The sequence below is a fragment of the Micromonospora zhanjiangensis genome (genome assembly GCF_042650605.1).
Taxonomy (GTDB): domain Bacteria; phylum Actinomycetota; class Actinomycetes; order Mycobacteriales; family Micromonosporaceae; genus Micromonospora_J; species Micromonospora_J zhanjiangensis.
Map to the genome: position 1 here is coordinate 1 of NZ_JBHSBN010000029.1, position 55,736 is coordinate 55,736.

The window sequence follows — 55,736 nt, forward strand, 5'->3', positions numbered from 1 at the left end:
CGGACGTCGGGTAGACACGGAAGGTATAACGAAGCTGCACGTACAACAGTGTACAGAAATGTACGATGTCTGCCATGACCGACACGAACGAGATCAGCGTTGCCGAGCTGCGGAAGAACCTGGCCGAAGTCTTGAACGATGCCGCCGTTCAGGGCAAGACCTTCTACGTGACCCGCAATGGCCGCCGGATCGCCGCCATCGTGCCGGTTCCCGTGGCCGAGCAAAGTGAGCAGGCGCGAGGTTAAGGCACTGCTCGGGCCTAGCGGCCCTCCCAGCGCGGGCCTCCACCCCCGACCTGAAGGCCGGAGCACTGGCCCGCATTCCGGTAGCAGGCCAGCAGGGTGCGGTAGCGGGCGGCCAGCGGGTCCCGGGTCATGCCGGTCCCCCGTCGGCGAGCAGGTTGCCGCGGCGCAGCCGGGCGGCCGCGGCCGTCGCGTTCCGCCGCAGCCGGTCCACCTCGGCGGCGAGCCGTTCGGCGCCGGCACCGGTGAGCCGGTAGTAGCGGCGCAACCGAGACTGGACGACCTCCTCGCGGTCCACCTCCACCAGCCCTTCCTCGCGGAGCCGGTCGAGGACGGAGTACAGGGTGCCGGCACGCAGCCGGACCCGCCCGTCGGAGATGCGTCGCACGTCCTCCAGCACGCCGTAACCGTGCTGCGGCTTGTCCGCCAGAGCGGTCAGGATCAGGAACGTCGGTTCCCGAAGCGCCTCAGTCATGCGCCGACCATATACCGTTTAGCGGTATATGCAAGAGGAAAGACGCACGGGACCGCCAGCGCATCCTCGGTGAAGGTGGTGGTGTCGGACGGGTCAGCGGCCGAGGGTCGGACCGGCGAGCGCGCCCGCGCCCTTGCCGGCCAGGCAGCGGTAGGTCCGCTCGCCGCCGGCCGCCGCCTCGGGCGTCGGCGGCAGCACCTCGAACTTCCACTCCGCACCGGCGGCGAGCCCGGTGGTCTGCGTGAACGTCCCGGCGGCGCAGACCAGGCGCACCGCGGGTTCGGCCTTGACGGTTTGGTAGTCGTCGACGGTGGTGGCGGCCGGCAGGTCGCCCAGCGCGTAGCTCTCCCAGGTGTGCCGGCCCGCGCACGGCACCCGGTCCGCCGAGGCGTGCGTGCCGCGCACCCGTACCGGGCCGAAGCACTCCAACTCGGTGGGGCAGCGACCGTCGCCCGGCAACCTGCCGCGGCAGCCGGGCAGCGCGATCCCGCCGGACGGGACCGGCGTGCCGGTCGTGGCCGTGCCGCGGGTTTCCGGCGTCGGCCCGTCACCGGGGTGCCGACCGGCGTACCACGATCCGGCGCCGACCGCGACCAGCAGCGCCACGGCCCCGAGCCCGCCGAGGAACCAGGGCAGCCGTGGACCACGACGGCGCCTGGGCACGGTGGGGTTGTGGTCGGCGGGGACGTCGTGGTCCGCGGCGGGCCGCCGGGGCGCCGGTGGGCTGACGGTCGCGGCCGGACCGAGCGGTACGGCGGCGAGCCGGTCGCGCAACTCCTCGGCCGTCGGCCGGGCGGCGGGGTCGTTGGCCATCCCGTCCCGCAGCACGTCGACCAGCGCGGTTGGCACCCCCGGCAGCTCCGGGATCGGCCGGCCGAACAGCTCCATCAGGGCGAGCAGGCTGGGATTGCGGTCGGCCTGCCAGCGCGGCGGCTTGCCCTGCATGATCGCGTAGAGGGTGGCGCACAGCGCGTACACGTCGACGGCCGGGGTGGGCGGGTCGTGCCGGAACATCTCCGGCGGCGCGTAGGCCGGGGTGAGCACGTCCGTGGTCACCGTCGAATCCCGCGCCTCGACCAGCACGGCCAGCCCGAAGTCGGCAAGTACCGCGGAGTTGAAGTGCGAGTGCAGGATGTTCGCCGGCTTGACGTCCCGGTGCAACACCCCGGCGGCGTGGGCGTGCGCCAACGCGTCGGCGATCTTGACACCCACGTCCCGCGCCTCGACGGGCCCGAGCGGCGAGGTACGCATGCGTTCGGCGTACGAGCCGTCGCACAGTTCCATGATCAGGTACGGGTGCCGGTCCGGCAGCACCCCGGCGTCGAACAGGTCGACCACGTGCGGGTGCGACGACATCCGGCCGGCCGCGCGGGCCTCCCGCAGGAACCGTTCCTGGTCCCGCTCGCTGTCCAGCGCCCGATTCTCGATCTTGACTGCGACGTCCCGGCCGACGGACTGCTGCACCGCGCGGTAGACGGTGGCGTAACCACCTCGGGCAAATACCTCAAAATCCGTCAGACCGGGCACTGCGGGCAGGGGCAGCGGGCCTGGCGGGTTGTCCGTCACGCTCTGAAAATACCTGTGCGTTCCGACCGGTCGGTGCCCCCTATCGCCTCCGGCCCGTGGCCGGGACCCCCGAGGGGGTTGCCGACGGCACCGACGCGGCGTCGGCGGACCGCCGCCGGTCGATCCAGAGCGCCACCCCGGTGGCCACCGCCCCGAGCCCTTCCCACGCCGCCACGCCGAAGAACCGGCCGGGGGCGGTGCCGGCGATCACCAGCACCGTGAAGACGGTGAAGGTCAACAACCGGAAGACCACGGTGAACCGGTAGAACGGCCGCCACTCGGTGGCCACCGCCACCAGGTAGTAGACGCCCATGTTGAACGACGCCATCGAGGAGGCGGTGACGAACGTCCGGGTGTAGTCACCCGCCGCCCGGTCGGCCGGCTCCAGCACCGGAAACCCGAGCATGGCCAGCGACGCCTCGGGCCGGATCAGCCCGACGGCACCCAGCACCAGGGCCAGTACGCCGAAGACGGCCATCGTCCAGCCGGCGACGGAACGGGGTAGCAGCCTCATCCGCGACGATCCTCACCACCGGGGTCCTCGGCGTCCACCGTGGACCGGGAGGACCTACGCTAGCGGGCCGGCGGGCAACGCGGAATCGTCGAGGCCGGCCAGGCCCGTCGTCCGGTCCGCGGGTCCTTCCGGGCTGGACCGGGCGGACGGGATTCCCGGCCCGGTCCACCCCACGGCAGCACCCACCCCGGCCAGCTCGTCGGCGCCGTCGGGACCGTCATCCGCCGTGGCCGGTGTGGCGCAGGCCTCCGCGGCGGCTCGCGGCCCGCCGGTCAGCCGGGCGAGCAGCAGGTCCGCGCCGACCCGCTCGCTGGCCTGCTGGGTCGAGTACGCCAACCGCACCGCCTCCCGGGCCGCGGCCAGCGCCTCCTCCTGCTGCCCGCACGCGGCCAGCACCTCGGCCAGCACCTCGGCCGCGACGACGTGGCTGCGGACGTCCTCGGCCGGCGCGTCGGCCGCCTCCCGGGCCCAGCGCAGCGCCTCGTCGAGTCGCCCCTGGGCGAGCAGCGCCGTGGCGTACCGGGCCACCGCCTGCCGGCGGGAGAACAACAGCGACGGCGCGCCGCCGGCCTCGGCCACCGGGCCGAGCAGTTCCACGGCGGTGTCCGGGTCGCCGGCGGCCAGCCGGGCCATCGCCAGCAGCACCCGCGGCGCGACCTGGGCCGGGGCCAGCGGGTTGTGCTGCTCCACCGCGGCCAGCACCGCCCGCGCGTCGGCCTCGGCGGTGGCGTGGTCCCCGCCGTCCAGGGCCACGAAGCCGCGCATCGTGCCGGCCATGCCGGTCAGCAGCGGGTGGCTGATCCGGTCCGCGTACGACAACGCGTCGGTGAGTAGGTCCCTGGCGTGCTCCGGCTCGCCCAGTCCGCGCGCCACCACCCCGCGTACGACCAGCGAGAACCCCCGCCCCCAGTCGTCCGCCGCGGCGGCGAAGTCCCGGTACGCCCGGCGCGCCTCCCGGTCGGCCTCGGCCAGTTCGCCCTGCTCGGCCGCGGCGAACGCCTCGACGGCGCGCAACGTGCCCACCGCCCACGACTCGCCGACCCGTTCGCCGAACGGCAGGAAGACCCGGGCCAGTCGACGGGCCTCGCGCAACCGCCCGGCCAGCAACCGGGTGAACGCGGTGGTGCCGCGCATCCAGGCCCGACCGACCGGGTCGCCGAGTTCGGCGAAAAGCCGGGCCGCCCGGCCGAGCACCGCGTCGGCCCCGGCGAAGTCGCCCCGGGTGGTGGTCACCCAGGCCAAGTTCTGCAACGACCAGGCCTGCCCGCGGCGGTCACCGGAGGCGCGACTGATCTGGTACGCCCCGGCGAACAGGCTGCTCGCCTCGGCCAGCCGCCCGCCGACGAAGTCGGCCATCCCGAGCCGGCGCATCGCCGAGGCGCGCAGCCCCGGCACGTCGGCGTCGGTGGCCACCTGCAACGCCTCCCGCCACACGGTCTCCGCCCGCCGGTGCTCACCCAGCGCCTGGTACGCCTGCCCGGCCACCAGCAGCGCGCCGGCCCGGGCGGCCACGTCGTCGCCCGCGTTGGCGCCGATCTTCTCGGCGAAGGCGAGCGCGTCGGCCGTCCGGCCCACCTGCAACAGCGCCCGGGCGTGCACCAGGCGGTCCGCGCCGGAGACCGCGCCGCCGGCCAGGGTGGCGGCCCGTTCGGCGTACTCGACGGCCAGGGCCGGTTCACCGGCGGCGATCGACCGGCGGGCGGAGCGGTTCAGCGCGGCGACGCCGAGCGGCAGCACGGTCCGGGCCGGCGCGTCGGGACGTACCCCGACCGCGTCGGCCAGCCGGGCGGCCCGCTCGACGTGCTCGGCCACGAAGACGTCGCGGACCGACTCCGGCATGCCGGCCGGTCCGCGGGCGGGCTTGTCGGCCCGGACCGGCAGCCCCGCGTCGGTCGGCGGCGCGGCCCACTGGGCCAGCGCCGCGTGCCGTTCGGCCAGGTCGGCCTTGCCCACCCCGGCGTACGCGGCCTCACGCATCAACGGGGTGGCGAAGAAGTAGCCGTCCCGGGCCCGGTGCAGCATCCGGCGTTGCAGCAGTTCCTCGACGGCGCGTTCGAGTTCGACCGCGGCCACCGCCGCCGGGCGGCCATCGGCACCGGCCCGCCGTTGCCGCAGCGCCTCCAGGGTGCCGGCGGGTACGGTGTCGCCGACCACCGCCGCGTCCCGGAGCACCGAGCGGGCCTCGGCCGGCAACGCGTCGATCCGGGCGGCGAGCACCGCCGCCAGGTCCCGGGAGAGCAGCCGGCTGCCCAGCGAGCCGGGCACCAGCCGCCAGGGCACCGGGCCGGAGGCGCCCGGACCGCCGCCGGACGGCTGGCCCGGCATGGTGGTCAGGGCGCCGCGCTCGATCAGCAGGGTCACCAGCTCGGCGAGGTAGAACGGGTTTCCCTGGGCGGTGGCCAGCAGCCGGTCGGCGTCGCTCTGCGGCAGTTTGCCGCCGCCGAGATAGCTGCTGAGCAGCCGGGCCGAGTCGGCACCGCGCAGGGGCGGGAGCGGGTAGACCTCGGCGTCGGCGACCCGGGTGAAGGCACCCGCGGTGTGGACGAGTTCGGGCCGGCCGAGCAGCACCCCGAGCACCGGCCCGGACAGCCGGGACAGGGTCCGGCCGAGCGCCTCGACGGTCTCCGGGGTGGCGTCCTGCAGGTCGTCGACGATGATCACCAGCGGGATCTCGGCGGCGAGCGCGCTGAGCAGCTCGGCGACCGCCGTCGGGACGGCGTCCGCGTCCGGCGCCGGACCGCTGGCCGGCCACTCGGTGGTGTCGCCGGAGACGCCGTGGGTGGCCGGCAGTTCGGTGTAGCCGAGCAGGGCGAGCAGCAGCTCGGTGGCGATCGGCGGTGGCTTCGGTCGGACCCGGGCCAGCCGCTGACCGAGCCGGCGCAGCCGTTCCTCCACCACCGGGCGGGTCATCGCGGTGGCCGAGTCGCTGGGCAGGCCGACCGCGGCCCGGACCAGATCGGCCAGCGGCGCGAGCTTGCGTCGTTCGCCGTACGCGACGCAGCGGACCGAGAACACCCGGGCACCGGTGTGGGTCGCGTACCGGCTGGTGCCGACGTCGTGCCCGGCGGCCAGCCGTTCCACCTCGGCGGCGAACCGGGACTTGCCGATCCCCGCCTCGGCGGTCATCAGCAGCACCCGCGGGTCGCCGCTGTCGATGACCTCGGCGAGCCGGCTGGCCACCCGGCCGATCTCGGTCTCCCGGCCGATGAAGGGTGCCTCGTCGCCCAGTCCGGACCGGGTGCCGGGCGCGTCCAGCAGGCCCAGCAACTCGTACGCCTCGACCGGCTCGCGCTTGCCCTTGAGCCGCAGCGGCCGCAACTGCCGCCAGGAGGCCACCCGGCGGGTGGCCGCGGCGGTGGTCGCGCCGGCGTAGACGGCGCCGATGGCGGCGGCGTCGGCGAGCCGCGCGGCGGTGTTCACGGTGTCCCCGATGACCGTGTACTCGATGGCGGCCTGGATGCCGGCGACCACGGCGCCGGTGTTCAGGCCGACCCGCAGGCCGAGCGGCGCCCCGCCGCCCCGCTCGTCGTCGAGCACCCGGCGGACCGCCCGCTGCATGGACAGCGCGGCCCGGACCGCGCGTTCGGCGTCGTCCTCGTGCGCCACCGGGGCGCCGAAGACGGCCATGATCCCGTCGCCGGTGAGCTTGTCCACGTGCCCGCCGAAGGTCTTGACCGCGCCGGCCAGGGCGGCGAGCACCCGGTCGGTGACCGCGCCGACCCGCTCCGGGTCGAGATCCTCCGACCACGAGGTGAAATCGGACAGATCGCCGAAGAGAACGGTGACCACCCGCCGTTCGGCGGCAGGCAGGGTCGCCGCGGCGGGCAGCGCGGCGCCACAGTTGTGGCAGAACCGCGCACCCGGCACGGCGACGGTTCCACACACCGGACAGGTCACGGTGAGTCCAACCACACGGACCCCGGGCCGGATTCCCGGTCGTCGCGTTCCAGATACGCGAGTTGGGCCCGGACCGACCACTCGGCCGCCGGCCAGAGGGCCCGGTCCACGTCTGCGTAGACGGCGGCGACCACCTCGGGCGCGTCCCGGGCACCCGCGGCCACCGCCGCGCGGACCTGGTCGAGCCGGGCCCGCCGGTGGGCCAGGTAGAACCGGGCCGCCGCGGCGCAGTCGGCCAGCGCCGGGCCGTGCCCGGGCAGCGCCGGCACCCCGTCGTACGCCGAGAGCAGGTCGAGGCTGTCCAGGTAGTCACCGAGATCGCCGTCCGGGTGGGCGACCACGGTGGTGCCCCGGCCGAGGATGGTGTCCCCCGTGAAGATCACCTGCTCGCCGTCCCGTTCCACCAGGAAACAGGCCGAATCGGAGGTGTGTCCCGGAGTGGCCAGGACGGTGATCTCGAACCCGCCCACCAGCAGCATGTTGCCGCCGGCCAGCGGGTCCGTCGCGGACTGGTACGCCGGCACCAGCCCGCGGACCTGACCACCGGTGGCGGCGGCCAGGTCCGGTACGCCGTCGATGTGGTCCGGGTGTCCGTGGGTCACCAGGATCAACGCACTCGGCGATCGCCGGGCCGCCTCGGCCAGGTGTCCCGGCTCGGCCGGTCCGGGGTCCACGACCACCCCGGCCGGCCGGCCCGGCTCGCCCAGCAGCCAGGTGTTGGTGCCGTCCAGGGTCATCGGGCCCGGGTTGTTCGCCCGCAGCAGCCGTACCCAGTCCGGCAGTTGGTCGGCCAGCGCCGCCGCCGGCGCGGTCAGGTGACCGGTCATGGCCTCGATCGTACGACCAGCCGGTGACGGATCCGCGAACGTACGTGGTCAGCCGACCTCGACGATGACCTCCACCTCGACCGGGGCACCCAGCGGCAACTCGGAGACGCCGACGGCGCTGCGGGCGTGCCGGCCGGCCTCGCCGAACACCTCGCCGAAGAACTCGGAGGCCCCGTTGATCACGCCCGGCTGGCCGGTGAAGCCGTCGGCCGAGGCGACGAACCCGGTCACCTTGACTATCTTGACGACCTGCTCCAGGCCGACCAGCGAGTCGATCACGGCCAGCGCGTTCAGCGCGCACTGCCGGGCCAGGTCCTTGGCCTGGTCGACGGAGACGCCCGCGCCGACCTTGCCGGTGGCCAGCAGCTTGCCCTCGACGATCGGAAGCTGCCCGGACACGTACACGTGCCGACCGGACTGCACCGCCGGTACGTAGGCCGCCAGCGGCGGCACCAAATCGGGCAGGGTGAGCCCGAGTTCCGCCAACTTCGCGTGCGGTCCGGTCACGACTTGACCCGTTTCAGGTACGCGACGAGCTGCTCCGGGTTGGGGCCCGGTACGACGGCGACGAGTTCCCACCCGTCCTCGCCCCAGTTGTCGAGGATCTGCTTGGTCGCGTGCACCAGCAACGGCACCGTCGCGTACTCCCACTTCTGCATCGGCCCAGCCTAAAGGACTGGTGCCGGGTGGCCGCCCAGCACTCGCGCGACCCGACTCACGGTCGTGGCCGGGGCAGCGCCACGGCACCGTTCTCCGCGTCCGGATCCGGCTGCCCGCACGGGCCGTCGTGGGCGTACCGCCGGCTGCACCGGGACCGGTCGGGCAGCAGCAGGTCGCAGAACACCCGGATCCGGTTGTTCTGGTCGTCGACTGTCGACACCGTCGTCTCGCCGGGGTCCACCTCGACCAGGAAGGCCAGCGAGCCGGCCACGGTGTAGGCCAGCCGGGTCGCCGCCTCGACGTCACCGACCCGGACCGGCAAATGGATGACGTACCCGGGGTCCTCCTCCGACGGCGGTGCGACGGTCCGCACCCCGGCCCGGGACGACGGCCGGAACGGCCCGGCCGGGTCGGTGACCTGCCAGTAGACCCGCTCGTTGAGCGGGAGGGTGCCGACCGGTGGCACCGGGTGACCGACCTCGGCCTCCAACGCGGCACCCGGTTGTCGGCGGGGCAGCCGCGGGCCCTGGGGGCGGAAATGGGAACGCGCGGAGTTGTCGGTGTTGTCGCGCATGACGGGCCTCCGAGGCTCTGACGATCCGTGACGCCGCGCCGCCGCCGGCGCTCCGCGCCCGGCCCCCGAGGAGCGGGCTCAGGCGAACTGTAGGGACAAGCCTCCAAAATGACAACAGAACGCGCCGAAGCGGTGACTTTCCGTCATCCGATCGGCGAGTACGAGGCTGCGCCTTCATGAGCATCAGCGCTTTTCCCGCATGACACGCCGGACCAACGACAGCTTCACAACTGATGCTCTTGACGCCCGTCTGCGGCAGAACGATCGGTTGTCACAACCTGAGTACTCTCCTATCGCGATACCCGATCGGCATAGTGCCCGCTGGGCAAGGAGTGACCGTCGATGCGTAACCCTCTCGCAGCCCAACGACGCCTGGGCGCCGCCCTTCTCGATCTCCGTACCGGCCGCGGCTGGTCACACGCCGAACTCGGCCGGCGCGCCGGCGTGTCCACGTCGGTCATCTCCCGCATCGAGAATCCGTACAACGAGATCGGGCGCCGGCCGTCCGAGGCCGCCGTGTTGATGCTGCTCGACGCCTTGGACGTACGCGACCCCGACCGACGGGCGGAGATCGAGCAACTGGCCCAGCGCGCTGCCATCCGCGGCTGGTGGGACTGGCCCCGCTACGCCCGGATGGGCGCAGGCCAGGAGCAGTACGCCATCGTCGAGGCCGGCGCCACCAGCATCGACGAATACGGGGCGATGAACCTTCCCGGCCTGGTCCAGACCGCTTCGTACGCCCGCCACCGCGTGCTGCTCGGCCCCGGCACGGCCGACGTGGACCCGGACGCGATCGTCGCCGGCCGACTGGGCCGCCAACGAGTTCTCGACGACCCGGCCACCCGCTACCGGCTCGTCGTCGAGGAACAGGCCATCCGGCGCCCACCGGTTCCGCCGACGGTCATGCGTGAACAGTTGGAGCACCTGCTTGCCCTGACGGAGCGACCGAACGTCAGCGTGCACGTCATCCCGGTCGACGCGGCACTCACCGCAGGCCCGGTGCCGACCGCGCCGTTCAGTCATCTGAGCTACCCCGACCCGAAGGATCCGGAGATCGCCATCGTCGACAACGTCAACCGGGCATTGCTCGTCACCGACGACGAGAATGTGAAGGGATATGCGCATCTGCACCAGCGGCTGCGCGATGCCGCCTCGTCCGCGTCGGACAGCGCGACGACGATCAAGAAGGCTGCCACGTCGCTGGCCGCCGTGAGTTGATCCGGAGGGAACAGATGCCCGACTCGTTCATCAACACCACCCACCCGACGTTCACCGCTTGGCGGAAGTCGACCCGGTCGCAGGGCACCGGCAACTGCCTCTACGTCTCGGAGTCCGACGGCTCCGTGGCGGTCGCCGACGGCAAGGCCGGCCCGGCCGGACCTGTTCAGGTCTTCGACCGCGCCGCGTTCGCCGCATTCCTTCATGCCGTCAAGTCGGCAGCCTTCCGCTCCTGAACTGCAAGTTCCACACAGAAGGGTCAGCGCGTACGCGCTGGCCCTTCTTGCTGTCCTCACTTTCAGTGATGGCCTTGTGACCTTGAGGGGTGAGTGTCATTCTGGGGCGATACCAAGTCGGAATCCACCCAGATTCGAGGTAACACAGCACGGTCTTCCGCCGGCACCGGCGAAAGGCCGCGGTGTTGCCGCAAGCAGGGCGCGGTGGCCCCCACCGCCGCGCCCCCGGACCGGCCCGGCGGCGCGGTCTCTCGACCCGAGGGAGCAGGCAACGCGCCGCCGGGCCCCCACTCAGGAGGACCCACAGATGCGCATCAGACCAGTCCGAACCCTGTGGCGACGTTGGCGGCACGAACGCCGGGAACGCATCGCCGACCTGGTATGGCAGGCCGGGCTGACCCGCGAAGAAGAGCGGATCCGCCAGCAGGTCGTCGCCGCCCTGGAAGAACACGAGCGGACCCGCCGCTGCCGGGACGCGTCATGACCACGTTTACGGCCGAACCGATCTCCACGCACGACCTCGCCGCCACCGCGAACACCACCGTCGACCAACACTGGCAACGACCCGGCACCACCTGGAAACCGGCCTGCGCCGACTGCACCCACGACGGATGCCCACGACTGGAATCAGCCCACCGGTTCCTGGACCAACTCACCGCACTGGCCCTGTCATCGTGAGCGACCCGTCAACCGTGCACGCCCAACTCGTCCAAGCCGCCAAGAAAATGATCACGGACCACTGGCCCGGACCGGACGGTTGCCCCATCTGCAAGGTCCACAACTGCGACGCCAAGGCGACGGCCTACCGCTACCTTGAGGAACACGCCGGCCCCGCACCCGCACCGATCATCCTGGCGGACCCACGATGACCCCCGACCAACTACACCGCGGCCGGATCCTCTACTGGACCGTGCTGATACTCCTGGCCGCACTGGTCGTGGTCGGCGCTGTTAGATCAACATGACCAGGTGGGCCCCTTGCGGTCGGCCTGCCTCACCTGGTTACGTTCCCGGCGGGCGGAACACGTTACGTATGCTGTTTCGTCACCCCCGATGACGTCCGTCCCGCTCGTTCCTCCGGGTGACGAGTCGGTACGGAAACGCCCCACCCCAGGGAGAACGAGTGACCGAACCGCCCACCAGCGGCGCAGCTCAGTCTTCGAGTGATCGACCCGGGTTCACCCCGCCAGGGCTGTCCGACCGGCCGCGGCCGCCGGCTCGCCGGCGCGGACCCGTGATCGTGTCGATCGTGCTGGGCGTGGTGGTGCTGCTCTGCGGTGGGGGCGGTCTCGCGGCCTTCCTGTTCCTGTCCGACGGCGAGAGCGGCGAGGGCGCGCCCGAGCCGGTGGCCGCCGTCGACAGCTTCCTGACTGCCGTCTACGTCGACAAGGACCCGGCCAAGGCCGCCGGGCTGGTCTGCTCCGAGGCCCGGGACGACCAGAAGCTGACCCGCAAGGTGGACGAGGTGAAGGGCTACGCCACAAAGTACCGGTCGCCGCGCTTCCGGTGGACCACCCCGAAGGTCGACGACCAGAACTCCGAACGCGCGCGGGTCTCCGTCACGTTGACCATGACGACCGCGGACGAGAAGACCACGGACCAGTCGCTCACCTTCGTCGTGGTGCGCAAGACCGGCTGGTGGGTGTGCGACGTCGGACCGGCCGGCTAGCTGGTTACGCTCGTAGCGTGCGAGCAGGTGAGGGATCAGACGGCCGGGCCGGTGCCGCGTGGCCGGCCCGGCTGCACGTCGTCACCGGCAAGGGCGGCACCGGCAAGACGACGGTCGCCGCGGCGCTGGCGCTGGCCCTGGCGGGCGACGGGCGGCGGGTCCTGCTGGTCGAGGTGGAGGGGCGACAGGGCATCGCCCAGCTGTTCGGCACCGATCCGCTGCCGTACGCCGAACGCCCGATCGCCACGACGGCGGCCGGCGGCGAGGTGCGCGCCTTGGCGGTGGACGCCGAGGAGGCCCTGCTCGAATACCTTGACATGTTCTACAAGCTCGGCGCGGCCGGCAAGGCGCTGCGCAAGTTCGGGGCGATCGACTTCGCCACCACCATCGCACCCGGCCTGCGCGACGTCCTGCTGACCGGAAAGGTCAAGGAGGCCACCACCCGGACCGCCGACCGCCGCCGGGTGTACGACGCGGTGGTGCTGGACGCCCCGCCCACCGGCCGGATCGGTCGCTTCCTGAACGTCACGGCCGAGGCCGCCCGGCTGGCCAAGGTCGGCCCGATCAAGAACCAGAGCGAGGGTGTGGCCGCGCTGCTGCGCTCGCCGATCACCGCGGTGCACGTGGTGACGCTGCTGGAGGAGATGCCGGTCCAGGAGACGCTGGACGCGATCGGTGAGCTCACCGCGCTGCGCATCCCGGTCGGTCGGGTGATCGTCAACGGGGCACGCCCGCCGCAGCCGGCCGGCCGGATCACCCAGCCGGAGCTGCGCCGCGGGTTGGCCGCCGCCGGCCTGCCCACCGACCGGGCGACCGTGTCCGGCCTGCACACGGAGGCCCGGGACCAGTTGGTCCGGCGGGCGCTCGAGGAGTCCCTGCGGGCCGACCTGGCCGAGCTCGGGCTGCCCCAGGTCGAGTTGCCGCTGCTGCCGGAAGGGATGGACCGGGCCGGCCTAAACGCCCTGGCCGGCCTGCTGGCCGCCGCCGACTGAGCCGTCCGTACCCCGGGTGGAACGCCGACTGACTCACACCTCGCGGCGGCGACCGGCGAACGCGGGCCCGAGACCGATACGCTCGTTTCGTGCCTTCAGAACGCGTGGCGCCGCACCTGGACGTCGACCGGATCCTCGCCGACCCCGGCGTACGGATCATGGTCTGCTGTGGCGCCGGTGGCGTGGGCAAGACCACCACCGCCGCCGCGCTCGCGCTGCGGGCCGCCGAACAGCACGGCCGTCGTACGGTCGTGCTCACCATCGACCCGGCCCGGCGGCTGGCCCAGTCGCTCGGGCTGACCGAGCTGGACAACACCCCCCGGCAGGTCAAGGGGATCGACGTCGAGGACAGCGGCGGCGAGCTGCACGCGATGATGCTCGACATGAAGCGGACCTTCGACGACGTGGTGCTCGCGCACACCGATCCGGCCCGGGCCGCGGAGATCTTCGCCAACCCCTTCTACCAGGCGATGAGTTCGACCTTCGCCGGTACCCAGGAGTACATGGCGATGGAGAAGCTGGGCCAGTTGCACGCCCGGGGCGAATGGGACCTGATCGTGGTGGACACCCCGCCGTCCCGCTCGGCGCTGGACTTCCTGGACGCGCCGGCCCGACTGTCCCGGTTCCTCGACGGGCGGATGCTGCGCCTGCTGCTGGCCCCGGCCCGGACCGGCGGGCGCAGCATGTTCAGCCTGGTCACGGCGTCGTTCGGGATGTTCTCCCGGGTCGTGCAGAAGATTCTCGGCGCGCAGTTGCTGACTGATCTGTCCGGCTTCGTCGCGGCGCTGGACTCGATGTTCGGTGGTTTCCGGCAGCGGGCGGAGCAGACGTACCGGATCCTGCAGGCGCGGGAGACGGCCTTCCTGCTGGTCGCGGCGCCGGAACCGGACGCGGTCCGGGAGGCCGCCTACTTCGCCGGCCGGCTGCGCGAGGAGCGGATGCCGCTCGCCGGTCTGGTGCTCAACCGGGTGCACCTGCCGGTGGTCGACCGGCCGAGCGCGCAGGAGAGCCTGGCCGCCGCGGACCGGCTGGCCGAGCTGGGTGGTCACGAGACGACGGTGGAGACGCTGCGGGTGCACGCCGCGTTGGTCCGGCAGGGTGCCCGCGAGCAGCGGGTCGCGGCCGGCTTCACCGACGCGTTCCCGGATGTGCCGACGGTGGCGGTGACGGCACAGCCCGCCGATGTCCACGACATCGACGGGCTACGCACGATCGGTGCCGCGATCAGCCGGCCGTGACGAGGACCTTCTCCTTGTCCTTCATCGCGGCCTCGAACATCTTGCGCCAGCTGGCGACCTGTGGGTGCCGACGCAGCAGGGCGCGACGCTCCCGCTCGGTCATGCCGCCCCACACGCCGAATTCGATCCGGTTGTCGAGCGCGTCGGCGAGGCATTCGTACCGCACCGGGCAACTGCGGCAAATCCTCTTCGCCACGTTCTGCTCGGCGCCCTGCACGAACAGCGCGTCCGGATCACCGTTCTGACACGCCGCCAACGTGGGCCAGTCTGCGATCATGCCCATCTGTTCACGTCCCCCCTTACCTGTGCCGCTACCGACTCGTGCCGATCAGCCGGCTGACAACCCCCGGTCCTCCGCGCGCCCTCCCCCGGGCGGCACGGACGACGTGCGATCACCTCGCCGCACCATCATGCTCTGTAGTCGTATGATTACGCAACGTTGTCGGCCAAATCCATCAATCCGGACACTCCAGGCGCATTGCCCAGCGAGCCCCGCCGTGCCTACCCGGCGGCGATGTGCGAAAACGTCGCGGACCCCCACCGGGATGGTGGAGACTGGAGGCGGAAGTACCGCACCCGCTCGTCAGGGTTGATGCGTCTAGCACAACGAGGCCGACGCCGGCAGGAAATGGGGAAGTACGCCGGACGCGTCGTCGTTGTGCATTCCCGTACCCTGACGTGGTGACCTGGATCCGGAAACGTGATCACCACGTAGTGACCAACGCCGCCTCGCTGCTGATCTGCGGACTGCTGGCCGGCGTGGTCGTGGCCGCCGCGGCCTTTCCGGCGGTGGCGATGTCCGGGCTCGCGGCCAAGGCCGGCGCCGAGACCTTCGACAAGCTGCCGAGCGAGCTGACCGTCAAACGGGCGCCGCAGATCAGCTATCTCTACGCGTCGGACGGCAAGACCCCGCTCGCGGCGATGTACGACGAGAACCGCCGGGACATCCCGCTCAAGGACGTCCCGATGATCATGCAGAAGGCGATCATCGCCGCCGAGGATCACAATTTCTTCCAGCACAACGGCGTCGACGCGAAGGGCATCGCCCGCGCCTTCGTGAACAACCAGGCGGGCGCCAGTCAGCAGGGCGCCTCCACCATCACCATGCAGTACGTCCGGCAGGCCATCGCCTACTCGGCGACCAAACCGGCCGACGTGGTCGCGGCGACCGAGGACACCAGCGCCCGCAAGCTCAAGGAGATGCGCTACGCGATGCGCATCGACAAGGAACTCGGCAAGAACGAGATCCTGGAGCGCTACCTGAACATCGCCCCGTTCGGCAACGGCGCGTACGGCATCTTCGCCGCCAGCCAGGTCTACTTCGGCAAGGCTCCGAAGGACCTGAAGCTCGAGGAAGCCGCGATGCTGGCCGGCATGGTCAAGGCGCCCAGCGCGTTCGACCCGACCACCGCGGGTGGCCGGCCGCAGGCGCTGGACCGGCGCAACTACGTCCTCGACAACATGGTGCAGATCGGTGCCATCACCAAGGAACAGGCCGAGGTCGCCAAGAAGACCGAGCTGACGGTGGTCGGCAAGCGGGCGCCGAACGGCTGCGTGGCCACCAACAAGGCGCACTGGGGTTTCTTCTGCGACTACTTCTACCGCTGGTGGATCCAGCAGGAGACCTTCGGCGCCACCCCGTACGACCGGGAGCGGCGGCTCAAGACCGGCGGCTACAGCATCATCACCAGCCTGGACGTGGCCACTCAGCAGGCCGCCAAGGACAACGTCGAGCAGCAGCTGAAGACCGGCCGGAAGGAGGCCCTGATGCTGGCCGCCGTCGAGCCGGGCACCGGTCGGGTGCGCGCGCTGGCCACCAACCGCAACTACAAGCTGGACGACCCGAACAAGCCGCAGAACGGCAAGGCCAGCAACCCGGCCAAGAAGGGCGCCCGCGGCACCTACCCGAACACCACCAACCCGCTGATGACCGGCGGCGGTGACATCCACGGTTACCAGGCGGGCTCCACGTTCAAGATCTTCACGATGGTCGCGGCCCTGGAGAAGGGCCTGCCGCTGAGCCACACCATCAAGGCGCCGAACCAGTTCAAGTCGAAATACCCGGTCGAGTTCAACAGCCCGGCCGCGTGTCCGGGCACCAGCAACTACTGCCCGAAGAACGCCAACCCGGCGATGGCCGGCCCGCGCAACATGTGGGACGGCTTCGGCTTCTCGGTCAACACCTACTTCGTCGCGCTGGAGCAGGAGGTCGGCGCGCAGAACGCGGTGGACGCGGCAAAGCGGCTGGGCATCCAGTTCCGCTCCAGCAACGACGCCGACCTGGCCAAGAAGGCCGATCTCTGGGGCGCCTTCACCCTGGGCGTGTCGGCCACCACGCCGCTGGACGTGGCAAACGCGTACGCCACCCTGGCCGCCGACGGCAACTACTGCGAGCCGATCCCGGTGCAGGAGATCCGCGACCAGGAGGGCAACAAGCTCGACGTGGCCAACCCCCGCTGCCACCAGGCGGTCAAGACCGAGGTGGCCCGGGCGGCCATCGACGCGGCCCGCTGCCCGGTCGGCGACAACTCGTCCACCTCACGGTGCGGCGGCGTCCGTACCGCCGGCGCGGTCCGCGGCATCGTCGGTAAGCCGGTCGCCGGCAAGACCGGCACCACCGAGGGCGACAAGACCGCCACGCTGGTCGCCACGACCAAGCAGCTCGCGGTGGCCGGCATCATGGCCGACCCGGACTACGCGCAGACCCCCGAGTCGATGGACTACAACAAGGCCAACATGGCGGTCTCCAGGACGCTGCGGGACGCGTTGAAGGGCAAACCGAGCATCAACTTCACCCCACCGGGCAGCAAGTCCAGCGCCGGTGACGAGCGGTCCATCCCGGACGTGAAGTGCCAGTCGCTGGACACCGCGAAGTCGCGGATCCAGGGCGCCGGCTTCGAGGTCGAGGTGAGCGACAGCAAGGTCGACTCGAGCTGCCCGCCCGGCACCGCCGCCGGCACCAGCCCCGACGGGCGGACCACCAAGGGCGGCCTGGTGGTCATCGAGGTGAGCAACGGCAAGAAGAGCACCGGCGGCGGGCCCCGGCCGCCCGGCCCCGGCCGACGACCCAACTGACCGGCGGATCCGCCGGGGACGAGCACGGGACAGCGGGCGGGCACCACCTGGTGCCCGCCCGGGCTTCCTTCCCCGTACGGGCAACCGCCGGTGCTGTCGGCACCGGTGCAGGTTCCCGTCGTCGCCCGATCAGGCGGCGAGCTGGCGGCGTACCTCGGCGGCCACCCGGCCCCCCTCGGCCCGGCCGGCCACCGCGGCCTGGGCCGCCTTCATGGCCGGGCCCATCTGGCCCATCCCGCTGAACCCGCCCGCGGACAGCGCGCCGGCCACCAGTTCGCGCAGCTCGGCGTCGTCGAGCTGCTTCGGCAGGTATCGGTCCAGCACCTCGCCCTCGGCGTTCTCCTTGGCGGCCTGTTCGGTCCGGCCCGCGTCGGCGAAGGCGGTCGCCGCCTCACGGCGCTTCTTCGCCTCCTTGGTCAACACGGCCAGCACCTCGTCGTCGGAGAGTTCGCGCTTCTCCTTGCCGGCCACCTCGGCGTTGCCGACGGCGGCCAGCGCCAGCCGCAGGGTCGAGGTGGTCAGCTCGTCGCGTGCCTTCAGCGCCGTGCGCATGTCGGCGGTCAGGAGGTCCTTCAGCGTGCCCATGGACGGAGAAACTACCCTGGTGGGCATGACGAAGCGCACTGTATTGCGATGGGCGGTCGGAACCGTGGCCGCCGGCGGGACCGTCCTGGCGTACGCGTCGCTCGTCGAACGCAACCTGTTCACCCTGCGCCGGTACGACGTACCGGTGCTGGCCGCGGACGCCGAACCGCTGCGCGTCCTGCACCTGTCGGACCTGCACATGATGCCCGACCAGCGACGCAAGCAGGCCTGGGTGGCCTCGCTGGCCGCCACCGACCCGGACCTGGTGGTGGTCACCGGCGACAACCTCGCCGACCCGGAGGCGGTGCCCGGCGCGCTGCGGGCGCTGCAGCCGCTGCTCGACTTCCCCGGCGCGTTCGTCTTCGGCTCCAACGACTACCGCGGCCCGGTGTGGAAGAACCCGCTCAGCTACCTGCTGCCGGAACGGGAGTACGTCCAGGGCGCCGACCTGCCGTACGAGGACCTGCGCGAGGTGCTGGTCGGCTCGGGTTGGCAGGACCTGAACAACGTCCGGACCACGATCAAGGCCGGCGGCCGGCTGCTCGAACTGGTCGGCGTCGACGACCCGCACATCGGCCGGGACGACTACCCCTCGGTGGCCGGCCCGATCTCCACCGAGGCCGACCTCACCGTCGGGGTCACCCACTCCCCCGAGTCCCGGGTGCTCGAACCGATGGCGGCGGACGGCTTCCAGTTGCTGCTGGCCGGCCACACCCACGGCGGTCAGGTCTGCGTGCCCTTCTACGGGGCACTGACCACCAACTGCGACCTACCGCGCTCGATGGCCAAGGGCCTGCACCGGTGGCCGGGCTCGGACTCCTGGCTGCACGTCTCCGCCGGCCTCGGCACCCACCCGACCGCCCCGGTCCGGTTCGCCTGCCGGCCGGAGGCGAGCCTGCTCACGCTGATCCCCCGCTGAGCCTGGACCGTCCCCGACCGCCCTCGGCGGGCCGGGGGGATACCGAATTTGACCGGCGGGGGCGGTGGGCTACTATTGCTCAGCACGCCGCGGGGTGTGGCGCAGCTTGGTAGCGCGCTTCGTTCGGGACGAAGAGGCCGTGGGTTCAAATCCCGCCACCCCGACCAGCGGTAGCAAGGATCAAGGCCCCTCCACGGAGGGGCCTTGATTTGTTTCTGGTGATCACTCCTCCTGATAGGCGAGGCCCTACCCATGTTGTAGGGCAGCGCGTGCACCAGGGAAGCTGACGACCTTTCTACCGTGCTCGCTGCGTGCTGCTGTCGAAGGAAGCGAGTTGGAGCCAGCAGGGGTCGGCGCGATCGATCGCAGGACGGTCGGGTGGATGGCCAACTCTTCAGCCGCGGGCAGGTACGGACGCGGGCCGAAGCGTCGGCTCAGGAGAGTCCAAAGCAGCTTCGGTGCCTCGTGGCCGACGACTACCGGCTCTTGGCGTCGCCAACCCTTTGCTGACAGTTGCACGAACAGGGACTTCCGCCGCGTCTCCCCGATGCTTCCGATTGAGTGACCGCGCATGATGAGCGCCTGGATCGAGACGCCCCACGTTGCCTTAAGTCGTGCGTAGTCCGTAAGTGACAGACGGTCCGACAGTTCCGACTCCGCCCGGGACAAGGGCACAAGTAGCGCGGTCGCGAACCGGTTGGCCTCGGCTTCAGCTTGAAGCTGGGCAACCCTGGGCCGGAAAGTGTGTAGCACCAAGTGTCCGAGCTCATGCGCCAAGGTGAAGCGGTCACGATCGCCTTGGTGGCCTGGGAAGTACCCGATCAATGCCGGATCACCCAGTCCTTCCCAGTACGACACACCGAAGTGCCCAATCGCGGTGCGCTCTTCGTCCTGGTCATTCGGAAGGACCATCGGGGCGACGGCGACGCCAGCACGCTCCAGCGCTCGAGTCAGGTGCGGTATTGGCTTGTCCGGCGCCAAACGAAGGGACTCGCGTGCCTCCTGCGCAAATTCCTCAACCTGGGTGTCGGCCAGGTCGTCGTCACCAACGGCGTAGGGCAGGGACGGCGCAGGATAGTTCTCAGCGTCGGACAGGTTCCCGGCCACCCGGAAGCTCTCTCCGTAGATGGCGTGGACCCGTCGGGTGATCGACTTTTTCGCTCTAGCCGTCTTACGGAATCGAAGACTGTCCAGGGGGACAGAGGAGGGTGCCACCGCGAAAAAGCCGAGGGGCGTACCCGTCGACTCAGCGATTTGTCTCAGCTTGTCCTCGCTGGCATCCCTGCTGGAAGTCTCAACTTCAGAGATCCAGGGCTGACTCACACCTGACAAACCCGCCAACTGGTCCTGCGTCAGGCCGAGAATGTCGCGCAGGATCTTCAGCCGCTCACCCGGCGCTGCCGCCAGCATTCTCCGTTCCGCCTTCCTGTCCGTCTTCGCCCGGAATGTCCAGCTCCATACCTTCGTCTGACGGCTCAAACTCTAGAGCAGCAAGATCCTCCGCGGACTCCGGCAAGATGAAATCGATGTCCGTTAAGGCATGATCTCCCCACTTCCAGTTACCTATGGGACGGACAACCCGAAAGATGGGGACGCTGGACTTCGGGTCGATGCGCCATACGAACAGGAGCCTGTCGTCGTGAGGACCGAAGAGCCGACGTTGTAGCTCCACCCTGAAGAGAGGCTTGTTCCGGTAGTACGCCTGCCGTTCCGCGTTACTGCCCGGAGCCGGCACATCAGCATCCTTGACCGCGTGGAGCAACCTCACCCGGTAGTCGCCGTCGGTGAGCCAGAGCTCACCGTTGCGCGCATGCCTGCCGGCAAGTCGCCATGGACTGACGTCCAAGCCCCGGAGACGTAGGTGAGCGAACGCCCGGATCGTGTGGGTGGCGTGCCAGCGATACAGAGCTTGCCCGTCGAGTTCGGGTAGCTGCTTGCGCCTCTTCTGGTCCGCCCATGTGAAGACGTCGTGAATCGGTTCGCAGAGAGGGAGGAGTGCCGTGCGTATCCGCTCGACGTCGTTAATCATGTGCGCGATATTATCAGCACAAATCTTAACGGCAAAGGGCTCGCCGGGCGTGTCGAGGCAGGCAGCGTGCGCTAGCGAGTTCTACGGCAACGCTCGACGGCGAAGAACGACCCGGCGGATTCTGGGTGGCAGCTGCGGATCCACCGGCTGCTCGACATGCCGGTGTTCTGCCGTATCTCACGGCGCCGGGGAGCGCGTACCTCCGTGAGCATCCGCTTCTTGCGCTCGGCGACCTTGGTCTCGTCCACGTTCAACGGGGGAACGGTGGCCCGCCAGCCGTGCCGCATCAGCGGCACCCAGCGCCCGCTCATTCTCCTCACGTTTGGATGAACGATTCTCAGTTCCATCGGTTACGCACCGACGGCAGTGTCAAGACTCGGCGAGGTCCAGTTGACCGACGGTCTCGCCGCCGCTGCGCTCCCCCGTCGGCCGGAATCCGAGCCGCAGGTAGAACCGCTCCGGCCCGCCCTCGCCCGGCTCCCAGGTCGTGAACACCCGGGTCAGCCCGCGTCGTCGGGCCTCGGCGCACACCGCCTCGACGGCGAACCGGCCGTACCCCTTGCCCTGGTGGTCGGCGGCGATGTTAAGCCGCCAGAGCCCGGACCGGACGTCGTCCGGGTGGTTGGGGTGCCACTGGATGCGGAAGAAGCCCATCAAGAAGCCGACGAGTTCGTCGCCGTCGACGATCAGGCGCGGCCAGGCGACCGCGGGCTGCGCGTACGCCTCGGCGAGCGACCACGCGACCGGCGAGACGAAGCGTTCCTGGTCAGGACGGACGGCGATCCGGCAGGCGGATTCGACATTGTCAGGGGTGATCTTCTCCAGTCGGACCGCAGTCATCGGGGTACCGTACCGGCATCGAGGCGGCCGGCTGAGACAGTTTTGGCCGTCCCAGCCGCCGATGGCGGCGACGACAGCCCATGATGTGCGAACGGGGAACCAATGAACGACGATTCGGTGATACCCGCAGCAGCACAACCGCCGAAGGAACGCCGACGAGCAGGGCGTTCCGTGCTGGTCGTACTGGTCTCGTTGGCACTGTTGACGGCCGCCGCTACCACGACGTATTTCGCGCGCAGGACTGACCGCGGCCCCGCGCCGTCGGCGGCTGACCGCGAACCCACTCCGGCGGCGCCGCCTCGGCCCGTGGTCCTCACCTACGAGGTTCAGGGCAAGGGTCGGGCAATCATCACCTACACCGATCCGGCACAGAAGTCGAACGTGGTCCTGCCGGATCAGCCGTTACCATGGCGGATCGAGCTGCCCCGCCAGGTTGTGGACTTCGCACAGGTCAATGCCCGCCGGACGAGTTCCGAGTCGGCACCGTGGACGAGCCGGATCGTCGTGGACGGTGCCGAGGTCTGCAGCCAGACCTTGGACCTGTACATCAATACGGGATGCCAGTATCTGCCCCCGTCGAGTTGACGGGGGCAGCGGCTGACCGGGGCAACCGGCCGTCCCGCAACGGTTCGGATCACGCAACTTCCGAGCAAGATCGAAGGCGGGCCTCCGATCCTCCCTGCTACGCGTTGCCACCGTCCCACCTCCGCAGGTTGCCTTCCCACTCATCTTCCATGATGCGAAGCGCCTCGTCGAACCATCTGTCGACTACCTCCCACCCACGATCGGGTGGTGAAGGTGGGGTCATGGTTTCTCGAACACCTTCTAATGTTGATTCCGACAAAGAGCGTCAGGACGTGTCGGGGTCCAGTCGCCTGACGGTCCCTCCGTCGCCGCGCCCCGGCCTGAGATCTACGGAGTTGCCGTCGGAGGGCTGGGGCCGGCCGTGGAGCCACCGGCAGGAGAGGCCGCAGGCAGGGACACCGAGGCGGGCCGTCGGTTGGGAGAATCCCCGGTACGACCCCGTGCGGTGGGAGGTCCCGATGGCCCGGATCCTGGTCACGTCGTTGCCGTTCGCCGGGCATGTCGGCCCGACCGGCGCGCTCGCCGCCGAGTTGGTCCACCGTGGTCACCACGTGGTTGCCTACACGGGACGCAAGTACCGGGACCGGTTCGTGGCGGCCGGCGCGCAATGGCTGCCGTGGACCCGGGCGCAGGACTTCGACGACGCGGACCTGGGCGCGACGTTTCCCGGGCTCGGTGACGGTAAGGGCCTGCGGGGCGCCCGGGCCAACGGCGACCTCATCCTCTTCGGCACCGCGTCCGGTCAGGCCCGGGACATCCTGGCGGCGGCCGAGCGGGAACCTTTCGACCTGGTGGTGGCCGACCAGCTCGGCTTCGGTGCCGGTCTGGCCGCCGAGGCGCTGGCGATCCCGTGGGCCTCGGTGGCTGTGACTCCGCTGACCATGGTGTCCAGCCGCGACCTGCCGCCGCCAGGGACCCCGTTCCCACCTGGTACGGGACGGCTGAGCCGGGTCCGGGACGCCCTGCTGCGCGCGGCCGCCGGGCTAGCCTACCGGCGACTGGTCGATCCGCGGCTGAATCGGATCCGCGCCGAGGTCGGGCTCGGCCGTGCCGCCCTCGGCGCCCCCGACAGCCTCTACTCCCCGCGGTTGCTGCTGGCCCAGGGCGTACCCGCCCTGGAGTACCCGCGCACCGATCTGCCCGGCCAGGTCCACTTCGTCGGCCGACTCACGCCGGCCCGCCGACCTGACCCGGCCCACCAACCGCCGGCGAGCCGGCCCGACCCGCCCATGCCGTCGCCGGCGAGCCGGCCCGACCCGGCCCACCGGCGGCCGGCCTGGTGGTCCGACCTGGTGGCCGCCCGTACGTCCGGGCGGCCCGTCGTACACATCACCCAGGGCACCCTGGACGTCGACCTGGCCGACCTGGTCCGGCCGGCCGTCGCCGCCCTGGCCGGAGCGGAGGCGCTGGTGGTCTGCACCACCGGCGGGGTACCCCCGGACACGCTCGGGCCGTTGCCGGAGAACGTCCGGGCGGCCGCGTTCCTGCCGCACGACCTGTTGCTGCCGCTGGTGGACGTGATGGTCACCAACGGCGGTTGGGGCGGGGTGCTGGCGGCCGTCGAGCACGGGGTGCCGTTGGTGGTGGCGGGCGGCTCGCTCGACAAGCCCGAGGTGGCCCGCCGGGTCGCCCGCGCCGGGGTCGGGCTCGACCTGCGTACCGGTGAACCGGGCCGGCGGCGGATCCGCCGGGCCGTGGCGACGGTGCTCGACGGACCGGAGTTCCGCCGCCGAGCGCGGGCGCTGGCGGCCGAACTGGCCGCCGCGGGCGGGATACCGGCGGCGGCCGACCTGGTCGAGGGACTGCTCACCCCCCGTACGGGCGGGTGATGATCTCCAGGCTGTGGCCGTTGGGGTCGAGCCAGTACACGCCGCGACCCCCGTCGTTGGTGTTGATCCGGCCCGGTTCCCGACGCATCGGATCGGCCCAGTACGGCAGATTCCGTTCCTTGATCCGGCCCCAGATCCGGTCGAACTCGTCCTCACCGACCAGGAACGCGTAGTGCTGCGGATGCACCGGCTGGTCGACCTGGAGGACGTCGAGCGACACTCCGTTGTCCACCTCGACCACCCGGAACGGACCGTACGTCCCGGCCGGTGTCAGGCCGAGGATCTCGACCAGGAACTCGGCGGTCTCCTCGCGGTCCCGGGCCTCCACGATGGTGTGGTTCAGCTGTACGGGCATGACCTACCTCCGGGATCGATACGAATGACTCGGGTCGCCCAACGGTAGGAGTTCAACCGAGCTTCATGTCAATCCGGGGCGATCGTGCCCCGATGCCCCGTTCCCCGCCACCGCCCGGACCGCCGCCGGCTGGACCGCCGCCGGGCGGGATCCGCCTTCACCCGGTCGGGGTGATGCCGGCTCATCTCCATCGGGGCGAAACTGCCGGGGACAGGACGGACCGGCGGGAGGACACCGGGGTGGCCGAGCGGATCGGACAGTTCTTCGCCGAACTGGACCGACGCGGCGCCGGTCTGCTCCCGGACAAGTACACCGGCACCGTGCTGTTGGAACTGACCCAGGACGACGTCGTCGAGCGGTGGACATTGGTCATCGACCGAGGTCGGGTCGAGGTACGCCGGGACGACGTCGAGCCGGACTGCCTGATCCGTTCGCCCAGGGACGCGTTCGCCCGGCTGCTGGCCGGTCGGCAGGGGGTGTTCGCCGCCGTCTGGCGCAACGAGCTGAGCGTCGAGGGCGACATCGCCCTGCTGCTCGGTCCGGTGCGTGACCTGATGACCCGGGTGCGGAGGGGAGGCAGCGACGGTGGACCCTGAGCTGGTCAGCATCCTCGACGGCAACCACTTCGTGCTCAGCGACGACGTGGGCGACATATATCCCTGCGAGCGGGCCCCGGCCGGTGTCTTCTCGTTCGACACCCGGTTCGTGTCGTGCTGGAGGCTGACCCTGAACGGGAAGCGGCTGCACAGCCTCTCGGTGGACGACCTGAACCACTTCGAGACGCGATACTTCCTCGTTCCGGGTGCCGCGACGCACTACGTGGACGCCAAGCTCTCCGTGATCCGGCACCGCTGGGTGGGTGCCAGCTTCGACGAGACCATCACCGTGCTGAACCACGACACCGAGCCGGCGGACGTCCGGATCCGGATCGACGTAAGCGCCGACTTCGCCGACACGGCCCAGCTGCGGCTCGGCTACCGGTCGGAACGACCGGGCCGGATACACACCCGCGTCGAACAGGAGTGCCTGCGGCTCAGTTACGAGCGGGAGACGTTCGTCCGGGAGACGATCGTCTCGGCCAGGGAACCGCACGACACGGACGCGGGCGGCATGACCTTCACGGTCCGGATTCCACCGCACGGCAGGTGGAGCACCGGCATTCATGTGCATTGCGTGCTGCTCAGTTCCCTCGGCCGAGACATCCGGTCGACCCTGGCGGCGCACAAAGGTCGCCAGCGGGTGGAGATGCGCGCCGAGTTGGCGGACTGGATGAATTCGGCACCGCGGCTGGCGACCGACTCCCGGGACCTGAGCACGTCGTACCAACGCAGTCTGGTGGACCTCGGCGCGTTGCGGTACCCCGCGCTGTCGCTCCGGCCGCGAGTGCCCGTCGGTGGCATGCCGTGGCACATGACGCTGTGCGGGCGGGACGCCATCGTCACCTGCCTGCAGACGATCTGCTTCACGCCGCAGCTCACGCCGTCCACCTTGCTCCTGCTCGCCAGCGGGCACGGCGTCGAGAGCAACGACTTCCGGGAGGAGGAGCCGGGCAAGATCCTCGACGAGGTGCGGTACGGCGAAAGCGCCGCGTTCGAGGACCTGCCGCACGCGGCGTACTACGGCGCGGCGGACACCACGCCGCTGTTCGTGGTGCTGCTCGACGAGTACCAGCGGTGGACCGGCGACGTGGAACTGGTCCGCGAGTTGGAGTACGAGAGCCGCGCGGCGCTGCGGTGGATCGACGAGTACGGCGACCTGACCGGCCGCGGCTATCTCTCCTACCGCCGGCGCAACACCGAGCACGGGCTGGAGAACCAGGGCTGGAAGAACTCCTGGGACGCCGTCTCGTACGCCGACGGCCGGTTGCCGGGCCTGCCCCGGAGCACCTGCGAACTGCAGGGTTACGCGTACGACGCGAAGCTGCGCGGGGCGCGGCTGGCCCGACTGTGCTGGGGTGATCCGGCGTACGCCGACCGGTTGGAACGGGAGGCCACCGAACTCAAGGTCCGGTTCAACCGGGACTTCTGGCTGCCCCGCGAGGAGTACTTCGCGGCCGCCCTGGACGGCGACGGAACCCCGGTCGACTCCCTCACCTCCAACATCGGCCATCTGCTGTGGAGCGGCATCGTCGACGAGGACAAGGCCGACAAGGTGGCCGGGCACCTGACCGGTGACCGGCTGTTCTCTGGTTGGGGGATCCGTACCCTGGCCGACGACAGCCGCCGCTACAACCCGCTCGGCACGCACACCGGCATGATCTGGCCGTTCGACAACTCGTTGACCGTCTGGGGGCTGCGCCGGTACGGCTTCGACGAGCAGGCGGTCCGGGTCGCCGAGGGGCTGTTCGACGCCGCCGCGTTCTTCAACGGTCGACTGCCCGCCGCGTTTGCCGGCTACGACCGGGCGCTGACGAAGAATCCGGTGCGCCGGCCCGGCGTCGACGCGCCGTACTCCCCCTCCAGCGGTACGACGTTGTTGCTGCTGCGCGTCCTGCTCGGCATCGAGCCGTGCGGCGACCGGTTGACCGTGGACCCGGCGATGTCGGAGCGGTTGGGTCGGGTGGAACTGCTCGACATCCCCGGCCCGTGGGGGCGGCTGGACGCGTTCGCCCGCGGCCGCGTACGCCTCGACGACGCCGGACCGGCAGCCCGCCCGGCCACGGCCGCCGGCCGGTAATCCGGTCGCGATCGGTCGTACCCGACCTGCAGAATCCCGGAAATGTTGCGGTTCACCCCACCCAACCGCCCGGAGGCGCGGCGGATCCTGGCCGGGACCCTGCTGTCGGCGATCGGCCGAGGTCTCACCCTGCCGTTCCTGTTCATCTACCTGACCGACGTACGGGGTCTCACCGACGCACGGGCCGGTCTGGTGATCGGCTGGTTCGGCGCGGTCACGCTGGCCCTGTCGCCCCTCGGCGGCACCCTCATCGACCGGGTCGGGGCCCGTCGGGTCGTGCTGCCGTGCCTGGTCTTCGAGGCGGTCGGGGTGGGCTCGTTGGCCCTGGTCGACTCGACCGTCACCGCCGCCCTCGCGGTCACGGTGATGGCGGTGGGCAGCGCGGCGATCTGGTCCGGGCAGAACACCATCCTCGCCTCGCTCACCGACGCCGACGAACGGCAGCGGGTGTTCGGGTTGAACTTCGCCCTGCTCAACCTCGGGATCGGGGCCGGTGGCCTGGTCGCCGGCTCGATCGTCGACACCACCCGACCGAGCACGTTCCAGCTGGTCTACCTGCTCGACGCGGTCAGCTACCTGGCGCCCGCGGTGATCCTGCTCACGCTTCCGGCGGTCGGCCGCCGGCTCGCGGCACCGGCCGAAAGCGCCGGCCGGAGCGGCCGACGGGGCGGCTACCTGGCGGTGCTGGCGGACCGGCCGTTCCGCCGCCTGGTGGTCTTCGGCCTGGTGCTCACCACCTGCGGCTACGCCCAGCTCGAGGTCGGCTTCACCGCGTTCACGGTACGGGTGCTCGGGGAGCCGCCGCGGGTGGTGGCCTGGGGGCTGGCGGCCAACACGATCGTGATCGTGCTCGCCCAACTGGTGGTCATCCGGCGGCTGGAGGGCCGCAGCCGGGCGGCGGCGCTGGCCGTGACCGGCGCCGTGTTCGCGTCGGCGTGGCTGATCCTCGGCTCGGCCGGGCTGGTCGACCGGACCGGTTCGCTGCTCGCCGCGCTCTGCGTGGTGGCCTGTGCCGCCGTCTTCGGGCTGGGCGAGACGCTGTTGTCACCGGTGCTGCCCGCCCTCACCAACGCGCTGGCCACCGACGAGTTGCGCGGCCGGTACAACGCGATGAGTTCCATGATCTTCGGAATCAGCGGGGTGATCGGTCCGATCACCGCCGGGCCGCTGATCGGCGCCGGCGGCGGCGCGCTCTGGGTGGCCCTGGTCTCCGGCGGCTGCCTGGTGGCCGCGCTGATCGCCCTGTCGCTGCGCCCGATGCTCTCCGCCGAGCAGGACGGCCGGCCCGCCGACCCGCTCCACGCCGCGTCGACCGGATTCGGGGTGCCCGGGGCCAGCTCGACGCCGTCGACCTCGGCCCGGCCGCCGCAGGGTCGAAAGTCAGCGGACCGGCCGCCTATCATCAGCCGATGACCGGCTTCGTGTCGCGCGGCCTGACGCCGGAGGAGCGCGAGTTGGTGGGTCTGGCGCGCGATCGCATCCGTACGGGTGGCTGGGTTGTCGTCGTCCTGCAGTTCGTCCTGGCCGTCCTGTGTGCGGTGCAGGTCTCCTGGTACGTCGGCCGGAGCATGCCCGACCCCGGTCGCGTGAACCTCGTCGTCGCCCTGCTCGGCGGCCTGGCCTGGTACCTGATGGCGCTGGCCCTGCCGTTGGCGATGCTGCTCGGTCTCACCGGCGGCGCGTTGCTGGCCTGGCGGCTGCCCCGGCTGAGCCGGGCCCTGGCCCGGCTGCTGGTGGCCGGGACGCTGCTGTGCACCGCCGTCGTGGTGCTCGGCATGACCCCGTTCGGGCGGGCCATGCACACCTGGTGGTTGGACTGATCGGCCACGGCGTCCGACCGGTTCGGTCGCCCGACGGCCGGCCGGCCCGGTCCCGTACCGGTCAGGCCGATCCGGTGGTGTGCTGCTCGACCGGCGAGATGCGCCGGCCGGCCTCGGCCGCCTGACGGACCGCGGCCCAGCAGGCGGTGGTGGTGATCGTCAGTCCCCGTTGTCGCGTCCCCGGCGGTGGCAGCCAGTTGGCCGGGTCCCGCAAGGCGATGGTGAGATCGTCCGCCGACATGGCCGACGTGTCGTGCCAGCGTCCGGAGTACGTTTCCCTGGTCTCGATCCAGTTCCGCCCCACCAGGCCCACGAGCACCGGGACGAACCTGGCGATGAGCGCGATCCGGGCCGGCTCGTCGAGTCGGGAGGGCTGGGCCGGGTCCCCGGTCAGCGCCCAGCGCAACCGCCTGCCGTACTCGTCGAGCACCTCGTCGAGATAGCCGTCCCGCTCACCGACGGCGAGCATGGCGTACTCCTCCAGGGTCAGCTCGTCCAGGATCCGCACACCGGGCCGGTTTCCCACGCCCGTCGGAGACTCACCCACCCGAAAGCGGACCTAACCGTACTAAAACCTAATAACCGCTGAAATTTTTCTTGTCGGCAATGCCGGGCATCGTGAGTAATCTTGTCGCACCAGCCGCCCGGTGAACCCGGGCGGCCTCCCCTTTCCCGCCCTCGGAAACGACAGATGCCCCCGGACCACCAGCGCACCCCACCGGACCACGAGCGCGCGCCATCGGATCATGAGCGCACGCCGCCGGACCACGAGCGGATCAGCCGCGACGTCACCGCCAATCTGCCGGCCGCGTCGTCGGCGATCGAGGCGTGCCAGCTGACCGTCACCGCGCTGGGCCGGCACACGCCGGCCCGGATCTCCGTCCTGCTCTGGGTCCACGACCGGTTGCGGTGCGTCGCCGCCACCGGCTCCTGGCAGGCGTTCGCCACCGTCCGACCGGGGACCGGGGTGGTCGGCCGGGCGTACGAGTCGGGCAAGACCGTACTGGTGTCGGACGTCACCGCGGACCCGGACTACCTGCCGATGCGGCCGGACGTCACGGCGGAGATCTGCGTACCGGTGCCGGACCGGGACGGCCGGCCGATCGGGGTGCTGGACCTGGAGTGGACCGGGCCGGTCGACCTGGAGCGATGGCGGCAGACCGCCGAGACGATCGCCGGACGACTCGGCCTACGGATCTGGGCGCTCGGCGGTCCGGCCGCCGAGTCCCGCAGCGAGAAGCTGTTGCGGCACGTCACCGCGATGACCGCCGCCCCGGACGAGTTCGCGTTGCGCGCCGCGGCCCGCGAGGCAGCCCGGGACCTGTCCGGTCTCGACGCGGCGGTCCTCGCGCTCGCCGAGCCCACCGGCGGCCGGATCAGCGCCCCCGCCGGTGAGCCCGGCGACCTGGAGACCCGGATCCGGGTCGCGCTCGACGCCGCCGGACCGGCGACCCTGGCCCGGCTGATCGCGCACACCCACCGGTTCGGCGCCACCTACACGCTGGGCGAGGCCGCCACCCCGTCGATGCCCGAGCACGACCTGTTCGTCCGCGCCGGGGTCGGGACGCTGGTGGCGGTCTCGATCGGCCCGACCGACGCCGGCGGGGTGCTGCTGGTCGCCGACGAGCGGCTGCTGCAGCCGGATCCCACCACGGTGAACCTGATGGAACTGCTCGCCGCCCAGGCCTGGACCTGCCTGGACCGGCTGCGCGGGATCTCCCTGCTGCGGTTGCGGGCCAGCTCCGATCCGTTGACCGGGCTACGGCACCAGGGCCCGTTCGGCGAGCGGATGGCCGCGGCGAACCCGGACCGGACCGCCCTGCTGGCCATCGACGTGGACGGCTTCAAGAGCGTCAACGACACGTACGGGCACGCCATCGGCGACCGGGTGCTGGTCGAGTTGGCCCGGGCGTTGGAGGCGGCCCTGCGGCAGGGCGACGAGCTGTACCGGATCGGCGGGGACGAATTCGTGGCGGTCGTCGAGGTCGGCCGGCCCGAGGAGGCCCTCGGCATCGCCGAGCGGCTCACCGAGGCGGCCCGCCGGACCGGCCGGACGATCAGCGTCGGCGTGGCGCTGCGGCATCCCGGCGAGCCGGCGGAACTGACCCTGCGCCGCGCGGACACGGCCCTCTACGACGTCAAGCGTTCCGGCCGCGACGGGGTCCGGCTGGCCACCGGCTGACGACCCGCGCCGGCCGGTGGTCGCGGGCCGGGGTCCGGCGGGCGTCCGGCACGGTGGACCCACCGAACCGGCCGGAGGCTCAGCGGCCGGCCGGAGGCTCAGCGAATGGCGGCCAGCTCAGCGGGTGGCGGCCAGCTCGGCGGAGAGCAGCTCGGCGATCTGCGCGGTGTTCAGCGCGGCGCCCTTGCGCAGGTTGTCGCCGGTGACGAAGAGGTCGAGCGCCCGCGGGTCGTCGACCGAGCGCCGGATCCGGCCGACCCAGGACGGATCGGTGCCGACCGCGTCGATCGGCATCGGAAACTCGCCCGCGGCCGGGTCGTCCACCACGATCACGCCGGGCGCGTTGCGCAGCGCCTCGCGGGCACCCTCGGCGTCCACCTCGGCACCGAACACGGCGTGCACGGCCACCGAGTGCCCGGTCACCACGGGCACCCGGACGCAGGTGGCGGAGACCTTGAGATCCGGCAGCCCGAGGATCTTGCGCGACTCGTTGCGCAGCTTCAACTCCTCGGACGACCATCCGGCGTCGCACAGCGAGCCGGTCCACGGCACCACGTTGAGCGCCAGCGGGGCCGGGAACGGGCCGAGGTCGTCACCGACCGCCTGCCGTACGTTGCCCGGCCGGGAGCCGAGCACCCGGTCTCCGGCGATCTTGGAGAGCTGGTCGTGCAGGATGTCCACGCCGACCTGACCCACGCCGGAAACCGCCTGGTACGAGGAGAGCACCAGCTCCCGGAGGCCGTACTCGCGGTGCAGCGGCGCGACCGCGACGATCATCGCGAGCGTCGTGCAGTTGGCGTTGGCGATGATGCCCTTGGGCCGGTTGCGGACCTGTTCCGGATTGATCTCGGGCACCACCAGCGGCACGTCCCGGTCCATCCGGAAGGCACCGGAATTGTCGACGGCCACCGCGCCCCGGCTCACCGCGACCGGTGCCCACTCGGCGGAGACCTCGTCGGGTACGTCGAACATCGCCACGTCGACGCCGTCGAACGCCTCGGGGGTGAGCGCCTGGACGGTCAACTCCTCGCCCCGGCAGCGGACGGTGCGACCGGCCGAGCGGGCGGACGCGATCAGCCGGATCTCGCCCCAGACGTTCTTGCGGGACGAGAGCAGGTCACACATCACGGTGCCGACGGCTCCGGTCGCCCCGACGACGGCCAGGGTGGGCAGCTCAGCCACGTCCGGTCACCGCCCGGTGCCGGCGTAGACGACGGCTTCCTCGCTGCCGCCCAGGTCGAACGCCTCGTGGATGGCGCGGACCGCGGCGTCGAGGTCGGTGTCCCGGCACACGACGGAGACCCGGATCTCCGAGGTGGAGATCATCTCGATGTTCACCCCGGCCTCGCCGAGGGCCGCGAAGAAGCCGGCGGCCACACCCGGGTGCGACCGCATGCCCGCGCCGATCAGCGACACCTTGCCGACGTGATCGTTGTACAGCAGGCCCTTGAACTTGATCGTCTCCTGGATCTTGCTGAGCGCGGCCATCGCCGCGGTGCCGTCGTCCTTGGGCAGGGTGAACGAGATGTCGGTCCGACCGGTGCCCTCGGTCGACACGTTCTGCACGATCATGTCGATGTTGATCTCGGCGGCGGCCACGGTCTCGAAGATCCGGGCGGCGGCACCCGGTTCGTCCGGCACGGCGACGATCGTGATCTTGGCTTCGCTGCGGTCGTGTGCGACTCCGGTGATGAGTGCCTGCTCCACGGGAAGTTCCTCCATCGATCCGGCGACCACGGTGCCGGTGTTGTTCGAGTACGACGAGCGGACATGGATCGGCATGCCGAACCGGCGGGCGTACTCCACGCACCGCAGCATCAGCACCTTGGCCCCGCAGGCCGCCAGCTCCAGCATCTCCTCGTAGGTGATCCGCTTGATGTGCCGCGCGTTCGGCACGATCCGGGGGTCGGCGGTGAAGACCCCGTCGACATCGGTGTAGATCTCGCAGACGTCGGCCCGCAACGCGGCCGCCAGCGCCACGGCGGTGGTGTCCGAGCCACCCCGTCCCAGGGTGGTGATGTCCTTGGTGTCCTGGGAGACGCCCTGGAACCCGGCGACGATCGCGATCGCGCCCTCGTTCAGCGCGCCGCGCAGCCGGCCGGGGGTGACGTCGATGATCCGGGCCCGCCCGTGCACCGACGTGGTCAGCACGCCGGCCTGGGAGCCGGTGAACGACCGGGCCTCGTAGCCCAGGTTGTGGATGGCCATCGCGAGCAGCGCCATCGAGATGCGCTCGCCGGCGGTGAGCAGCATGTCGAGTTCGCGGCCCGGCGGCAACGGGCTGACCTGGTTGGCCAGGTCGAGCAACTCGTCGGTGGTGTCGCCCATCGCCGACACCACCACGACCACGTCGTCGCCCGACTTACGGGCGGCCACGATCCGCTCGGCCACCCGCTTGATCCGCTCCGCGTTGGCGACGGAGGAACCGCCGTACTTCTGCACCACCAGTGCCACGACGGCCCAACCCCCTCCGACAACCCCGAGCGTGCCGACGCCGCCGGTTCGAAAGGGCCGGCGGCGCCGTGCATAGACGTCATCAGGGTACCGGCCGGGCGCGTGACGTGGGACGGACGATCCCACGATCCGGCCGGGACCGCCGCGACACGCCCGGGCACGCGCATCCGCGTACCCTGCCGGTTCGACCGAATAGTGCGGACAATGGCCGGATGCGGCCGACCGTCACCTTCCTCCCGCCGGCAACCGTCTCGCGCCGATCCGCGGGACGGATGACGCCGGCCCGCCGACTCGGCCGCGCTGCGCTGCTGGTCGCGGTCCCGGCGCTGCTGGCCGGTTGCACCGCCGACCCGCCGCCGGCCGACCCGGCACCGCCCGCGCCGACCACGGATCCGGACGGCGCCGCCCGGGACCGGCTCGCCGCCCTCGCGGCCGCCGCACAGGACCGCCACCTGGTCGCGCGGTACACGTTCGCCGGCGCCGACCGGCGCGACCGCACGATCTCGGTGACCGAGGCCACCGACGGCGGCTGGCGGGTGGACATCCCCGGCGGCGCCCTCGGCGGTACGGCGGACATCGCCCTCGCCGGCACCCGGGATGGCGTCTTCCAGTGCGCGTTGCCGTCGGCCGGGCGGTCCGACCCGCCGTCCTGCGTACGGGTGGCCGGACCGGACGAGTCGGTACCGGTCGGCATCGACCCGCGGGTGCAGCACCCGTTCACCGACGCCCGTCGGGTGCTCACCGACCGGCAGGCACCGCTGTCGGTCTCGGTCGGCCGGCCGCTGCCCGGCGTGCGCGGTTCCTGCTTCGCTGTGGAGTCGACCTCGGCCTCGGTCGACCCGCCGCTGGACGTGGGCATCTACTGCTACGACCAGGACGGCACGCTGACCGGCGCGCGGCTGACCTTCGGCACGCTGACGCTGGTCGGGACGCCGGCCGCGGCCCCGGCCTCGGTCGCCCTGCCCGGCCCGGTGGTCTCCGGCGATCCGCTCGGCCCGACCGCACCGACGCCCACCGAGGGCGAAGGCGGTACGGACGGGGGCTAGCGGCAAAAGGTGTGCGAACGGACACAACGCTTTATTCCCCGCCAATGCTGGCGTCCGTGCGGCACACTCGACCCCATGCCCGAGTTGCATCCGCTACTGGCGGACCGGTGGAGTCCGCGCGCCTTCGACCCGACCGCGACCGTCACCGACGACGAGTTGGCCTCGCTACTGGAGGCGGCCCGCTGGGCTCCGTCGGCCGGCGACAGCCAACCGTGGCGATTCGTCGCGGGCCGACGGGATCACGAGACGTACAAGCGGATCCTGGCCAACCTGGCCGACGGCGACCAGCGGTGGGCCGACCGGGCCTCGGCGCTGCTGGTCGGCGCCCACCTGACCGCGACCCGGTCCGGCGCCCGGATGCCGTACGCGGCGTACGACCTCGGCCAGTCGGTGGCGCACCTCTCGGTGCAGGCCGGCACGCTCGGCTGGTACGTACGACAGGTCACCGAGTTCGACCGGGCCGGTCTGCGCGACGACCTGGACCTGCCGGCACGGGTCGAACCACGGGTGGTGATCGCGGTCGGGCGCCCCGGCGATCCCCGGTCGCTGCCACCGGACCTGCTCCGCCGGGAGATCCAACTGCGGCGCCGGCAACCGCTGGCCGACCTGCTGCTGCGCTGAGATTCGTCGCGTCCGTGCCGGGCTCGCGTCCCATTCACTGGACCACACTTTCGAGAACCCGATCAGTGACGTAGGGTCACCAGAGTCATGTGGCAGGCGCTTCTCCTTCCGTGCCGCGACGGGGCCCCTCGGGCCGGCACCCCGTCGCGGAGTTGACGCGCGCCGACCTCAGCCACGCCGGTCGATCGTCGATCGACCCACGAGTCACCACAGTCGCGAAACACCGCAGCGGCGCCGACGCCGTAACCTCAGTCTCGGCAGTGTCGCCGTCTCTCCGCTGACGTCACATGACCACGGGAGCACAACCGCCATGGCCCAACCAGCCGGCTCAACCGACACCGATACCGATCCGATCGCTCGGCAGCGACCCAGCCGCATGCCGTACGGGCGGTACCAGCCCTACCACCACCAGTTCCCGGTCGACCTGCCCGACCGCGGCTGGCCCACCCGCCGCGTCGAGGCTCCCCCGCGCTGGTGCGCGGTGGACCTGCGGGACGGCAACCAGGCGCTGATCGACCCGATGTCCCCCGAGCGCAAGCGCCGGATGTTCCAACTGCTGGTGCAGATGGGCTACAAGGAGATCGAGGTCGGCTTCCCGTCGGCCAGCCAGACCGACTTCGACTTCGTCCGGCAGCTCATCGAGCAGGACCTGATCCCGGACGACGTGACCATCCAGGTACTCACCCAGTGCCGGGAGCACCTGATCGACCGCACCTTCGAGTCGATCCGCGGCGCCGACCGGGCGATCGTGCACTTCTACAACTCGACCTCGATCCTGCAGCGCCGGGTGGTGTTCGGGCTGGACCGGGCCGGCATCACCGACATCGCCACCCAGGCGGCCCGGCTCTGCCAGAAGTACGCGGACATCCACACCCCGGACACCGACGTGTTCTACCAGTACTCGCCGGAGTCGTACACCGGCACCGAGCTGGACTACGCGCTGGAGATCTGCGCGGCGGTGATCGAGGTGATCGACCCGACCCCGGACCGGCCGCTGATCGTCAACCTGCCGGCCACGGTGGAGATGGCCACCCCCAACGTCTACGCCGACTCGATCGAGTGGATGCACCGGAACCTGCCCCGCCGGGCGTCGACGGTGCTCAGCCTGCACCCGCACAACGACCGCGGCACCGGCGTGGCCGCCGCCGAGCTGGGCCTGCTGGCCGGCGCCGACCGGATCGAGGGTTGCCTGTTCGGCAACGGTGAACGCACCGGCAACGTCGACCTGGTCACCCTGGGGCTGAACCTGTTCTCCCAGGGCATCGACCCGCAGATCGACTTCTCGAACATCGACGAGATCAAGCGGGCCGTCGAGTACTGCAACCAGCTGCCGGTGCACGAGCGGCACCCGTACGCGGGCGACCTGGTCTTCACCGCCTTCTCCGGTTCGCACCAGGACGCGATCAACAAGGGCTTCGCCGCGCTGACCGCGGCGGCCGACGCGGCCGGGGTGCCGGTCGACCAGCACCCGTGGGAGGTGCCCTACCTGCCGATCGACCCGAAGGACCTGGGTCGCACCTACGAGGCGGTCATCCGGGTCAACTCGCAGTCCGGCAAGGGCGGCGTCGCGTACATCATGAAGGTCGAGCACCAGCTCGACCTGCCGCGCCGGTTGCAGATCGAGTTCTCCGGCGTGGTCCAGCGGGTCACCGACGCCGACGGCGGCGAGGTCGAGCCGGACCGGATGTGGCAGATCTTCGCCACCAACTACCTGGTCGACCACCAGGCCGACCCGGTGGTCACGGTGGACCGGTACAGCACCGCCACGGTGGACGGCAAGGTCGAGATCGAGGCCGACGTCGTCCCGGCCGGCGGTGACCGCCGGTCCCTGACCGCGGTCGGCAACGGCCCGATCGACGCGTACGTCAACGCGCTGCAGGAGCTGGGCATCCAGGTCCGGGTGCTGGACTACCACGAGCACGCGATGTCCTCCGGCGGCGACGCCCGGGCCGCCGCGTACGTCGAGTGCGAGGTCGACGGTCGTACGGTCTGGGGTGTGGGCCTCGACCCGAACATCGTCACCGCCTCGATCCGGGCGGTCACCAGCGCCGTCAACCGCGCCCGCGACTGAGCACCGGGTCGGGTCCTCCGCCCCGGCGGGGGATCCGACCCGCGGTTCAGAGCCGCAGGCCCGGTGCGCTGTGCGCGGCCTGGCCGGAGCGCTGCAGCTTGTGCCACCGCAACCGACCACCGGTCACCGCGGTGACCATCGAGTGCAGCAGCACCAGGTACATCACCTGCCGGTAGACCACCTGCTGCAACGGCAGCGCCCACAGCGGACGCAGTTTCTCCCGGTCCAGCCGGAACGCCACCACCGCCGTGACCACCTGCAGGCCGAACACGGCCAGCCAAACCACCGCCGCCTCGACCCGGTCGAGGAACAGGAAGCCGTACACCGCGAGCAGGTCCACCAGCGGCGCCAACATCGGCAGCAGCACGGTGAACAGCGCCAGCACCGGCATGCCCCGCCGGCCGAACCGGCCCAGCCGACCTGGATCGCGCCACGCCGCACGGTGCTTCCACAGCGCCTGCATGGTGCCGTAACTCCACCGGTACCGCTGGCGCCACAACTGGGACACCCGGGTCGGCGCCTCGGTCCAGGACCGGGCCGTCTCCTCGTACACCACCCGCCAGCCGACCCGGTGGATGGCGATGGTCAGGTCGGTGTCCTCGGCCAGGGTGTCGTCGCTGACCCCGCCGGCACCCTCCACCGCCTCCCGCCGGTAGGCGCCCAGCGCCCCCGGGATGGTGGGAATGCAGTCGAACGCCTCGTACAACCGGCGGTCCAGGTTGAAGCCGATCACGTACTCGATGTGCTGCCAGCGGGCGATCAGGTTGGTCCGGTTGCCCACCTTGACGTTGCCGGCGACCGCGCCCACCCGCGGGTCGCGCATCGGCTGCACCAGCCGGCGCAGGGCGTCCGGCTCGACCACGGTGTCCCCGTCCACCATCACCAGCAGGTTGTGCCGGGACAACGCGACCCCGGTGTTCAGCGCGGCCGTCTTGCCGCCCCAGGGCACCCGGACCACCCGCACGCCGGGCAGCCGTAGCGACTCGACGATGGCGGCGGTGCCGTCGGTCGAGGCGTCGTCGACCACCACCACCTCGACCTCGGGATGGTCGCTGGCGACCAGCGAGCGGACGGTGGCCTCGATGCCCTCCTTCTCGTTGTGCGCCGGCACGATCACCGAGATCGGCGCGGTCACCGGCGGACGGTCGGCACGGGCCTCCGCCCGGCGCCGGCGGGCGTGCCGCAGGGCGTACCCGATCAACAGCGCGGTCCGGACGAACGCGAGCGAGCCGGCGACCAGCAGCAGCATGCCGAGCAGCCACACGGTGCCGTCGGCGGCCCGGACCGCCCAGACCAGCGCGGCCGCCCGCCACCGGTCCGCCGCGGTCGTCCGGACGACCGGCGCCGTCTCGCCGCGGTTCGCCAGGATCTCCCGGTACGCCTCCGAGACGGTGAGGAACCGGTAGCCGCGCTCCTTCATCTCCGGGATGAACCGGTCCAGCGCCTGTACGGTCTGCGCCCGGTCCCCGCCGGCGTCGTGCATCAGAACGGTGGCCCCGAGGCCGTCCCGCGGCGTGGCGTTGCGCACGATCGCGTCGACCCCGGGCCGTTCCCAGTCCCGGCTGTCGGTGTCGCTGAAGACGGAGAGATAACCGAGTTCGGCCGCCTCCCGGGTCACCCGCCAGGTGCCGTCGCCGATGGCGTCGTTACCGGCGGAGTAGGGCAACCGCAGCAGCCGGGTGTTCCCACCGGTGGCGTAGGTGATCGCCATCTGGGTCTGGGCGTACTCGATCCGGCGCCGCCAGGCCGGCAGGTTCTCGGTCTGCGGGTGGGTGAACGTGTGCACGCCGACCTCGTTGCCGTCGGCCGCGAGCCGCCGGGTCAGTTCGACGTTGCGGGCCACCTGGGTGCCCAGCACGAAGAAGGTGGCCCGGACGTCGTGCCGCCGCAGCACCGCCAGGATCTCCGGCGTCCACCGCGGATCCGGGCCGTCGTCGAAGGTGAGCGCGATGGTCCGGCTGGGCATCGGGTAGGAGTGGACCTCCGCGCCGACGTCCACGATCGGCCCGCCCTCGACCGCCGCCGCCGGCACCGTCCGCTGGCTCTGCTCCCCCCGTTCCTGGTCCGGTTTGAACTCGGCGCTCACGTACGCCTCGACGAACAGCAGGTTGACCAGCAGGATCAGCAGCATCGTGCCGATGACGAACCGCTTGCGCGGCAGCCACCGCCGGGCCGGACGGGTGGGTGTCGACGCGGAGCTGGCGCTGCTCGGGAAGACCGTCACCGACCGTTCCCGAGGTCCAACGCACCGCCGGAGCCGAGCTGGCTCAGCCAGAGCACCCCGATCAGCGCCACGCAGAGCAGCGCCACCACGATCGCCGCCGCCACCAGCAGCCGATGGCGACGACCGCTGTCGTCCACGAAGACCGGCGCGGTGACCCGCACCGGGTTCAGCACCGAGGTGCGTTCCATCGCCTCGGGCACCCGGGCCACCGCCAACCGGGCGCCCTCGGCGAAGGCGTGCTTGGGCAGCAGCGTGGTACGGCCCAGGTCGTCGTCCTCGACCGGGCGCCGCTGCCCGGGAATCTGCCAACTCTGCGTCTGGTCCGGATCGGCCCACGCCACCACGATCTGCGTCCGCTCCAGATCCGCGCGCGACAGGTCCACCGTGTCGCCGGCCGTCTCGCCCCCCACGTTCACTTCCCTCTCACCGTTGTGCCCCACGGCCGTCACCGCAGCTCGTACTCGTCACCGAAGACCGTCAACGGCACCGGCGGCGTCAGCCCATGTCGATCATCGTTGACCAGGCGACGCAGCGCCTTCACCCGGTCGACCGACTCCGCCCACACGGCGCGGGTGTCGGGGTCGTGCGCGTGGCGCAAGGTCTCCGCCCGAACGTCGAGGAAGGCCGCCAACCAGCGCTGTTCCGGCGTACCGTCGGCCGGACGACCACGGGCCGACCGGGTGGCCCGGTCGGCGAGCGCCGGCAGTCCGTCCGGATCCGCGCCCATTCCGTGTTGGACCGCGGTGTCGAACAGGACCGCCACCCCCAGGGCGGTCCGAATGCCGAGCGTGCGGGCCAGTCGCAGCGCCGGACCGTACGCGATCCGGTCGGTCGCCTGGTCCTGGATCCGGCGGAACTGTGGGTCACCCGCCGCGGCCGCCCAGGCGGCCGGGAAACCGGCCATGCCGTCGTCGCCACCGTCCGCGTCGGCGGCCAGCTCGCGCAGCCGGGGCAGGTACCGCACCAGCGGGTCACCGGGCCGGCGCTTCGCCCAGGCCGCCACCACGTCGCGGACCTCGGGACCGTCGGTGGTGAAACCGATCTTGCCGCAGGTGTACCCGCGACCGTCGTCCAGTCGCTCGACGTAGTCGTAGCGCGGGTCCGCGGTGCCGTTCTCGAACACGCTCACCAGTTCGTCGGCGATCCGCCGCTGGACGGCCGGGAGGACGACATCGGACGGACCGGCGACCGGCTCGGGCCACGGATCGGCCGGGGTACGGGCACAGGCCGAGACGAGCACCAGCAGCAGCCCGACCAGACCGGTGCCGCGACGCCGGATCCGGCTCACGGCGCGGGGTGATTCGACACGGGGATCAGCGTAGCGGTGCTTGTCAGACCCGGTCGAGGGGCGAGACGCGTCTTACTGACGGGACTGCCCCGTCAGTCGATGCGGGCCGGGTCGTCCGAGTCGGTGCGGGTCGGCCCGGGTCAGTCGGTGCGGGCCGGCTCGTCCCGCGGGTAGGCCGGCGGGGGCAGCGACGGGCAGGGCCGGGACGGCGGTGGCTCACGTCGGGGTCGGCGCACCAGCGCGGCGGCCAGCACCGCGCTGAGGAACATCAGTCCGGCGCACCACACCATCGCGGACCGGTACGCGTGGGTCAGCTCGGCCGGCATCTCGTAGCCGGCGCCGGAGAGGCCGACCAGCAACGGCAGGGCCGCGACGGCCAGCAGACCACCGGCCCGGGACGCCGCGTTGTTGACGCCGCTGGCCACGCCCGCGTACCGGTCGGCCACCGCGCCCAGCACCGACGCGGTCAGCGGCGCCACCACCAGCGTCATGCCGAGTCCGAACAACGTCACCCCCGGCAGTACGCCGAGCCAGTACGAACCGCCCGGGGTGACCCCGCGCAGCAGCAGGAAACCGACGCCGGACAGCACCGGACCGACGGTCAACGGCCAGCGCGGCCCGATCCGGGTGGCCAGCGCCCCGGCCTGGGCGGAGCCGACCAGCAGCAGGATCGTCAGCGGCAGGGTCGCCAACCCGGTCACCAGGGCCGAGTAGCCCACCACGTTCTGCAGGTAGACGGCGAGGAAGAAGGTCAGCCCGTTCAGCGCCGCGTACACCGTCACCGTGTAGACGTTCAGCACACTGAACAGTCGGCTGCGGAACAGCCGCGGCGGCAGCATCGCGGCGTCCTGCCGGCGTCGCTCGACGAGAACGAAGGCCACCGCCGCGGCCACCCCGACCGCCGCGGCCACCAGCACCGGCGCGGACAGCCCGTGCCGCGGCGCGTCGATCAACGCGTACGTGACGCCGGCCAACGCGAGGGCACCGAGCAGCGCGCCGGCGATGTCGAAACGGGTGCCCGGCCGCGGCGCACCGTGCCCGGCGTCCCGCCGGCCGGCGTACGGGTCCCGGCTCTCCGGCACCCACCGCAGCCCGGCGACGACCACGACCGCCGCGATCGGCAGGTTGATGAAGAAGATCCACCGCCAGGACAGCGAGTCGATCAGGTAGCCACCGATGAACGGCCCGAGCGCCGTCGACACCCCGGCCAGGCCGGACCACAGGCCGATCGCCTTGCCCCGGTCGTCATGCCGGAAGCTGCCCTGCAGGATGGCCAGCGATCCCGGGGTGAGCAGCGCGCCGCCCGCGCCCTGCAGCACCCGGGCCGCGACCAGCCACTCGATGGTCTGCGCAGCCCCGGACAGCAGGGAGGCCGCGGTGAACCACAGCACCCCGATCAGGAACATCCGCCGCCGGCCCCAGCGGTCCCCCAACGCCCCGCCCAGCAGGACGAACGCGGCGAGCATGAGCAGGTAGCCGTTCACCGTCCACTGCAGACCGCCGACCGGCGCGTGCAACTCCCGGCCGAGGTGCGGCAGCGCGACGTTGACCACGGTGGCGTCCAGGAAGACCATGCCGGAGGCGAGGATCGTGGCGAGCAGGGTGCCCCGGGCCACCGGGGTGCCCAGCCGTAGTTCGGGTGCGGTCTCGGCCATGTCGTCCAATCTGCCCTGCGCCCGCGATGATAGTCGCGAAACGCCGAAATCGGCCGCGTATCCCCGACCGTGTTGGTCTGAGGCGGCAAGCTGGGTATGTGCACATCATGCGTACCCCCAGAAGATCCTGGCTCGCGGCGCTGGCGGCGTCCGCGGCGCTCGCCCTCGGCGGCGTGGCCGGCTGCGCCCCGGCCGCCGACCCGACGCCGGGGCCCTCCGGCTCCGGCACCGGCTCCGGCACCGGCACCGACGGCGGTGGTTCCGGCTCGGCGGCCAAGGACCTCGAACAGCTCAAGGTCGCGTCCGCGGCGTCGATGAAGGGCTACAGCCGGGACCGTTTCCCGCACTGGCGGTCGGCCGGCAAGAACTGCGACGTCCGGGACACGGTGCTCAAGCGTGACGGCAAGGACGTCAAGCTGTCCGGCTGCAACGTGGTCGGTGGTCGGTGGACCAGCCTGTACGACAACAAGGACCTCACCGACCCGAAGGAGGCAGACATCGACCACATGGTGCCGCTGGCCAACGCCTGGCGTTCGGGCGCCGCCGACTGGGACGACAAGAAGCGCGGCGACTTCGCCAACGACACCACCCGGCCGCAGCTGTTCGCGGTCTCGGCGACGTCGAACCGGGCCAAGGGTGACCAGGACCCGTCGCAGTGGAAGCCGCCCGCCCGCGACTACTGGTGCACGTACGCGGTGGACTGGATCACCGTCAAGACCTACTGGAAGCTGACCGTGACGACGGCCGAGAAGGCCGCGCTCACCGACATGCTGAGGACCTGCTGATGCCCGACGAGCCCACCCCCGACAAGGCCGCCCCGGACAAGGCCGCGCCCGAGAAGGCCGGCCCGGACAAGGGCGCCCCGGACAAGGGCGCCGATGCCCCGTCCCGCAGCGCCGACATCGTCCCCGGGCCGGGTGGTGTGATGACCGACGAGGTCGGCGTGGTGACCGGCGAGTTGACCCTGCGCACCGAGTACGCCGACGGTCGGGTCACCCTGCGGGTGCAGTACAAGGACGCCGACGAGTGGTACGCGGTCACCGGCGGCTCGGCACCGCTGACCGACCCGGCCGCGCTCGACGCGGTGCACACCATCGCGGTCGGCCTGCTCAACCGCCCCGACGGCTGAGCAGGCCGCGCCGCGGTCAGGGAGTGGGGATCAGCTCACCGGGTGCGCCCGGCGCGGCGCCGTCGTCCGGGCGTACCAGTTCCGCCTCGACCTCGTGCGGGCGCAGCCGGCCGTCCGCGATCTCCTCGGCGAAGTGGCAGGCCACCCGGTGCCCGCCGACGACCTCCCGCAGCTGCGGGCGCTCGTTTGCGCACCGGGTCGGTTGGGCCCACGGGCAGCGGGTGTGGAACCGGCACCCGCTCGGCGGGTTGGCCGGCGAGGGCAGGTCGCCGGCCAGCAGGATCCGCTCCCGTCGGTCCTCCACCGTCGGGTCGGGCACCGGTACGGCGGACATCAGCGCCTTGGTGTACGGGTGCATCGGCTCGCGGTAGATGTCCTCGCTGGACGCCTCCTCGACCAGACCACCGAGGTACATCACCCCGACGGTGTCGGCGATGTGCCGCACCACGGCCAGGTCGTGGGCGATGATCAGGTAGGTCAGGCCGCGCTCGTTCTGCAGGTCCTCCATCAGGTTGAGCACCTGCGCCTGGATCGACACATCGAGCGCCGAGACCGGCTCGTCGGCCACGATCAGCTCCGGATTGAGCACCAGCGCCCGGGCGATGCCGATCCGCTGGCGCTGGCCACCGGAGAACTCGTGCGGGTACTTGCTCAACGCCGACGCGGGCAGCCCGACGGCCGCGAGAGTGTCCCGCAGCGTCTTGCGGACCTCGGCCTTGTCGTCAGCCAGGCCGTGCGCCTTGAGCCCCTCGACCAGCAGCGACTCGACCGACTGCCGCGGGTCCAGACTGGACAGCGGATCCTGGAAGATCATCTGCATCCGGCGGCGGGCCTGGCGCATCTGTTCGCCCTTGAGCGCGCGCAGGTCGGTGCCGTCGAAGACGATCTCCCCGTCGGTCGGTTCGACCAGCCGCAGCAGGCCCCGGCCGAGGGTGGACTTGCCGCAACCGGACTCGCCCACCAGCCCGTACGTCTCGCCGCTGCGGATCGACAGGGAGACCCCGTCGACGGCGTAGACGTACCCGACGGTGCGGTCGAACAGCAGGCCGCTCTTGATCGGGAAGTGCACCTTCAGGTCGCGCAGTTCGATCAGCGGTGCCCGGTCGGCGTCGCCGGCCCTGGTCGGCCCGCTCGGCGTCCCGCCGCCCTGGGCCGGCACCGTCGGCGTCGGACCGGTCTCGGCCGTCGAGGCGGTCTCGGCCATCGGCGTGTCGGTCGGTTCGGTCACGTTCTTCTCGTTCGGGTCGCTCATTTGGCCACCGCCACTTCGTGCTGGACCGGGTTGTTGCAGCGCAGCCGGCCACCGGTGGCGGTCGGTTCCAGGGGTGGGGTGCCCTCCACGCAGGCGTCCACCACCCGGTCGCACCGGGGGGCGAAGGCGCAGCCCTCGACCCAGGGGATGTTGTCGGACACCGAGCCGCGGATGGCGTGCAGCCGCTGCCCGCGTACCGAGTCCAGCCGGGGCACCGAGGCCAGCAGCCCGTCGGTGTACGGGTGCCGGGGCCGGGCGAACAGCTCGTGCCGTTCGGCCGTCTCCACCACCTTGCCGCCGTAGAGCACGTTGACCGTGTCGCAGAGGCCGGCCACCACACCGAGGTCGTGCGTGATCATGATCAGCGCGGTGCCGGTGTCGTCGACCAGTTCCTTGAGCAGGGTGAGGATCTGCGCCTGGATGGTCACGTCCAACGCCGTGGTCGGCTCGTCGGCGATCAGCAGTCGCGGCTTGCAGGCCAGGGCGATGGCGATCAACGCCCGTTGCCGCATCCCGCCGGAGATCTGGTGCGGGTACTCGGACAACCGCCGGGACGGGTCCGGGATGCCGACCGCGTCCAGCAGGTCCCGCGACTCGCGCAGCGCCTCCTTGCGGTCCTTGCCCTGGTGCCGTTCCAGCACCTCGGCCACCTGGACGCCGATCGGGATCACCGGGTTCAGCGAGGACAGCGGGTCCTGGAAGATCATGCCGACCTCCCGACCGCGCCGGTCGCGCATGTCGTCCGGCCGCAGCTTGAGCAGGTCGGTGCCCTCGAACAGCACCTCGCCGGTCACCTTGTTGCCCCGCTTGGGCAGCAGACCCATGATCGCCAGGCTGGTGACGCTCTTGCCGCAGCCGGACTCGCCCACCAGGCCGACGGTCTGGCCGGGCTCCACCGTGAAGCTGACCTGATCCACCGCGGTGAAGGGCCGTTCGCCCCGCCGTTGGAAGACGACGCTCAGGTCCCGTACGTCGAGCAGGGTCATCGTGGTCCTCCCTCGTTCCGGTCCGTCATCGCCGTCACCGCCGGTTCTTCGGGTCGATGGCCTCGCGCATCGCCTCGCCGAGCAGGGTGAAGCCGAGGGCCACCACGATGATCGCCAACGCCGGGTAGTACGCCAGTTCGGGGCGTACGTCGAAGTAGCGCTGCCCGTCGACGCCCAGCATCAGGCCCCACTCGGCCCGGTTGATGTCCGGGTCGCCGAGGCCGAGGAAGGAGAGCGCGGCCGCGTCCAGGATGGCCACCGCGAAGGTCAGGGTGGCCTGCACGATGACCGCGGTCATCGAGTTGGGCAGCATGTGCCGCAGCACGATGGACCGCTGCCTGACCCCGAGCGCCCGGGCGGCCAGCACGTGGTCGCTCTCCCGCTGGGCGAGCATCGAGCCACGCAGCAGTCGGGCGAAGATCGGCACCTGGACGATGGCCACCGCGAAGATCACCGTCCATTGGCTGGAGGAACTGGCCATCGCCACCAGGGTGATCGCCAGCAGCAGGCTGGGCAGGGCCAGCATCACGTCGGTGACCCGCATCAGCACCACGTCGACCCAACCGCCGAAGGCTCCGGCGATCGCGCCGAAGACCACCCCGAGGGCCAATCCGATCATGGTGGCCAGCACGCCGACGAAGAGCGTCTGCCGGGAGCCGTAGATCATCCGGGACAGAAAGTCCCGACCCAGCGGGTCGGAGCCGAGCGGAAAGCCGTCCCGGGCGCCGGGGATGGTGTCCGTGGTCAGGTCCTTGGTCAGTTCCGGATACCGGATGACCGGGTCGTGCGGCGCGATCAGCGGCGCGAGGAGCGCCATCAGGACGAACAGCCCGACGATCACGGCTCCGGTGACGGCGGCGGGGTTGCGCCGCAGCCGCCGCACCGCGTCGCGGAGCAGGCTCACCCCGCCGGAATCGGCGCTGGCCTGGGCCAACCGCTCCAGCCGCGCCTTCTTCTTGTCGGCCAGTACGCCGACACCGCTTCCCGCCGTACGGCTCCGCTGCGCCGCGGCCGCCGGGCTGTCCGGGCCGGGTTCGACGGTTCGCTCGCTCATCCGACACGCACCCTCGGGTCGATGATCGCGTACGACAGGTCGACGAGCAGGTTGACCACCACGAAGACCAGTGCCGCAAGCATGATCAGGGCTTGCAGGATCGGATAGTCCCGGCCACCGCTGATCGAGTCGTTGATCAGAGTGCCGAGCCCGCCCCAGTTGTAGACCCGTTCGGTCAGCACCGCGCCGGCGAGCAGGGCGCCGGTCTGCAGGCCGATGGTGGTGACCACCGGCAGCAGCGCGTTACGCAGGACGTGCCGGCCCCGGACCGTCCGCTGCCGCAGGCCCTTGGCCTCGGCGGTCCGGACGTAGTCCTCGTTGAGCACGTCGAGCACGCTGGCGCGGGTGATCCGGACGATCACCGCGAGCGGGATGGTGGCCAGCGTGATCGCCGGCAGGATCAGGTGCCAGAGCGCGTCGGCGCTGGCGTCGAACTCCCGGGTCAGCAGCCCGTCCAGGACGAAGAAGCCGGTGACGTTGGTGTTGTCCAGCCCGGTGCTGATCCGCCCGGACGGCGGGAACCAGTGGATGTTCTGGGTGAACACGTCCTTGAGCAGATAGCCCAGGAAGAAGATGGGGATCGAGATGCCGAGCAGCGTGCCGCCGACGGTCAGGTTGTCCAGCGTCCGACCGCGGTGCCGGGCGGCGAGGTAACCCAGCGGTACGCCCAGGCCGATGGCGATGATCAGGGCGGCGACCGACAGCTCGATGGTGGCCGGGAAGGCCCGCCCGATCACCTCGGTGACCGGGTCACCGGTCCGGATCGAGTTGCCGAAGTCCCCGGTCAGGGTCTTTTGCATGAACTTGCCGTACTGGACCAGGATCGGCTGGTCGTAGCCGAGCGCCTTGGTCAGCAGGGCCCGGGTCTCCGGGGTGGCCCGCTCACCGAGCAGCGCGTTGATCGTGCCACCCGGCAGGTTACGCAGCCAGATGAAGATCAGCGCCGACAGCGCCAGCAGCGTCACCACCAGCTGCAACAGCCGGCGGACTATCACTCGCAACATCTCTCACACCACGTTTCTGGTTAGTGGAGTGCCGTACGGAACGGCCCGGACCGCCGAGTTGCCGCCCGGTCCGGGCCGTTCGCGTCAGGCGCTGCCGCCGCCGGGTCAGCTCTTCGAGACGCTCACCGTGTTGAAGCGTTCGTCCGTCAGCGGACTCGGCACCAGACCCTTGACGTCCTTGGAGACCACGATCGCCGGAGGCGCGTGCCAGACCGGGATGGCCGGCAGCCACTTCGCGGCGATGTCCCGGTTGACCTGCTCCCAGGCCGCCTTCTTGCCGGCCTCGTCGACGGTGCCGTCGGCCTTGGTGATGGCCGCGAACATCTCGGTCATCGCCTGGTCACCGAACTCGACCTTGCCCCGGCCGAAGAAGGTGCCGACGAAGTTGCCCGGGTCGTTGTAGTCACCGGTCCAGCCCAGGATGTGCAGGTCATGCTTGCCGAACTGCTGCACGTCGTCCTTGAAGCCACCGTTCCACGGCCGCGGAACACCGTTGACCTTGATGCCGACGGCCTGCAGGTCGTTCGCCAGAACGGTGAAGATCTCCTGCGGGTTGGGCATGTACGGCCGGGTGACGTCCGGCGGGTAGTAGAAGTTGAGGGTCAGCCCGGTCGCGCCGGCCTGCGCGAGCAGGTCCTTGGCCTTGGTCGGGTTGTACTCGTACTTCTGCACGTCCGGCGCGTAGCCGAGCACGGTGTCCGGCATGAACTCGTCGGCCACGCTCGATCCGCCCGGTGCCTTGGTCTGCACGAGCTGCTGCCGGTTCAGGGCGTAGGCGATCGCCTGCCGCACCCGCAGGTCCTTCAGCTTCGGGTTGTTCTTCTGGTTGATGCCCAGGTAGAGAATGTTGAAGGCCTTCCGGTCGAGCACCTGGAAGCCCTCGCCCGCGAGCGCCTTGCGGTCGGACGGCGCCGGGAAGTCGATGCCCTGGACGGTGCCGGCCCGCAGTTCCTGCTTACGGGTGCTCTCGTCCTTGATCACCTTGATGATGACCTTGTCGACCTTGGCCTTCTCGCCCCAGTAGTCCGGGTTGCGGTTCAGCGTGATCTCGTTCTTGGCCTTGTCCCAGCCGCCGAAGGTGAACGGCCCGGTGCCGACCGGGTGCTCGGTGGCGAACGCGCTGTACGCGAACGAGTCGCCGTTCTGCTTCACCTCGTCGGCGTTGTACTTCTTCAGCGCCTCGGGGCTGGCGATCGACAGCGAGGTGAGCGCGAAGGCACCCGGGAAGGCGCCCTTGTAGTTGTTCAGCGTGAGGACGGCGGTGTTGTCGTCCTTGGCCTCGCACTTGTTGTAGACCGGCTTGCCGGCGTCCTCGGACTCGTTCTTGGCGAAGCCGCCGAACACGTCCATGTAGTAGAGCATCTGGCTCTGGGCGGCGGCGCCCTTCATGTTGAACCAGCGGTCGAAGTTGAAGCAGACCGCGGCCGCGTTGAACGGGGTGCCGTCGTGGAACTTGACGCCCTTGCGCAGGTTGAAGGTCCAGACCTTGCCCTCGGGATCGTGCTCCCACTTCTCGGCCAGACCGGCCTCCAGGTCGGCGGTGCCCGGCTTGTGGCTGATCAGCGTGTCGAACATCTGCCGGGTGGGGCGGAACGACTCGCCGTCGTCGTTGAAGATCGGGTCGAAGTTCTTCGGGTCACCAGCACCGGCGAAGATGAAGGTGCCGCCCGTCTTGGCGTCGCCACCCTTGTCCCGGTCACTCTGCGCGCAGCCGGCCGCGCCAGCTGCCAGCGCGGCAACGGCCGCCACGGCAACCGCCGTTTTGAGCCTTCTCACCTGCATCTCTCACCTCTGTCATGCGCATGACCAACGCCGGGGTCTGGCTCGGTCCGTGTGCGGCACGCTAGTGGCCTCAAGAGCAAGAACGGAACGCCCGCCCGCGAATCTCTATCAACCCGACACCTAAGGTTGATCTTTGGTGCAACATGGGCGGTTTTCCCGATACAACCGATAACGGCTCTATAACGATGGCCGGCCCCGAATCGGTGCCCGCTGTCACACATCCGCCGACCCGGACCACCTCCCGGAGACGCCGACCCGGACCGCCACCGGAGACGCCGACCCGCCCCACGGCGGACCGAGGAATCAGATCGCCCGGCGGCCCTCGAAGGCCCGCCCGAGGGTGATCTCGTCGGCGTACTCCAGGTCCCCGCCGACCGGCAGGCCGCTGGCGAGCCGGGTCACCGCGATACCCATCGGCTTGACCATCAGGGCGAGGTAGGTGGCGGTCGCCTCGCCCTCGGTGTTCGGGTCGGTGGCGAGGATCAACTCGCGGACCGTACCGGCGCTCAGCCGGGCCATCAGCTCGCGGATCCGCAGGTTGTCCGGGCCGATCCCCTCCAGCGGATTGATCGCCCCGCCCAGTATGTGGTAGCGACCGCGGAACTCACCGGTCCGCTCGATCGCCACCACGTCCTTGGGCTCCTCGACCACGCACAGCACCTCGTCGGTACGGCGCGGGTCGCGGCAGATCCGGCACTGCTCCGCCTCGGCCACGTTGAAGCAGATGGTGCAGAACCGCACCTGCTCCTTGACCTTGCGCAGCGCCGTGGCGAGCCGGGCCACGTCGACCGGATCCGCCGACAACACGTGGAAGGCGATCCGCTGCGCGCTCTTCGGGCCGACGCCCGGCAACCGGCCCAACTCGTCGATCAGATCCTGGATCGCACCCTCGTACATCTGCGGCGACTCAGAAGCCGGGCAGGCCGAGGCCGCCCATCCCGCCGGTCACCGGGCCCATCTTCTCCTCGGTCAGCTTGCGCACCGCGTCGTTGGCGTTGTGCACGGCCGCGACCACCAGGTCCTCCAGGGTCTCCACGTCGTCCGGGTCGACCGCCTTGGGGTCGATCTTGACCGACCTGACCTCGCCGGCACCGGTGATGGTGACGGTGACCAGGCCACCGCCGGCGGTGCCGGTCAGCTCGGCCTCGGCCAGTTCCGCCTGCGCGGCAGCGATCTGCTGCTGCATCTTCTGCGCCTGCTTCAACATCTGCTGCATATTGGGCTGTCCACCGGGGCGCACGGGCATCGCTCCTTCTCGCACGGGTCTGCTGCTGGCCGCCGCCCAGCCTATCGGCCGGGCGGATCCGACAACGGCCGGAGGCACGCCGACCGACGAGGGCGGGCCGATCGTCCTACGTGGCCTCGATCTCGCCGATCCGTTCGGCCCGGAACGCCTGCTCCAGCAACTGCACCGCCTGTTGCTCGCTGCTCTGCCGCGCGGTCCGCTCGTCGATCACCTCGTCCAACGGCTCGTCGCCGGGGTCGAACCCCTCGTAGCTGGCCGTACCGGCGGCGGCCACGGCACCGGGCGAGCCGGCGCCGCCGCGGGTCGGCGGGCCGTCGTACTCCGGGTCGTAGGGTGGCTCGCCGGCCCAGTCGCGGTCGGCCACGGTGGTCGCCGCCCCGCCGGAGCGTCCCTTGCCGGCCGCCGCTCCCGCCGCCGCCGCGCGGGCCGCCGCCAGGCCGCCGCCCGCGGCCCGCCGCCCGCCGGCACCGCCGCGCGGCCCGCCGCCCGCCGGTGTGGTCGCCGCCGCCCCGCCGGGCGCGGAGCCGCCCGCAGCGCCCGGTCCGCCGGTCGTGCCACCACCCACCGGTACGCCCGGCCCGCCGACCGCCCGACGGCCCACTCCCCCGGCCTCGGCGGTCCCCGGTCCGACGGCCGGCCCCGAACCGCCCGGGCCGTTGGCCGAGATCCCGGCAACCGAACCGTTCACCGCACCCGAACCGGCCGAACCGTCGACCGAAGTCAACCCACCAGCACCACCGGCCGCCGCCGGGCCACCCGGACCGCCGACCGCGCTCGAACCGCCCGCCGCCATCGAGCCGCCCGGTCCGGTGGCCGCGGCCGAACCGCTCGGGTAACCGGCCGCCGTCGAACCGCCCGGACCGGTGGCCGCGCTCGAACCGCCCGGACCACCCGCCGCCGCCGAACCGCCTGGACCGGTGGCTCCGCCCGGACCGCCGGCCGGCGTCGGGCCGCTCGGGCCAGCGCCGCCCGGCCGGGCCGGGGTCGGCCAGTCGTCGTCGCCGGTCGCCGCGGAAGGGTCCACCGCGGCGGCACCGCCGGGGCGGGCCGGCTCGGGCCAGTCGTCGTCGGCCGAGGGCTCGCCGGTCCCGGGGCCGGACCGCCGACCGCCGGCCGGTGCGGTCCGACCGTCGGCACCGCGCTCGGGTCGCCGCTCGGCGGCCGGTTCGGGTCGCCGGGGAGCCGGACCGGCCGGCTGGCGGTCGACCGGGGGCGCGCTCGGCGCGGCCGACCGGGAACCCCCGCCGGCAGCCGTCTGACGCTGGTCGCCGGCCACCTCGCAACGGACCTGCCAGCGTCCGCCGAACTCCTCGTACAAGGCGTCGGTCAGCACGTCGGCCTGCTTGGTCAGCCCTTGCGCGTGGAAGGCCGACTTCACCGTGAGCACGAGGACCTCACCGTCCACGTCCCGGACCACGGCATCGCGCATCAACGCGGCGGTGGGCTTACTTGTCCGGTTGACCACGGCGACGATCTCGCTCCAGGCGCGCCGGATCGCCGCGGCGTCCAGGCTGCCCCCGGCGGGCGGGTGGACCACCGGGTCCGGGGTGGCCGGATCGGGCATCACCGCCGCCGGGGAGACCGGCCGGCGGGCGGCCACGGGCTCGTGGCGTACCTCGTCGGTCGGCGCCGTCGCGAACCCGGACGGGCCGGACGGCGCCGGCGGGACGTCCGCGGCCGGGCCCGGGCCGCCGGCCGGTGCGACCGGCGGGGGTACGCTCCCGGCGCGCGGCGCGGGTCCGGTCGGCGGCGACGGTACGGCGGGCGCCGACGGGGGCGGAGCGGATGCCCGGCGGACCGGCTCGGCGGTCGGGGCCGGGGCGGGCGCCCGGCGGGCCGGTTCGGCCTCGACGGCCAGGTCGGCGCCGCCGCCCAGAGTGAGCCGGCGTTCCATCCGTTCCAGGCGTTGCAGCAGACCGGTGGTGGAGTCCTCGGCGCCGGGCAGCAGCATCCGGGCGCAGATCAACTCCAGCAGCAGCCGGGGCGCGGTGGTGCCGCGCATGTCGACCAGGCCGTTGTGCACGATGTCGGCGCACCGGGACAGCGTCGCCGGGCCGAGCCGCTGGGCCTGGGCGGTCATCCGCTCGATCTGGTCCGGCGGCCCGTCGATCAGGCCCTTGGTCGCGGCGTCCGGCACCTGCTGCAGCACGATCAGGTCACGCAGCCGCTCCAGCAGGTCGGAGGCGAACCGGCGCGGGTCGTGCCCGGCCTCGGCGACCCGGTCCACGGTGGCGTACGCCGCGGCGCCGTCCCCGGCGGCCAGCGCGTCGCACATCTCGTCGATCAGGGCCGAGTCGGTGACGCCGAGCAGCGCGACGGCCCGGGCGTAGCTGACCCCCTCCGGGCCGGCGCCGGCGATCAACTGATCGAGCACCGACAGCGAGTCCCGGGCGCTGCCGCCGCCGGCCCGCACCACCAGCGGGAAGACCGCCGACTCGACCTTGACCCCCTCCGCCGCGCAGAGCTGCTCCAGGTACGGCCGGAGCACCCCGGGCGGGATCAGCCGGAACGGATAGTGGTGGGTCCGCGACTTGATCGTGCCGAGCACCTTCTCGGGCTCGGTGGTGGCGAAGATGAACTTGACGTACTCCGGCGGCTCCTCGACCAACTTCAGCAGCGCGTTGAAGCCGGCCGACGAGACCATGTGCGCCTCGTCGATCACGTAGATCTTGAACCGGCTGCTGGCCGGCGCGAAGAACGCCCGCTCGCGCAGCTCCCGGGCGTCGTCGACGCCACCGTGGCTGGCCGCGTCGATCTCGATCACGTCGATGGAGCCGGCGCCGTCGTTGGTCAACGACCGGCACGACTCGCACGTCCCGCACGGCTCCGGGGTGGGACCCTGCTCACAGTTGAGCGAGCGGGCCAGGATCCGGGCGCTGGAGGTCTTGCCGCAGCCACGCGGCCCGGAGAAGAGGTACGCGTGGTTGAGCCGGCCACTGCGCAACGCCTGCGACAACGGCTCGGTGACGTGCTCCTGGCCGATCACCTCGGCGAACGTGCGTGGCCGGTACTTGCGGTAGAGCGCGAGCGCCACTCGCCCCGCCTCCTCTCGACCGGGCCATTCTGCGCCGCCGCGGCGCGCCGGGCCAACCTGCCGGGCGAGTCGGGTACGGCGCGCGGGCGGACGCTGGCGCCGGAGGCCGGTCAACACCGTCCCGGAACGCGAAGGCCCCCCGTGCACCCGTCAGAGCCCGTTTATCCTTGCTGCCTTCCGGCCCTGGGGAGGTTCACGAGATGCACGCCGCACGGGGGGGTACCGCCGAGTCTACCCGGCCGGCTAGTCGATCTCCACGGGTGGTGGGGTGAAGGCCGGCCGACGGACCTGTACTCTGTCCGACGGAGGATTCGCCTAGAGGCCTAGGGCGCACGCTTGGAAAGCGTGTTGGGTTCACACCCTCACGAGTTCGAATCTCGTATCCTCCGCTCGCGTGAGCAGCACGAACGCGAGGGCCGGCCCACCAGGACCGGCTCTCGCGTCGTCCCGGCCCGGGGAGCCGTCGCTGTTGTCGTCTCGTTGCACGGCACCCCATCCGGCGCTGGGGCGGGTCAGGCTCAACCTGCCGCCTCAGCCGGACGCAACTCCCAGCGCAAAGGCGATAGCTAGATAAGCGATCATCGCGCGAACTAGAACAAAGATTCTGACGCGCCAACTTCCTCTACCGACGGCACCTTTCGCCATGCGGCATGACCGCCACCTTTACCTGGCACCCGCTCGATCTGATTCGCTTGGGCGAGTCGGTAAAAAATGCGCTTCACCTCGTTTTCAGAACCGATTCCGGTCAGCTCCCGAACCTTGCGGTTCGTCACTTCCGGATTCTCGTCAAGATACTCCATGATGATCTCTTCCGGCGACCCCAGGCGTTGATGCTTGATATCAACAATCACTGAGTTATCGGCCTGACGGATTACCGGAAAGGCGAGCTTGAGTTGCTTCATGGCAGCGAAAGCGGTATTCAGCCCCTCACCCACATCCTTGTTCGGTGGATTCGGGAACTTATTAATCAACCGTACGATGTTCCCATTCCGAGAGAACCGCTCGTTGAGAATATTCTCAGGCGTTATATGGGCGGGCAGACGTCCCGGGCTTTCCACTTCCACCCGGTTGTCGAAGATGCGGACGTGCACATCATCGGCGATACCATAGTCCCTATGAAGCACGGCATTCGTAATGATCTCGTGAAGAGTAACCTGCGGATAACGAATTGCCTCAAGGCCCTCATCTCCGAGCACTCGGATCTGCTCGATGAGGCGGGCGGTTTCATTGACAGCAGCCCCGATTTGCTCGTAGAGGCAGCCCTCAATGGTGACCGGGTCGAATGCGAGAGTGTCGCGACTACCTTCCGAGCTGGAGGTCTTGTACCGATAGATCTTGATTGCCGACCTCTTGGGAAGGGCCGCTTGGGGCTCGTCCGAAAATAGCAGCACGGCTGCAACGGTCGGCTTTTCGTTCACGACAAGGAGCTGTTTCTTCAGCCAGGGCAGCGGCTCGGCAATCGGCACGACTTCCAGCATAAAGCCGATAACGACGTCGGAATTTGCAACCATGTCAAGGGGCACCGGAACCGTATTCGTCTCAAAGGAGGTTATTCCCTTGTTGCGATGAAGCCGATCCAATTCCTCCGGCGTTTTTACCGGCAAGTTCTGCGCGCCGCGCCGGACGTACACGCCACCGTCCGAAGCCTTTTTAACGTCAACAGTCTTTTGTACAGCGACGTGCAGGACCAGACCGCGAGAAGAAGTCGGCGGTCGCATAAACTCGTACTTGAAGTCCTGCCCTAACGGGAAAAGTTGCTCAAAAATCTGAATATGACCGTTAGCAGCTTCCGGCGAGGCAAAGCCTTGCCAGGTCTTTACACCCTTCACCTTGTCTTCGGCGATCCCGATGTACACGTCTCCGCCATCAGCATTAGCGAAAGATGCAA

Annotated in this window: 53 protein-coding genes, 2 tRNA genes, 1 other RNA gene and 1 pseudogene (1 of these 57 running past the window's edge); 25 read left to right on the forward strand and 32 right to left on the reverse strand. The window is 71.0% G+C overall.

Annotated features, from left to right (window positions below):
- Positions 1 to 74 precede the first annotated feature (74 nt).
- A complete protein-coding gene (locus ACFOX0_RS28200) occupies positions 75 to 245 on the forward strand; it encodes a type II toxin-antitoxin system Phd/YefM family antitoxin (protein ID WP_377542503.1) in 171 nt (56 codons plus the stop codon).
- A 127-nt stretch (positions 246 to 372) separates the two neighbouring features.
- Here ACFOX0_RS28200 and ACFOX0_RS28205 read toward each other — a convergent pair whose 3' ends face one another.
- From ACFOX0_RS28205 to ACFOX0_RS28240, 8 genes and pseudogenes are all read right to left on the reverse strand, one after another.
- On the reverse strand, positions 373 to 717 hold the full coding sequence (locus ACFOX0_RS28205) for a PadR family transcriptional regulator (RefSeq protein WP_377551674.1): 345 nt from the start codon (positions 715 to 717) through the stop codon (positions 373 to 375).
- 93 nt (positions 718 to 810) lie between these two features.
- The gene (locus ACFOX0_RS28210; RefSeq protein ID WP_377551677.1) at positions 811 to 2,283 is read right to left on the reverse strand and encodes a serine/threonine-protein kinase; all 1,473 of its coding nucleotides are present in this window, start codon (positions 2,281 to 2,283) and stop codon (positions 811 to 813) included.
- Positions 2,284 to 2,323: 40 nt separating this feature from the next.
- The gene (locus tag ACFOX0_RS28215) at positions 2,324 to 2,797 is read right to left on the reverse strand and encodes a hypothetical protein (protein WP_377551680.1); all 474 of its coding nucleotides are present in this window, start codon (positions 2,795 to 2,797) and stop codon (positions 2,324 to 2,326) included.
- Between the two features lie 273 nt (positions 2,798 to 3,070).
- Positions 3,071 to 6,694: pseudogene (locus ACFOX0_RS28220) on the reverse strand (tetratricopeptide repeat protein); the annotation flags it as partial.
- Positions 6,691 to 7,521, reverse strand: coding sequence for an MBL fold metallo-hydrolase (locus ACFOX0_RS28225; RefSeq protein ID WP_377551685.1), 831 nt, complete (start codon positions 7,519 to 7,521; stop codon positions 6,691 to 6,693). The gene ACFOX0_RS28225 and the pseudogene ACFOX0_RS28220, both read right to left, overlap by 4 nt.
- 48 nt (positions 7,522 to 7,569) lie before the next feature.
- A complete protein-coding gene (locus ACFOX0_RS28230; protein WP_377551687.1) occupies positions 7,570 to 8,028 on the reverse strand; it encodes a RidA family protein in 459 nt (152 codons plus the stop codon).
- The gene (locus ACFOX0_RS28235; RefSeq protein ID WP_347651448.1) at positions 8,025 to 8,180 is read right to left on the reverse strand and encodes a hypothetical protein; all 156 of its coding nucleotides are present in this window, start codon (positions 8,178 to 8,180) and stop codon (positions 8,025 to 8,027) included. The genes ACFOX0_RS28230 and ACFOX0_RS28235 overlap by 4 nt, the downstream gene beginning before the upstream one ends.
- A gap of 56 nt (positions 8,181 to 8,236) precedes the next feature.
- Positions 8,237 to 8,755 (reverse strand): hypothetical protein, encoded by a 519-nt coding sequence (locus ACFOX0_RS28240; protein WP_377551689.1) that lies wholly within the window; start codon positions 8,753 to 8,755, stop codon positions 8,237 to 8,239.
- Between the two features lie 342 nt (positions 8,756 to 9,097).
- Here ACFOX0_RS28240 and ACFOX0_RS28245 point away from each other — a divergent pair, with 342 nt between their 5' ends.
- The 8 genes from ACFOX0_RS28245 (at position 9,098) to ACFOX0_RS28280 (ending at position 14,107) form a co-directional block, all read left to right on the forward strand.
- Positions 9,098 to 9,973 (forward strand): helix-turn-helix domain-containing protein, encoded by an 876-nt coding sequence (locus tag ACFOX0_RS28245; RefSeq protein WP_377551692.1) that lies wholly within the window; start codon positions 9,098 to 9,100, stop codon positions 9,971 to 9,973.
- A gap of 14 nt (positions 9,974 to 9,987) precedes the next feature.
- Entirely contained in the window at positions 9,988 to 10,209 is a 222-nt protein-coding gene (locus ACFOX0_RS28250; protein ID WP_377551695.1) for a DUF397 domain-containing protein, read from the forward strand.
- Positions 10,210 to 10,516: 307 nt separating this feature from the next.
- Entirely contained in the window at positions 10,517 to 10,693 is a 177-nt protein-coding gene (locus tag ACFOX0_RS28255; protein WP_377551697.1) for a hypothetical protein, read from the forward strand.
- Positions 10,690 to 10,887: a hypothetical protein gene (locus tag ACFOX0_RS28260; RefSeq protein WP_377551699.1), complete on the forward strand. Its 198-nt coding sequence runs from the start codon at positions 10,690 to 10,692 to the stop codon at positions 10,885 to 10,887. The genes ACFOX0_RS28255 and ACFOX0_RS28260 overlap by 4 nt, the downstream gene beginning before the upstream one ends.
- The gene (locus ACFOX0_RS28265) at positions 10,884 to 11,078 is read left to right on the forward strand and encodes a hypothetical protein (protein ID WP_377551701.1); all 195 of its coding nucleotides are present in this window, start codon (positions 10,884 to 10,886) and stop codon (positions 11,076 to 11,078) included. Before ACFOX0_RS28260 ends, ACFOX0_RS28265 begins: the two co-directional genes overlap by 4 nt.
- A 364-nt stretch (positions 11,079 to 11,442) precedes the next feature.
- Complete coding sequence (locus ACFOX0_RS28270; RefSeq protein ID WP_449288872.1) at positions 11,443 to 11,877, forward strand: Rv0361 family membrane protein; 435 nt, start codon at positions 11,443 to 11,445, stop codon at positions 11,875 to 11,877.
- Positions 11,878 to 11,894: 17 nt separating this feature from the next.
- Complete coding sequence (locus tag ACFOX0_RS28275) at positions 11,895 to 12,869, forward strand: ArsA-related P-loop ATPase (RefSeq protein ID WP_377551706.1); 975 nt, start codon at positions 11,895 to 11,897, stop codon at positions 12,867 to 12,869.
- 89 nt (positions 12,870 to 12,958) lie between these two features.
- Positions 12,959 to 14,107: an ArsA family ATPase gene (locus ACFOX0_RS28280; RefSeq protein ID WP_377551708.1), complete on the forward strand. Its 1,149-nt coding sequence runs from the start codon at positions 12,959 to 12,961 to the stop codon at positions 14,105 to 14,107.
- Here ACFOX0_RS28280 and ACFOX0_RS28285 read toward each other — a convergent pair.
- Positions 14,094 to 14,390, reverse strand: coding sequence for a WhiB family transcriptional regulator (locus tag ACFOX0_RS28285; protein ID WP_377551710.1), 297 nt, complete (start codon positions 14,388 to 14,390; stop codon positions 14,094 to 14,096). The two genes, ACFOX0_RS28280 and ACFOX0_RS28285, sit on opposite strands and share 14 nt — an antisense overlap.
- A gap of 407 nt (positions 14,391 to 14,797) precedes the next feature.
- Here ACFOX0_RS28285 and ACFOX0_RS28290 point away from each other — a divergent pair, with 407 nt between their 5' ends.
- Entirely contained in the window at positions 14,798 to 17,182 is a 2,385-nt protein-coding gene (locus ACFOX0_RS28290; RefSeq protein WP_377551844.1) for a penicillin-binding protein, read from the forward strand.
- Positions 17,183 to 17,311: 129 nt separating this feature from the next.
- On the opposite strand, the gene ACFOX0_RS28295 is transcribed toward ACFOX0_RS28290, so the two are convergent.
- Positions 17,312 to 17,767: a GatB/YqeY domain-containing protein gene (locus ACFOX0_RS28295; protein ID WP_377551712.1), complete on the reverse strand. Its 456-nt coding sequence runs from the start codon at positions 17,765 to 17,767 to the stop codon at positions 17,312 to 17,314.
- Positions 17,768 to 17,792: 25 nt separating this feature from the next.
- Here ACFOX0_RS28295 and ACFOX0_RS28300 point away from each other — a divergent pair, with 25 nt between their 5' ends.
- Positions 17,793 to 18,686, forward strand: coding sequence for a metallophosphoesterase (locus tag ACFOX0_RS28300; protein ID WP_377551715.1), 894 nt, complete (start codon positions 17,793 to 17,795; stop codon positions 18,684 to 18,686).
- 90 nt (positions 18,687 to 18,776) lie between these two features.
- Positions 18,777 to 18,853, forward strand: a tRNA-Pro gene (locus tag ACFOX0_RS28305).
- Positions 18,854 to 18,932: 79 nt separating this feature from the next.
- Here ACFOX0_RS28305 and ACFOX0_RS28310 read toward each other — a convergent pair.
- The 4 genes from ACFOX0_RS28310 to ACFOX0_RS28325 form a co-directional block, all read right to left on the reverse strand.
- Positions 18,933 to 20,096 carry a helix-turn-helix domain-containing protein gene (locus ACFOX0_RS28310; RefSeq protein WP_377551717.1) on the reverse strand — a complete coding sequence of 388 codons (1,164 nt, stop codon included), beginning with the start codon at positions 20,094 to 20,096 and terminating at the stop codon, positions 18,933 to 18,935.
- Complete coding sequence (locus tag ACFOX0_RS28315; RefSeq protein WP_377551719.1) at positions 20,074 to 20,715, reverse strand: hypothetical protein; 642 nt, start codon at positions 20,713 to 20,715, stop codon at positions 20,074 to 20,076. The genes ACFOX0_RS28310 and ACFOX0_RS28315 overlap by 23 nt, the downstream gene beginning before the upstream one ends.
- Before the next feature lie 71 nt (positions 20,716 to 20,786).
- Entirely contained in the window at positions 20,787 to 21,026 is a 240-nt protein-coding gene (locus ACFOX0_RS28320; RefSeq protein WP_377551721.1) for a hypothetical protein, read from the reverse strand.
- A 58-nt stretch (positions 21,027 to 21,084) separates the two neighbouring features.
- Positions 21,085 to 21,555 carry a GNAT family N-acetyltransferase gene (locus tag ACFOX0_RS28325; RefSeq protein WP_377551723.1) on the reverse strand — a complete coding sequence of 157 codons (471 nt, stop codon included), beginning with the start codon at positions 21,553 to 21,555 and terminating at the stop codon, positions 21,085 to 21,087.
- Between the two features lie 102 nt (positions 21,556 to 21,657).
- Between ACFOX0_RS28325 and ACFOX0_RS28330 the strand changes: the two genes are divergently transcribed.
- Both ACFOX0_RS28330 and ACFOX0_RS28335 read left to right on the forward strand, forming a co-directional pair.
- Complete coding sequence (locus ACFOX0_RS28330; RefSeq protein ID WP_377551726.1) at positions 21,658 to 22,140, forward strand: MmpS family transport accessory protein; 483 nt, start codon at positions 21,658 to 21,660, stop codon at positions 22,138 to 22,140.
- 458 nt (positions 22,141 to 22,598) lie between these two features.
- On the forward strand, positions 22,599 to 23,969 hold the full coding sequence (locus ACFOX0_RS28335; RefSeq protein WP_377551728.1) for a glycosyltransferase: 1,371 nt from the start codon (positions 22,599 to 22,601) through the stop codon (positions 23,967 to 23,969).
- Here the strand turns inward: ACFOX0_RS28335 and ACFOX0_RS28340 are convergent.
- A complete protein-coding gene (locus tag ACFOX0_RS28340; protein WP_377551730.1) occupies positions 23,947 to 24,324 on the reverse strand; it encodes a VOC family protein in 378 nt (125 codons plus the stop codon). The genes ACFOX0_RS28335 and ACFOX0_RS28340 overlap by 23 nt on opposite strands.
- Positions 24,325 to 24,563: 239 nt before the next feature.
- On the opposite strand from ACFOX0_RS28340, the gene ACFOX0_RS28345 reads away from it, so the two are divergent.
- The 4 genes from ACFOX0_RS28345 to ACFOX0_RS28360 are packed head-to-tail and all read left to right on the forward strand — an operon-like array spanning position 24,564 to position 28,820.
- Positions 24,564 to 24,920, forward strand: coding sequence for an SCP2 sterol-binding domain-containing protein (locus ACFOX0_RS28345; protein WP_377551732.1), 357 nt, complete (start codon positions 24,564 to 24,566; stop codon positions 24,918 to 24,920).
- A complete protein-coding gene (locus ACFOX0_RS28350) occupies positions 24,910 to 27,000 on the forward strand; it encodes an amylo-alpha-1,6-glucosidase (protein ID WP_377551734.1) in 2,091 nt (696 codons plus the stop codon). The genes ACFOX0_RS28345 and ACFOX0_RS28350 overlap by 11 nt, the downstream gene beginning before the upstream one ends.
- A 42-nt stretch (positions 27,001 to 27,042) precedes the next feature.
- The gene (locus ACFOX0_RS28355; RefSeq protein ID WP_377551737.1) at positions 27,043 to 28,413 is read left to right on the forward strand and encodes an MFS transporter; all 1,371 of its coding nucleotides are present in this window, start codon (positions 27,043 to 27,045) and stop codon (positions 28,411 to 28,413) included.
- A complete protein-coding gene (locus ACFOX0_RS28360; RefSeq protein ID WP_377551739.1) occupies positions 28,410 to 28,820 on the forward strand; it encodes a hypothetical protein in 411 nt (136 codons plus the stop codon). Before ACFOX0_RS28355 ends, ACFOX0_RS28360 begins: the two co-directional genes overlap by 4 nt.
- Before the next feature lie 61 nt (positions 28,821 to 28,881).
- Here ACFOX0_RS28360 and ACFOX0_RS28365 read toward each other — a convergent pair whose 3' ends face one another.
- Complete coding sequence (locus ACFOX0_RS28365) at positions 28,882 to 29,346, reverse strand: hypothetical protein (protein WP_377551741.1); 465 nt, start codon at positions 29,344 to 29,346, stop codon at positions 28,882 to 28,884.
- 165 nt (positions 29,347 to 29,511) lie between these two features.
- Here ACFOX0_RS28365 and ACFOX0_RS28370 point away from each other — a divergent pair, with 165 nt between their 5' ends.
- Positions 29,512 to 31,002, forward strand: a complete 1,491-nt coding sequence (locus tag ACFOX0_RS28370; RefSeq protein ID WP_377551744.1) for a diguanylate cyclase — start codon at positions 29,512 to 29,514, stop codon at positions 31,000 to 31,002.
- A gap of 117 nt (positions 31,003 to 31,119) precedes the next feature.
- On the opposite strand, the gene ACFOX0_RS28375 is transcribed toward ACFOX0_RS28370, so the two are convergent.
- Together ACFOX0_RS28375 and ACFOX0_RS28380 are read right to left on the reverse strand one after the other, a co-directional pair.
- Positions 31,120 to 32,184, reverse strand: coding sequence for an aspartate-semialdehyde dehydrogenase (locus ACFOX0_RS28375; protein ID WP_377551746.1), 1,065 nt, complete (start codon positions 32,182 to 32,184; stop codon positions 31,120 to 31,122).
- 6 nt (positions 32,185 to 32,190) lie between these two features.
- Positions 32,191 to 33,456, reverse strand: a complete 1,266-nt coding sequence (locus ACFOX0_RS28380) for an aspartate kinase (RefSeq protein ID WP_377551749.1) — start codon at positions 33,454 to 33,456, stop codon at positions 32,191 to 32,193.
- A gap of 212 nt (positions 33,457 to 33,668) precedes the next feature.
- Here ACFOX0_RS28380 and ACFOX0_RS28385 point away from each other — a divergent pair, with 212 nt between their 5' ends.
- The 3 genes from ACFOX0_RS28385 to leuA all read left to right on the forward strand — a co-directional run bounded on the left by ACFOX0_RS28385 (position 33,669) and on the right by leuA (position 37,194).
- Complete coding sequence (locus ACFOX0_RS28385) at positions 33,669 to 34,502, forward strand: hypothetical protein (RefSeq protein ID WP_377551751.1); 834 nt, start codon at positions 33,669 to 33,671, stop codon at positions 34,500 to 34,502.
- 75 nt (positions 34,503 to 34,577) lie between these two features.
- On the forward strand, positions 34,578 to 35,123 hold the full coding sequence (locus ACFOX0_RS28390) for a nitroreductase family protein (RefSeq protein WP_377551753.1): 546 nt from the start codon (positions 34,578 to 34,580) through the stop codon (positions 35,121 to 35,123).
- A gap of 310 nt (positions 35,124 to 35,433) precedes the next feature.
- Positions 35,434 to 37,194, forward strand: coding sequence for a 2-isopropylmalate synthase (leuA, locus tag ACFOX0_RS28395; protein ID WP_377551756.1), 1,761 nt, complete (start codon positions 35,434 to 35,436; stop codon positions 37,192 to 37,194).
- 46 nt (positions 37,195 to 37,240) lie between these two features.
- Here leuA and ACFOX0_RS28400 read toward each other — a convergent pair whose 3' ends face one another.
- From ACFOX0_RS28400 to ACFOX0_RS28415, 4 genes are all read right to left on the reverse strand, one after another.
- Positions 37,241 to 39,418, reverse strand: a complete 2,178-nt coding sequence (locus ACFOX0_RS28400; RefSeq protein WP_377551758.1) for a bifunctional polysaccharide deacetylase/glycosyltransferase family 2 protein — start codon at positions 39,416 to 39,418, stop codon at positions 37,241 to 37,243.
- Positions 39,415 to 39,828, reverse strand: coding sequence for a hypothetical protein (locus ACFOX0_RS28405; RefSeq protein ID WP_377551761.1), 414 nt, complete (start codon positions 39,826 to 39,828; stop codon positions 39,415 to 39,417). The genes ACFOX0_RS28400 and ACFOX0_RS28405 overlap by 4 nt, the downstream gene beginning before the upstream one ends.
- Before the next feature lie 35 nt (positions 39,829 to 39,863).
- Complete coding sequence (locus tag ACFOX0_RS28410; protein WP_377551764.1) at positions 39,864 to 40,706, reverse strand: chitosanase; 843 nt, start codon at positions 40,704 to 40,706, stop codon at positions 39,864 to 39,866.
- 140 nt (positions 40,707 to 40,846) lie between these two features.
- A complete protein-coding gene (locus ACFOX0_RS28415) occupies positions 40,847 to 42,361 on the reverse strand; it encodes an MFS transporter (protein ID WP_377551766.1) in 1,515 nt (504 codons plus the stop codon).
- Between the two features lie 107 nt (positions 42,362 to 42,468).
- On the opposite strand from ACFOX0_RS28415, the gene ACFOX0_RS28420 reads away from it, so the two are divergent.
- Both ACFOX0_RS28420 and ACFOX0_RS28425 read left to right on the forward strand, forming a co-directional pair.
- Positions 42,469 to 43,146 carry an HNH endonuclease family protein gene (locus ACFOX0_RS28420; RefSeq protein WP_377551769.1) on the forward strand — a complete coding sequence of 226 codons (678 nt, stop codon included), beginning with the start codon at positions 42,469 to 42,471 and terminating at the stop codon, positions 43,144 to 43,146.
- The gene (locus tag ACFOX0_RS28425; RefSeq protein WP_377551771.1) at positions 43,146 to 43,490 is read left to right on the forward strand and encodes a hypothetical protein; all 345 of its coding nucleotides are present in this window, start codon (positions 43,146 to 43,148) and stop codon (positions 43,488 to 43,490) included. The genes ACFOX0_RS28420 and ACFOX0_RS28425 overlap by 1 nt, the downstream gene beginning before the upstream one ends.
- Before the next feature lie 16 nt (positions 43,491 to 43,506).
- Here ACFOX0_RS28425 and ACFOX0_RS28430 read toward each other — a convergent pair whose 3' ends face one another.
- From ACFOX0_RS28430 to ffs, 9 genes are all read right to left on the reverse strand, one after another.
- Complete coding sequence (locus ACFOX0_RS28430) at positions 43,507 to 44,742, reverse strand: ABC transporter ATP-binding protein (RefSeq protein ID WP_377551773.1); 1,236 nt, start codon at positions 44,740 to 44,742, stop codon at positions 43,507 to 43,509.
- Positions 44,739 to 45,728 carry an ABC transporter ATP-binding protein gene (locus ACFOX0_RS28435; RefSeq protein ID WP_377551776.1) on the reverse strand — a complete coding sequence of 330 codons (990 nt, stop codon included), beginning with the start codon at positions 45,726 to 45,728 and terminating at the stop codon, positions 44,739 to 44,741. Before ACFOX0_RS28435 ends, ACFOX0_RS28430 begins: the two co-directional genes overlap by 4 nt.
- Positions 45,729 to 45,762: 34 nt before the next feature.
- Positions 45,763 to 46,782 carry an ABC transporter permease gene (locus tag ACFOX0_RS28440; RefSeq protein ID WP_377551778.1) on the reverse strand — a complete coding sequence of 340 codons (1,020 nt, stop codon included), beginning with the start codon at positions 46,780 to 46,782 and terminating at the stop codon, positions 45,763 to 45,765.
- On the reverse strand, positions 46,779 to 47,786 hold the full coding sequence (locus ACFOX0_RS28445; protein WP_377551780.1) for an ABC transporter permease: 1,008 nt from the start codon (positions 47,784 to 47,786) through the stop codon (positions 46,779 to 46,781). The genes ACFOX0_RS28440 and ACFOX0_RS28445 overlap by 4 nt, the downstream gene beginning before the upstream one ends.
- 105 nt (positions 47,787 to 47,891) lie before the next feature.
- The gene (locus tag ACFOX0_RS28450) at positions 47,892 to 49,568 is read right to left on the reverse strand and encodes an ABC transporter substrate-binding protein (RefSeq protein WP_377551783.1); all 1,677 of its coding nucleotides are present in this window, start codon (positions 49,566 to 49,568) and stop codon (positions 47,892 to 47,894) included.
- A gap of 303 nt (positions 49,569 to 49,871) precedes the next feature.
- Positions 49,872 to 50,465, reverse strand: coding sequence for a recombination mediator RecR (gene recR, locus ACFOX0_RS28455; RefSeq protein WP_377551785.1), 594 nt, complete (start codon positions 50,463 to 50,465; stop codon positions 49,872 to 49,874).
- A gap of 10 nt (positions 50,466 to 50,475) precedes the next feature.
- A complete protein-coding gene (locus ACFOX0_RS28460) occupies positions 50,476 to 50,784 on the reverse strand; it encodes a YbaB/EbfC family nucleoid-associated protein (RefSeq protein WP_377551788.1) in 309 nt (102 codons plus the stop codon).
- 136 nt (positions 50,785 to 50,920) lie between these two features.
- A complete protein-coding gene (locus ACFOX0_RS28465; protein WP_377551790.1) occupies positions 50,921 to 53,848 on the reverse strand; it encodes a DNA polymerase III subunit gamma and tau in 2,928 nt (975 codons plus the stop codon).
- Positions 53,849 to 53,977: 129 nt separating this feature from the next.
- An RNA gene (ffs, locus tag ACFOX0_RS28470) (signal recognition particle sRNA small type) lies at positions 53,978 to 54,070 on the reverse strand.
- Between the two features lie 82 nt (positions 54,071 to 54,152).
- Here ffs and ACFOX0_RS28475 point away from each other — a divergent pair.
- Positions 54,153 to 54,237: transfer RNA gene (locus ACFOX0_RS28475), tRNA-Ser, on the forward strand.
- A gap of 201 nt (positions 54,238 to 54,438) precedes the next feature.
- On the opposite strand, the gene ACFOX0_RS28480 is transcribed toward ACFOX0_RS28475, so the two are convergent.
- Positions 54,439 to 55,736, reverse strand: partial view of an ATP-binding protein gene (locus ACFOX0_RS28480; protein ID WP_377551792.1) — the 3' portion only. 121 nt of this gene lie beyond the right edge of the window; 1,298 of the gene's 1,419 nt are visible here — the last part of the coding sequence; its start codon lies beyond the right edge, outside the window — the gene reads right to left on this strand; it ends in the stop codon at positions 54,439 to 54,441.

What these genes read in the sequence shown, in the direction of transcription:
- ACFOX0_RS28200 (WP_377542503.1), top strand. Translation starts at nt 75, where the DNA reads ATGACCGACACGAACGAGATCAGCGTTGCCGAGCTGCGGAAGAACCTG.
- ACFOX0_RS28205 (WP_377551674.1), bottom strand. Translation starts at nt 717, where the DNA reads ATGACTGAGGCGCTTCGGGAACCGACGTTCCTGATCCTGACCGCTCTG.
- ACFOX0_RS28215 (WP_377551680.1), bottom strand. Translation starts at nt 2,797, where the DNA reads ATGAGGCTGCTACCCCGTTCCGTCGCCGGCTGGACGATGGCCGTCTTC.
- ACFOX0_RS28225 (WP_377551685.1), bottom strand. Translation starts at nt 7,521, where the DNA reads ATGACCGGTCACCTGACCGCGCCGGCGGCGGCGCTGGCCGACCAACTG.
- ACFOX0_RS28235 (WP_347651448.1), bottom strand. Translation starts at nt 8,180, where the DNA reads ATGCAGAAGTGGGAGTACGCGACGGTGCCGTTGCTGGTGCACGCGACC.
- ACFOX0_RS28240 (WP_377551689.1), bottom strand. Translation starts at nt 8,755, where the DNA reads ATGCGCGACAACACCGACAACTCCGCGCGTTCCCATTTCCGCCCCCAG.
- ACFOX0_RS28245 (WP_377551692.1), top strand. Translation starts at nt 9,098, where the DNA reads ATGCGTAACCCTCTCGCAGCCCAACGACGCCTGGGCGCCGCCCTTCTC.
- ACFOX0_RS28250 (WP_377551695.1), top strand. Translation starts at nt 9,988, where the DNA reads ATGCCCGACTCGTTCATCAACACCACCCACCCGACGTTCACCGCTTGG.
- ACFOX0_RS28255 (WP_377551697.1), top strand. Translation starts at nt 10,517, where the DNA reads ATGCGCATCAGACCAGTCCGAACCCTGTGGCGACGTTGGCGGCACGAA.
- ACFOX0_RS28260 (WP_377551699.1), top strand. Translation starts at nt 10,690, where the DNA reads ATGACCACGTTTACGGCCGAACCGATCTCCACGCACGACCTCGCCGCC.
- ACFOX0_RS28285 (WP_377551710.1), bottom strand. Translation starts at nt 14,390, where the DNA reads ATGGGCATGATCGCAGACTGGCCCACGTTGGCGGCGTGTCAGAACGGT.
- ACFOX0_RS28295 (WP_377551712.1), bottom strand. Translation starts at nt 17,767, where the DNA reads ATGGGCACGCTGAAGGACCTCCTGACCGCCGACATGCGCACGGCGCTG.
- ACFOX0_RS28300 (WP_377551715.1), top strand. Translation starts at nt 17,793, where the DNA reads ATGACGAAGCGCACTGTATTGCGATGGGCGGTCGGAACCGTGGCCGCC.
- ACFOX0_RS28310 (WP_377551717.1), bottom strand. Translation starts at nt 20,096, where the DNA reads ATGCTGGCGGCAGCGCCGGGTGAGCGGCTGAAGATCCTGCGCGACATT.
- ACFOX0_RS28315 (WP_377551719.1), bottom strand. Translation starts at nt 20,715, where the DNA reads ATGATTAACGACGTCGAGCGGATACGCACGGCACTCCTCCCTCTCTGC.
- ACFOX0_RS28320 (WP_377551721.1), bottom strand. Translation starts at nt 21,026, where the DNA reads ATGAGCGGGCGCTGGGTGCCGCTGATGCGGCACGGCTGGCGGGCCACC.
- ACFOX0_RS28325 (WP_377551723.1), bottom strand. Translation starts at nt 21,555, where the DNA reads ATGACTGCGGTCCGACTGGAGAAGATCACCCCTGACAATGTCGAATCC.
- ACFOX0_RS28330 (WP_377551726.1), top strand. Translation starts at nt 21,658, where the DNA reads ATGAACGACGATTCGGTGATACCCGCAGCAGCACAACCGCCGAAGGAA.
- ACFOX0_RS28335 (WP_377551728.1), top strand. Translation starts at nt 22,599, where the DNA reads ATGGCCCGGATCCTGGTCACGTCGTTGCCGTTCGCCGGGCATGTCGGC.
- ACFOX0_RS28340 (WP_377551730.1), bottom strand. Translation starts at nt 24,324, where the DNA reads ATGCCCGTACAGCTGAACCACACCATCGTGGAGGCCCGGGACCGCGAG.
- ACFOX0_RS28355 (WP_377551737.1), top strand. Translation starts at nt 27,043, where the DNA reads ATGTTGCGGTTCACCCCACCCAACCGCCCGGAGGCGCGGCGGATCCTG.
- ACFOX0_RS28360 (WP_377551739.1), top strand. Translation starts at nt 28,410, where the DNA reads ATGACCGGCTTCGTGTCGCGCGGCCTGACGCCGGAGGAGCGCGAGTTG.
- ACFOX0_RS28370 (WP_377551744.1), top strand. Translation starts at nt 29,512, where the DNA reads ATGCCCCCGGACCACCAGCGCACCCCACCGGACCACGAGCGCGCGCCA.
- ACFOX0_RS28385 (WP_377551751.1), top strand. Translation starts at nt 33,669, where the DNA reads ATGCGGCCGACCGTCACCTTCCTCCCGCCGGCAACCGTCTCGCGCCGA.
- ACFOX0_RS28390 (WP_377551753.1), top strand. Translation starts at nt 34,578, where the DNA reads ATGCCCGAGTTGCATCCGCTACTGGCGGACCGGTGGAGTCCGCGCGCC.
- leuA (WP_377551756.1), top strand. Translation starts at nt 35,434, where the DNA reads ATGGCCCAACCAGCCGGCTCAACCGACACCGATACCGATCCGATCGCT.
- ACFOX0_RS28415 (WP_377551766.1), bottom strand. Translation starts at nt 42,361, where the DNA reads ATGGCCGAGACCGCACCCGAACTACGGCTGGGCACCCCGGTGGCCCGG.
- ACFOX0_RS28420 (WP_377551769.1), top strand. Translation starts at nt 42,469, where the DNA reads ATGCGTACCCCCAGAAGATCCTGGCTCGCGGCGCTGGCGGCGTCCGCG.
- ACFOX0_RS28425 (WP_377551771.1), top strand. Translation starts at nt 43,146, where the DNA reads ATGCCCGACGAGCCCACCCCCGACAAGGCCGCCCCGGACAAGGCCGCG.
- ACFOX0_RS28430 (WP_377551773.1), bottom strand. Translation starts at nt 44,742, where the DNA reads ATGAGCGACCCGAACGAGAAGAACGTGACCGAACCGACCGACACGCCG.
- ACFOX0_RS28435 (WP_377551776.1), bottom strand. Translation starts at nt 45,728, where the DNA reads ATGACCCTGCTCGACGTACGGGACCTGAGCGTCGTCTTCCAACGGCGG.
- ACFOX0_RS28440 (WP_377551778.1), bottom strand. Translation starts at nt 46,782, where the DNA reads ATGAGCGAGCGAACCGTCGAACCCGGCCCGGACAGCCCGGCGGCCGCG.
- ACFOX0_RS28445 (WP_377551780.1), bottom strand. Translation starts at nt 47,786, where the DNA reads ATGTTGCGAGTGATAGTCCGCCGGCTGTTGCAGCTGGTGGTGACGCTG.
- ACFOX0_RS28450 (WP_377551783.1), bottom strand. Translation starts at nt 49,568, where the DNA reads ATGCAGGTGAGAAGGCTCAAAACGGCGGTTGCCGTGGCGGCCGTTGCC.
- recR (WP_377551785.1), bottom strand. Translation starts at nt 50,465, where the DNA reads ATGTACGAGGGTGCGATCCAGGATCTGATCGACGAGTTGGGCCGGTTG.
- ACFOX0_RS28460 (WP_377551788.1), bottom strand. Translation starts at nt 50,784, where the DNA reads ATGCAGCAGATGTTGAAGCAGGCGCAGAAGATGCAGCAGCAGATCGCT.